The 57,671-nt window shown below is 60.2% G+C and carries 47 protein-coding genes (2 of these 47 running past the window's edge); 38 read left to right on the top strand and 9 right to left on the bottom strand.

From position 1 onward, the window contains the following. From MESCI2_RS0106690 to MESCI2_RS1000000137860, 18 genes are all read left to right on the top strand, one after another. Positions 1–496: the 3' portion of a Fic family protein gene (locus MESCI2_RS0106690; protein WP_027035887.1), read on the top strand. It extends 563 nt beyond the left edge of the window; 496 of the gene's 1,059 nt are visible here — the last part of the coding sequence; the start codon falls outside the window, past its left edge; its stop codon occupies positions 494–496. Positions 497–548: 52 nt separating this feature from the next. Continuing rightward, positions 549–839 carry a hypothetical protein gene (locus MESCI2_RS1000000137870; protein WP_155936590.1) on the top strand — a complete coding sequence of 97 codons (291 nt, stop codon included), beginning with the start codon at positions 549–551 and terminating at the stop codon, positions 837–839. 343 nt (positions 840–1,182) lie between these two features. Further along, positions 1,183–1,509, top strand: a complete 327-nt coding sequence (locus MESCI2_RS0106685; RefSeq protein WP_245270249.1) for a hypothetical protein — start codon at positions 1,183–1,185, stop codon at positions 1,507–1,509. A gap of 154 nt (positions 1,510–1,663) precedes the next feature. Continuing rightward, positions 1,664–2,158, top strand: coding sequence for a hypothetical protein (locus MESCI2_RS1000000137865; protein ID WP_155936589.1), 495 nt, complete (start codon positions 1,664–1,666; stop codon positions 2,156–2,158). A gap of 120 nt (positions 2,159–2,278) precedes the next feature. Continuing rightward, positions 2,279–3,088, top strand: coding sequence for a tyrosine-protein phosphatase (locus tag MESCI2_RS0106675; protein ID WP_027035884.1), 810 nt, complete (start codon positions 2,279–2,281; stop codon positions 3,086–3,088). Then, positions 3,088–3,870 (top strand): polysaccharide biosynthesis/export family protein, encoded by a 783-nt coding sequence (locus MESCI2_RS0106670; protein ID WP_027035883.1) that lies wholly within the window; start codon positions 3,088–3,090, stop codon positions 3,868–3,870. The genes MESCI2_RS0106675 and MESCI2_RS0106670 overlap by 1 nt, the downstream gene beginning before the upstream one ends. Before the next feature lie 29 nt (positions 3,871–3,899). Further along, positions 3,900–6,278, top strand: a complete 2,379-nt coding sequence (locus MESCI2_RS0106665) for a GumC family protein (protein WP_027035882.1) — start codon at positions 3,900–3,902, stop codon at positions 6,276–6,278. Beyond that, positions 6,166–7,425: a hypothetical protein gene (locus MESCI2_RS0106660; RefSeq protein ID WP_032900464.1), complete on the top strand. Its 1,260-nt coding sequence runs from the start codon at positions 6,166–6,168 to the stop codon at positions 7,423–7,425. The genes MESCI2_RS0106665 and MESCI2_RS0106660 overlap by 113 nt, the downstream gene beginning before the upstream one ends. Further along, positions 7,422–8,753: an O-antigen ligase family protein gene (locus tag MESCI2_RS0106655; protein WP_027035880.1), complete on the top strand. Its 1,332-nt coding sequence runs from the start codon at positions 7,422–7,424 to the stop codon at positions 8,751–8,753. Before MESCI2_RS0106660 ends, MESCI2_RS0106655 begins: the two co-directional genes overlap by 4 nt. Positions 8,754–8,897: 144 nt before the next feature. After that, a complete protein-coding gene (gene rfbA, locus MESCI2_RS0106650; RefSeq protein ID WP_027035879.1) occupies positions 8,898–9,779 on the top strand; it encodes a glucose-1-phosphate thymidylyltransferase RfbA in 882 nt (293 codons plus the stop codon). Next, positions 9,780–10,334, top strand: coding sequence for a dTDP-4-dehydrorhamnose 3,5-epimerase (gene rfbC, locus MESCI2_RS0106645; RefSeq protein ID WP_024503666.1), 555 nt, complete (start codon positions 9,780–9,782; stop codon positions 10,332–10,334). Between the two features lie 22 nt (positions 10,335–10,356). Continuing rightward, positions 10,357–11,427, top strand: coding sequence for a dTDP-glucose 4,6-dehydratase (gene rfbB / locus MESCI2_RS0106640; RefSeq protein ID WP_027035878.1), 1,071 nt, complete (start codon positions 10,357–10,359; stop codon positions 11,425–11,427). Continuing rightward, positions 11,424–12,326 (top strand): dTDP-4-dehydrorhamnose reductase, encoded by a 903-nt coding sequence (gene rfbD / locus MESCI2_RS0106635; protein ID WP_027035877.1) that lies wholly within the window; start codon positions 11,424–11,426, stop codon positions 12,324–12,326. The genes rfbB and rfbD overlap by 4 nt, the downstream gene beginning before the upstream one ends. Beyond that, positions 12,323–13,774 carry a sulfotransferase family protein gene (locus MESCI2_RS1000000136105; protein WP_050596489.1) on the top strand — a complete coding sequence of 484 codons (1,452 nt, stop codon included), beginning with the start codon at positions 12,323–12,325 and terminating at the stop codon, positions 13,772–13,774. The genes rfbD and MESCI2_RS1000000136105 overlap by 4 nt, the downstream gene beginning before the upstream one ends. Positions 13,775–13,816: 42 nt before the next feature. Next, the gene (locus tag MESCI2_RS1000000136100) at positions 13,817–16,345 is read left to right on the top strand and encodes a glycoside hydrolase family 99-like domain-containing protein (RefSeq protein WP_050596488.1); all 2,529 of its coding nucleotides are present in this window, start codon (positions 13,817–13,819) and stop codon (positions 16,343–16,345) included. After that, the gene (locus tag MESCI2_RS01000000134410; RefSeq protein WP_050596487.1) at positions 16,342–17,127 is read left to right on the top strand and encodes an ABC transporter permease; all 786 of its coding nucleotides are present in this window, start codon (positions 16,342–16,344) and stop codon (positions 17,125–17,127) included. The genes MESCI2_RS1000000136100 and MESCI2_RS01000000134410 overlap by 4 nt, the downstream gene beginning before the upstream one ends. Continuing rightward, on the top strand, positions 17,117–18,544 hold the full coding sequence (locus MESCI2_RS01000000134405) for an ABC transporter ATP-binding protein (protein ID WP_032900462.1): 1,428 nt from the start codon (positions 17,117–17,119) through the stop codon (positions 18,542–18,544). The genes MESCI2_RS01000000134410 and MESCI2_RS01000000134405 overlap by 11 nt, the downstream gene beginning before the upstream one ends. Beyond that, the gene (locus tag MESCI2_RS1000000137860) at positions 18,534–19,511 is read left to right on the top strand and encodes a hypothetical protein (protein ID WP_155936588.1); all 978 of its coding nucleotides are present in this window, start codon (positions 18,534–18,536) and stop codon (positions 19,509–19,511) included. The genes MESCI2_RS01000000134405 and MESCI2_RS1000000137860 overlap by 11 nt, the downstream gene beginning before the upstream one ends. 9 nt (positions 19,512–19,520) lie before the next feature. On the opposite strand, the gene MESCI2_RS0106605 is transcribed toward MESCI2_RS1000000137860, so the two are convergent. Then, positions 19,521–20,159 carry a hypothetical protein gene (locus MESCI2_RS0106605; RefSeq protein ID WP_155936587.1) on the bottom strand — a complete coding sequence of 213 codons (639 nt, stop codon included), beginning with the start codon at positions 20,157–20,159 and terminating at the stop codon, positions 19,521–19,523. 388 nt (positions 20,160–20,547) lie between these two features. Here MESCI2_RS0106605 and MESCI2_RS01000000134400 point away from each other — a divergent pair, with 388 nt between their 5' ends. From MESCI2_RS01000000134400 to MESCI2_RS0106585, 4 genes are all read left to right on the top strand, one after another. Beyond that, a complete protein-coding gene (locus MESCI2_RS01000000134400; protein ID WP_197031525.1) occupies positions 20,548–21,273 on the top strand; it encodes a class I SAM-dependent methyltransferase in 726 nt (241 codons plus the stop codon). Between the two features lie 239 nt (positions 21,274–21,512). After that, positions 21,513–23,501: a nucleoside-diphosphate sugar epimerase/dehydratase gene (locus MESCI2_RS0106595; protein ID WP_027035874.1), complete on the top strand. Its 1,989-nt coding sequence runs from the start codon at positions 21,513–21,515 to the stop codon at positions 23,499–23,501. Positions 23,502–23,534: 33 nt separating this feature from the next. Then, positions 23,535–24,470: a glycosyltransferase family 2 protein gene (locus MESCI2_RS0106590; protein ID WP_027035873.1), complete on the top strand. Its 936-nt coding sequence runs from the start codon at positions 23,535–23,537 to the stop codon at positions 24,468–24,470. 122 nt (positions 24,471–24,592) lie between these two features. Then, positions 24,593–25,135, top strand: a complete 543-nt coding sequence (locus MESCI2_RS0106585) for a sugar transferase (protein ID WP_027035872.1) — start codon at positions 24,593–24,595, stop codon at positions 25,133–25,135. Positions 25,136–25,187: 52 nt separating this feature from the next. On the opposite strand, the gene MESCI2_RS0106580 is transcribed toward MESCI2_RS0106585, so the two are convergent. Continuing rightward, positions 25,188–26,123, bottom strand: a complete 936-nt coding sequence (locus MESCI2_RS0106580) for an NAD-dependent epimerase/dehydratase family protein (RefSeq protein ID WP_027035871.1) — start codon at positions 26,121–26,123, stop codon at positions 25,188–25,190. Next, positions 26,120–27,418 carry an O-antigen ligase family protein gene (locus tag MESCI2_RS0106575; protein WP_027035870.1) on the bottom strand — a complete coding sequence of 433 codons (1,299 nt, stop codon included), beginning with the start codon at positions 27,416–27,418 and terminating at the stop codon, positions 26,120–26,122. The genes MESCI2_RS0106580 and MESCI2_RS0106575 overlap by 4 nt, the downstream gene beginning before the upstream one ends. Before the next feature lie 486 nt (positions 27,419–27,904). On the opposite strand from MESCI2_RS0106575, the gene cysD reads away from it, so the two are divergent. Genes cysD through cysQ form a run of 3 tightly spaced genes read left to right on the top strand, consistent with a single transcriptional unit; the run spans position 27,905 to position 31,552 of the window. Continuing rightward, complete coding sequence (gene cysD / locus MESCI2_RS0106565) at positions 27,905–28,810, top strand: sulfate adenylyltransferase subunit CysD (protein ID WP_027035869.1); 906 nt, start codon at positions 27,905–27,907, stop codon at positions 28,808–28,810. A 2-nt stretch (positions 28,811–28,812) separates the two neighbouring features. Then, on the top strand, positions 28,813–30,750 hold the full coding sequence (gene cysN, locus MESCI2_RS0106560) for a sulfate adenylyltransferase subunit CysN (RefSeq protein ID WP_027035868.1): 1,938 nt from the start codon (positions 28,813–28,815) through the stop codon (positions 30,748–30,750). 10 nt (positions 30,751–30,760) lie between these two features. Then, positions 30,761–31,552, top strand: coding sequence for a 3'(2'),5'-bisphosphate nucleotidase CysQ (gene cysQ / locus MESCI2_RS0106555; RefSeq protein WP_027035867.1), 792 nt, complete (start codon positions 30,761–30,763; stop codon positions 31,550–31,552). Between the two features lie 14 nt (positions 31,553–31,566). Here the strand turns inward: cysQ and MESCI2_RS0106550 are convergent, their stop codons facing one another. The 4 genes from MESCI2_RS0106550 to MESCI2_RS0106535 form a co-directional block, all read right to left on the bottom strand. Next, on the bottom strand, positions 31,567–32,709 hold the full coding sequence (locus tag MESCI2_RS0106550) for a DegT/DnrJ/EryC1/StrS family aminotransferase (RefSeq protein WP_027035866.1): 1,143 nt from the start codon (positions 32,707–32,709) through the stop codon (positions 31,567–31,569). A 249-nt stretch (positions 32,710–32,958) separates the two neighbouring features. Continuing rightward, complete coding sequence (locus MESCI2_RS0106545; protein ID WP_027035865.1) at positions 32,959–33,882, bottom strand: carbohydrate kinase family protein; 924 nt, start codon at positions 33,880–33,882, stop codon at positions 32,959–32,961. Continuing rightward, the gene (locus tag MESCI2_RS0106540) at positions 33,879–34,325 is read right to left on the bottom strand and encodes an RbsD/FucU family protein (protein WP_027035864.1); all 447 of its coding nucleotides are present in this window, start codon (positions 34,323–34,325) and stop codon (positions 33,879–33,881) included. Before MESCI2_RS0106540 ends, MESCI2_RS0106545 begins: the two co-directional genes overlap by 4 nt. Beyond that, positions 34,325–35,551 carry an ROK family transcriptional regulator gene (locus tag MESCI2_RS0106535; protein WP_027035863.1) on the bottom strand — a complete coding sequence of 409 codons (1,227 nt, stop codon included), beginning with the start codon at positions 35,549–35,551 and terminating at the stop codon, positions 34,325–34,327. Before MESCI2_RS0106535 ends, MESCI2_RS0106540 begins: the two co-directional genes overlap by 1 nt. A gap of 266 nt (positions 35,552–35,817) precedes the next feature. On the opposite strand from MESCI2_RS0106535, the gene MESCI2_RS0106530 reads away from it, so the two are divergent. The 10 genes from MESCI2_RS0106530 to MESCI2_RS0106485 all read left to right on the top strand — a co-directional run bounded on the left by MESCI2_RS0106530 (position 35,818) and on the right by MESCI2_RS0106485 (position 52,048). Further along, positions 35,818–36,795 (top strand): sugar ABC transporter substrate-binding protein, encoded by a 978-nt coding sequence (locus tag MESCI2_RS0106530; RefSeq protein WP_430981659.1) that lies wholly within the window; start codon positions 35,818–35,820, stop codon positions 36,793–36,795. Between the two features lie 158 nt (positions 36,796–36,953). Continuing rightward, the gene (locus MESCI2_RS0106525) at positions 36,954–38,015 is read left to right on the top strand and encodes an ABC transporter permease (RefSeq protein WP_027035861.1); all 1,062 of its coding nucleotides are present in this window, start codon (positions 36,954–36,956) and stop codon (positions 38,013–38,015) included. Then, positions 37,991–38,800: an ATP-binding cassette domain-containing protein gene (locus MESCI2_RS0106520; protein ID WP_224696644.1), complete on the top strand. Its 810-nt coding sequence runs from the start codon at positions 37,991–37,993 to the stop codon at positions 38,798–38,800. The genes MESCI2_RS0106525 and MESCI2_RS0106520 overlap by 25 nt, the downstream gene beginning before the upstream one ends. 233 nt (positions 38,801–39,033) lie before the next feature. Further along, positions 39,034–41,502, top strand: coding sequence for a glycogen/starch/alpha-glucan phosphorylase (locus MESCI2_RS0106515; protein WP_027035859.1), 2,469 nt, complete (start codon positions 39,034–39,036; stop codon positions 41,500–41,502). Positions 41,503–41,608: 106 nt separating this feature from the next. After that, on the top strand, positions 41,609–43,822 hold the full coding sequence (glgB, locus tag MESCI2_RS0106510; protein ID WP_027035858.1) for a 1,4-alpha-glucan branching protein GlgB: 2,214 nt from the start codon (positions 41,609–41,611) through the stop codon (positions 43,820–43,822). A gap of 52 nt (positions 43,823–43,874) precedes the next feature. Continuing rightward, a complete protein-coding gene (gene glgC, locus MESCI2_RS0106505; protein ID WP_027035857.1) occupies positions 43,875–45,140 on the top strand; it encodes a glucose-1-phosphate adenylyltransferase in 1,266 nt (421 codons plus the stop codon). A gap of 3 nt (positions 45,141–45,143) precedes the next feature. Then, the gene (glgA, locus tag MESCI2_RS1000000137855) at positions 45,144–46,589 is read left to right on the top strand and encodes a glycogen synthase GlgA (protein ID WP_027035856.1); all 1,446 of its coding nucleotides are present in this window, start codon (positions 45,144–45,146) and stop codon (positions 46,587–46,589) included. A gap of 3 nt (positions 46,590–46,592) precedes the next feature. Continuing rightward, positions 46,593–48,221, top strand: a complete 1,629-nt coding sequence (locus tag MESCI2_RS1000000137850; protein ID WP_027035855.1) for an alpha-D-glucose phosphate-specific phosphoglucomutase — start codon at positions 46,593–46,595, stop codon at positions 48,219–48,221. A 208-nt stretch (positions 48,222–48,429) separates the two neighbouring features. Then, a complete protein-coding gene (glgX, locus tag MESCI2_RS0106490) occupies positions 48,430–50,439 on the top strand; it encodes a glycogen debranching protein GlgX (RefSeq protein WP_027035854.1) in 2,010 nt (669 codons plus the stop codon). Then, positions 50,426–52,048 (top strand): alpha-glucosidase family protein, encoded by a 1,623-nt coding sequence (locus MESCI2_RS0106485; RefSeq protein ID WP_027035853.1) that lies wholly within the window; start codon positions 50,426–50,428, stop codon positions 52,046–52,048. Before glgX ends, MESCI2_RS0106485 begins: the two co-directional genes overlap by 14 nt. A gap of 11 nt (positions 52,049–52,059) precedes the next feature. Here MESCI2_RS0106485 and MESCI2_RS0106480 read toward each other — a convergent pair whose 3' ends face one another. Both MESCI2_RS0106480 and MESCI2_RS01000000134395 read right to left on the bottom strand, forming a co-directional pair. Next, complete coding sequence (locus tag MESCI2_RS0106480; protein WP_027035852.1) at positions 52,060–53,841, bottom strand: TadG family pilus assembly protein; 1,782 nt, start codon at positions 53,839–53,841, stop codon at positions 52,060–52,062. Continuing rightward, complete coding sequence (locus MESCI2_RS01000000134395; RefSeq protein WP_185928987.1) at positions 53,842–54,255, bottom strand: TadE family protein; 414 nt, start codon at positions 54,253–54,255, stop codon at positions 53,842–53,844. Positions 54,256–54,665: 410 nt separating this feature from the next. On the opposite strand from MESCI2_RS01000000134395, the gene MESCI2_RS0106470 reads away from it, so the two are divergent. The 3 genes from MESCI2_RS0106470 to MESCI2_RS0106460 form a co-directional block, all read left to right on the top strand. Further along, positions 54,666–56,258: a peptide ABC transporter substrate-binding protein gene (locus tag MESCI2_RS0106470; RefSeq protein ID WP_027035850.1), complete on the top strand. Its 1,593-nt coding sequence runs from the start codon at positions 54,666–54,668 to the stop codon at positions 56,256–56,258. Positions 56,259–56,421: 163 nt separating this feature from the next. Next, on the top strand, positions 56,422–57,345 hold the full coding sequence (locus tag MESCI2_RS0106465; RefSeq protein ID WP_027035849.1) for an ABC transporter permease subunit: 924 nt from the start codon (positions 56,422–56,424) through the stop codon (positions 57,343–57,345). Continuing rightward, positions 57,338–57,671, top strand: the 5' portion of a protein-coding gene (locus MESCI2_RS0106460) for an ABC transporter permease (protein WP_027035848.1). Its footprint extends 791 nt past the window's final position; the window shows 334 of its 1,125 coding nt (coding positions 1–334); it begins with the start codon at positions 57,338–57,340; its stop codon lies off the right edge, out of view. The genes MESCI2_RS0106465 and MESCI2_RS0106460 overlap by 8 nt, the downstream gene beginning before the upstream one ends.

Below are 57,671 nucleotides of genomic sequence, written 5' to 3'. Positions count from 1 at the left end.
AATCTTCACGGTGGTGTTTCTGGAGATACACCCATTCCAGGACGGCAATGGACGGCTGTCGCGCGTTCTGACGACGCTCCTGCTGATGCGCAGCGGATATGCGTATGTGCCTTACTCTTCCCTCGAAAGCGTGATTGAGAACAGCAAGGAAGGCTACTATCTGGCGCTACGCCAGACCCAGAAGACGATCCGCAGCCCGAACCCCAATTGGCAGCCATGGGCTGTGTACTTCCTGCGCGCTCTGCAGCAGCAAAAGCGGAGGTTGGAGAAAAAAATCGAACGGGAACGCCTTGTGCTCGGCAGGTTGCCCGAACTCTCTCTGCAAATCGTTGAGGCCATCAACGAGCGTGGGCGCATAACCATCAGCGAGATCGTCAACTTGACAGGTGCAAACCGAAACACCGTCAAAAAACACTTGGCTATTCTGGTCGACGCGAACCATCTGGCCCAACATGGAACCGGCAAGGGAACGTGGTACGGCCAAAATAGGCGGTAAAGGCGCCAAGTCTGAGGCACGTCGACTTGGTGAGTTGGATCGCGGTTGGGGCATGGAGCAGATCTCTATGGCGGGAGAGCAGGAATGGGTAGCCGAGCCGGCCGCCTACCCCGTTGGCCGCGATTGGTATCGAGCCGATCTCGAATTACATGCTGTCAGCACGACCAATGGTCGAAATCGCGCGGCTGCCATCAAGGAATATCTACCGAAAAATGTATTGATAATTCAATATATTAGGTTGGTTGGCGAAAGGTTTGGCGCGCTCAACTTGGTCAAAGCTTATCGAGCCAGTCACCGCGGAAAGGAGACCTCAAATTTTTGCCCGATAGTAAGAAACCTGTGACAGGTAGTCGAAAACTATTAATGCGATCTGGCTAAAGTACTGTGCTTGGACAGACACGCGTCAGCTTAAATCGCCTCGCGCGCGCGAAACAGGTTGGAATTGTGGCCAAAAACTGGTACGCGCTGATGCAATGCCTTTGACTGGGTGCGTCTGAAGTGGTGCAGCAAGAAGGGATCGAAGACTGATGAACCTTGTGGTTAAAACTGCGCTTGCCGTATTTGTCGTGTCAATCGGGTTTGGTCCAGCTTCATCGTTTGCCCAGGATGCTTCGTGCAGCTGCGCGACACCCTATCAAGGTTCGGCAAACCCGATCGGATCCATCCGTTCCGCCATCGGTGATGTGATGGTGTCGCAGACGGCGGGCTATGGCGCTGCCAAGGTTGGAAGCGCGCTCGGTTTCGGCAGCCGTGTGGTGGTTGGCGCCAAGGGCGCGGCCTCCGTTCTGGTCGGCGGCTGCAATCTGGAGGTTTCGGCCAATTCGAGCCTCGACGTTTCCCGCCTTGGCAACAACATTTGCCTCAAGCTTGTCGGCTCTGAGCAGACGGCTGCTATTCAGCCCTCTGGCGGCGGCGCCGGGTTCGGTCCGCCGGAGGCGATTTTCGCCGGCGCGCTTCTGACGTCTGGCGTGCTCGCGGCGACGCAGGATGACGACAACGGCGTCAGCCGCTGACGAAGACATGGCGGGGGCGGCCGCTGTAGAGGGGTCTGGATTGGCCGCGGGCCTGCTCGTTTATTGGGTTTGTTAACCATATTGCTCTATTGCTCGGGGCGGGCGGGTGTAATTCGTACCGACAGGGCGAGTTGCAGGTTTTGGTGGGGTAAAAATGATGAGTTGCCATCGGTTCGGGGCTGTTTTTGCTTTTGTTGCATTCGTCGCAGGGGGCCTCCTGTTCGCTGCGCCCGAAGCTGTAGCCCAGCAAACCTGTTCCTGTCTTGCAACCGTGCCGGCGTCCGAAGACGCGATAGGTCGTCTTACGCAGGTCCAGGGTGATGTCCAGATGTCCCAGGCCGGCGGCTATGCAGGGGTGGATGCCGAGGCGCCGGTGTATGCGGGCGCGCGCATCATGACCGGGGCGCAGGCGTCCGCTTCGCTGGCTGTCGGAGCCAATTGCGCGCTCGATATTCCAGCCAATGCCACCGTCAAGATTGACCCTGTCGAAGGCGGCATGTGCGTTTCGCTTGGGACGCCAGCTACGACGACCGTGCCCGCCAGTTCAGAGCCTGGCATGCTGCCGGTTCTCCTGGGCGGCGCCGCCGTTGGTGGTGCCGCCGCCCTTATTATCGGCCTGCAGGATGACGACGACGCGGTCAGCCGGTAGGCGGCATACGACACCCGCTGTTTTGTGTAAATTTGTCAAATGCGTCATTCGCCTTCATGCGGGTGACGCATTTCTATTTTGGCGAGGCGAAGTTTTGCCTCCTCTCAACCAGAAACGCCAATGATCGACCTGCATTCACATATCCTGCCCGGTCTCGATGACGGCTCTCCTGACTTGGCCATGTCGCTGGAGATGGCACGGCTGGCAGTGGCCGACGGTACAACGCATATGGCATGTACGCCGCATGTGATGCCTGGGGTTTACGAGAACGCCACGCCAAACATTGCCGAGGCTGTTCAGGCGTTGGAACGGGAGCTTCATCGCGCGGCCATACCGCTTACCCTATACGTTGGCGCTGATGTTCATCTCGCGCCTGATCTACCCGATCGATTGAGGCTTGGTACGGTGCCGACTCTGAACGGATCCCGCTATTTTCTGTTCGAACCGCCACATCACATTCTGCCTCCGCGGCTCGAAGACTTCGCCGCCCGTCTCATAGGCGCGGGCTTCGTGCCGATCCTCACTCATCCAGAGCGGTTGACCTGGATCAAGGCGAATTACGACGTCATCGAGAGGTTGAATACGCTAGGCTGCCTTATTCAGCTTACGGCTGATTCTGTGACGGGAGCCTTTGGACGTACGGCGCTCTACTACTCGGAGAAGCTTCTGGATGAGGGCAGGGTGGATATTGTCGCCTCCGACACGCACGGCGCCAGCCGGCGGCGGCCAGGGCTTTCCCAGGCGGTTGTCGCCATCGCGGACCGGTGTGGGGAAGATGAGGCTTACAACATGGCAGTGAAACGCCCGGACGCGATATTGCAGGATCGGCCGCTTGTGCCCATCGGAAAGCAAAGTGCGAGAAAATCGGGCGGCAGCAGTGCGGGGCGGTTTGGCGGATTGGGCCGGTTGTTCAAGAGTGGGGCTCTTTGATGGGCATTTTCGATCTTGCAAGAAGTCATGCGGGCACCGTGCCCGCTTTGCTCGCATCGCTAGCGATATCTGCTTGCGCAAGCACGTCGTCGACATCGACGTCCTCCACCAGTTCTGTCGATGCGCTGCAGCCGACGGCGTCTTCCTCGGCGCTCTCTGGCGGTGGTACGCTGCAGGTGGTCAAGGATCTCCCGCCGCCGCAGAATACCCAGAACGGCAGCGAGCAGCCGCTGTCTGCCAACGATGTGCTTGAGGTCAGTGTGTTCCAGGTCGATAATTTGAACAGAACAGTTCAGGTCGACGCAGGCGGACAGATTTCACTTCCGCTGATTGGAACCATGACTGCAGCCGGCAAGACCGTTCGTCAGCTCGAGAAGGAAATCGAGACTGCCTACGGTGAAAAGTACTTGCAGTCGCCTGACGTGACCATTTTCGTCAAGGAGTCCATCGGCCAGCGCATCACGGTCGATGGTGAAGTCAACAAGGCCGGCATTTATCCGGTGTCCAGCAGCGCTTCCTTGCTCGACGCGATCGCCCTTGCCGGAGGGTTCAATCCGGTCGGTGATGCCGGCAAGGTCTTCGTCTATCGCAATGTCGGCCAAAACAAGCTGGTCGCAAATTACAATGTCGAGGAAATCCGCGCCGGCAAGAACCGCAACCCGCGCATCTATGGCGGCGACGTGGTCGTCGTTTTTGCTTCGAAGTCGAAAATCGCGATGAACAATTTGAAGGATGCGCTGGGCCTCGCCTCCAGTGCTGCCCGCATTGCGGTCATTCCGTAGACACGGACAACCCCAGGATCACCTCGCGCATGCTCGATCGCAACAGGCAGCCCCAACTTGCCGGACCCGGACATGGCCAGGCCCTGTCCGCGGACTCCTATTACGACGTGCCGCAAAACTACGGTCCCTATGGTCGCGACTATGCGGGCCAGGATGAGGGGTTCAACCCGCTCAAGCTGCTTTTATACATCGCACAATATCGCTGGCTGATCGTCATGATGGCGGCAGCCGGACTCGTTGCCGGCGTTATCGTGACGATGATGCAGACACCAAAGTATCAGGCGACGACACAGCTCGAAGTTCTGGTGCCTTCGGCGAAAGTGTTTCAGGACATTGAGGTTGTTTCCGAAAACAGCGACGTCCGGGCCTTTCTGACCGCACGGGAGAAGCTGAAGAGCCGGGCATTGGCTCAGCGCGTGGTGTTCCAGCTTGGGCTTGGCGAAAAGCCGGACTTTCTGTTTCCGACGCCGAGCTTTTCCCCGAGCAATATTGTTTACCGTGCGTTCGGGATGTCCAAATCACCTTCCATTGAGGAGAAAACGCCCGAAGAGCGCGAGGCAATTGCCATCAAGCGCATCCAGGAAGATCTAACGGTCAATCTGGTCACCAATACAAGCCTGCTATCGATCACCTTCGTCGATCAAAAGCCGAAATATGCAAGCGACGTGGCCAATCAGGTCGCGCAGAGTTTTATCGATCAACGTCTCGATCAGACCAGCGAGACCTCTGATCTGGCACGGCAGTTCATCCAGGAACAGGTTTTGCAGGTGAAGCAAAAGCTGCAGACCTCCGAAGAGGAACTGGTCACCTATGCAAAAGATGCCGGCATCACGGTTACCGGCGACGACAAATCGCTGATCGGCTCGAACATCGAAGCCCTGAACACCGCCCTGGCCACGGCAATCCAGGAGCGTCTTGATGCGGGGCGGGTGGTCGATCAGATAGAAAAGGGCCGCGGGTCGAGCCTCGGTCCGGTTCTGGAAAGCGAAGGTCTGCAGAAGCTTAGCGATAAGCTGGCGGATCTGACCAGCCAGTATCAGCAGAAATTGGGCATCCTGAAGCCCGGTTTTCCGGAAATGCAGCAATTGCAATCGCAGATCAAGGAACTGCAGCGACTCTACAACAACGGCGTGCTGGCGATAACCGATTCATTGCGGCTGAAATATCAGGAAGCGCAGAACAAGGAAACCGACCTCAAGTCCAAGCTCGCGGAGATGGAGAGGCAGCAGGTCGTCTTCAACGACAAGAACATCAAATACACGATCCTGAAGCGCGAAGTCGACTCCAACCGGTCGCAGTATGACAGCCTTATCGCCAAGCTGAATGAAGTCGGCGTTAGCTCGGAGCTCAAGACGCAAAGCGCTGCGATAGTCGATTTCGCTTCTCTGCCCACAGCCCCCTATTCTCCACGTCTGAGCATCAATCTTGCAGTCGCTCTCGCGCTTTTCATGGCCCTGGCTGCATCGATCATCTACATCATCGAGTTGCTGAACAACACTTTCACCAATCCGGAGCAGATCGAGAAAGAGCTGGGGCTGACGATGCTCGGCATCCTGCCGCTTGTCGGCGACCGCGAACTCATAGCCAGCATCGCCGATCAAAAATCCGGGCTCTCCGAGGCTTATCGTTCGCTGCGAACATCGCTGCAGTTCTCCGGTGCGGAGGGCGCGCCGCGATCGCTGCTGGTGACCAGTTCGGAACCGTCGGAAGGCAAGTCGACCACGTCGTTCAAGCTTGGCCAGGATTTCGCGGCACTCGGCGCAAGGGTTCTGCTTGTCGACGGCGATCTCCGCAAACCCAACCTGCACCGGCTGTTCGGCCTCGACAATGCGATCGGGTTGAGCAACCTGCTGACAAATACCGTTCGCAAGGACGATCTGCCGGGCATTTTCAGACCGACGAAATATCCCAATGTCACCGTGCTGACGTCCGGAACGATTCCGCCGAATCCGGCCGACCTGCTCTCGTCGCCTAAGATGGCGTTGATCTTGACCAACCTAGGCAAACGCTTCGATCTGGTCATCATCGACGCCCCGCCGGTCGTCGGTCTGTCCGATGCACCAATCCTCAGCCGGCTTGCCGAAGGCACATTGATGGTCGTTTCGACCAATCAGGTCACACGCAAGTCAGCCAAAACGGCACTCAAGCGCCTGCGCTCAGCCGGTGCGAATGTGATCGGAGCGGCGATGTCGAAATTTACGGTCAACAAGTTCGACTACAATTACGCCTATAAATACATGAACTATCAGTACTACGACTATGGCGCGAGTACCCCGAAAATTGAGGGCAAAGTCGATGACGGAGCAGGCCAGCCCGCTCACGCGAAATCTCCGGCGTTCAGGCGTTTGGTTCGTCGCCTCCGTTCTGGTGTTGGCGGTTTCGTCGATAGGGCTAAGTCGGCTTCTTGAGTCGGAAGCGCCGGCTGTTTCACTTGCGCTCGATCCGTTGAACATAGATGCCTTGATAGGCGAAATTGCCGGCCGGTTGAGCGAAACAGGCGACGGTGTTGATCTCGACGTCTTGGCAACAAAGGCCAAGGGCGCGCTTCGTTTCAATGTCGCCGATGCCCGGCTCTACAGCCTGATAGGCGAGATTGAGTATCGACAAGGCGAGAAAGATGAGGCTTTTGAACTCTTCGATCAGGCTCGAAAGCTGTCCAAGACTGAAATCCATTCGCTTCAGAGATCGATCGATCGCTCGATCGAGGTGGGGGACCTGTCAAAGGCCGTTGCCGAGATCGACACGTTGCTGCGCCGGTGGCCCGACAGATTTCCAGTCATTGCGGCGGGCTTGCCGGCTATTCTTTCAAACCGGGACGGATATCAGGCTGTCCTGGCAGCCTTAAGGATCGAGGCACCGTGGAGATCCAGTCTTTTCTCCGCCCTTGGCAAGGATCCGCGGGGCCTGCGCGTCGCAAGCCAACTGTTGCTGGACCTTGCCGGATCGAGCTCACAACCGACGTCGAAGGAATTGTCTGCCGTAATCAACGGGTACATCCGGCAGAAGGAATACGAGGCGGCCTATCGCCTGTTCCTGTTCAGTCTGACCGATCAGGAGCGGACACTGGCCGGATACATCTTCAACGGCGGCTTTGAGCAGATCCTCAGCGACAAGCCATTCGACTGGCAGGTTCGCGACCGCTCCGGTCTGGAGATTACCTTTGCCGGTGCGCGCGATGTCGGCGAAAGCGATAGCGGAGCGACTGTTCGATTTCTGAATACGCCGGTGAAGAACGCCGCGCTCCAGCAATATGTCGAACTGCCTCCCGGCTCCTACAGGATTTCCCTGATCGCCTCCGCGAGAAATCTGAAGCTGCCCAAGCAACTGTTCTGGTCCATCAGATGCGCGGATCCGGCGGGCGAAATAGCTCGGTTCGATATTCCGGAAGGCACATTCAATCGGCGGCAGTTGAGCCTGGATTTCGCAATCGGACCAAGCGCGTGTCCCATGCAAGTGTTGCGGCTGGAAACATCGTCCATCGCTGAGAGCTGGCGATTTCGGTACGTTGGCACGTTGGTCATGCACAAATTGAGCATCGAAAGAGTTTCATCGTGAGAGAGCGGTCAGCCCGGTCCACGGAATGGGAAAAATATCTGCTTGGGTCGGTTCTTTTCCTGTCAGTGCTGATTGGCGGCGGCACCGCCAGCGGTCTCTACACCGAAGCGCTGATCGAGGTGGCGGCGATCGTCGCGGCCGCGGCCGTCTTTTCAAGGCCGTCTGAGCACGGCATCCCTCGCTTGGCCCTGTGGTTGCTTGCTCTGGGCCTTGCCGTGTTCTGTTTTCAGATCATGCCGCTGCCCGCCGCCCTGTTGAGCGGATTGCGGCCTGAGGTTCTACTTGCAAATCCGTGGCTGAGCGGTGAAACCGGGCTGCGTTTCGTCAGTGTCGGCGTGGGACGCACGATCGAGTGTCTGTTGTACTTCGTGGCGATGGCTGCATTCTTTCTGAGCGTCACCCGCTTGCGCCCAGATCAGGTCTACGGCCTTCTGCCCTTCTTTTTCATGGGTGTCATCTGTAACGGACTGGCTGCGGCGATCCAGTATTCGCTCTCCGATACGGTTGCCATACAGGGTTTGTTGCCGTTCACGATCAATGCGGGACTGTTTGCCAACCAGAACCATTTTTCAGCTTTGCTCTTCGTCTCCATCCCCTTCGTCGTCTACTACGGCCTGTTTCGCGGGCATCTTCTGTCCGGATCGCTCGGCTTGATAACGCTGCTGCTGCTGCTTCTGGCCGCCGGTTCGCGCGCCGGTATTCTGATAGGACTGGCGATCACCATAGTATCAGTCGTCTTTCTGTCCGCGCGCTCGAGGCTGGGCGGGTATGGAATACCCGCTGTCTTCATCGGGCTTTCGCTCTACACGATCGGAGCGTGGACGAAAATCGATGCGGAAGTGGTTGACCCGGCCTTTGGACGGGCCGAATTTGCCCGCACGACGATCGCGGGAATTGAAGAGAACTGGGCGACGGGCGTGGGCTTTGGCAGTTTTCCGAAGGTCTACCAGATTTACGAAAAGGGAGAGATGATCTTCAAGCCCTACGTCAATCACGCCCACAATGATTATCTGGAATTGGCACTTGAAGGTGGCGCGCCTGTTGTCTTTCTGGTCGCAGCTTACTCGATATTGCTTTTTGGGTTTTCCGTCACGGCACGGCGAGATCCGCTGCAGAAAATGGCGTTTCTCTCAGTATCGTTTCTTCTCGTTCATTCCCTGGTCGATTATCCCTTGCGAACGGCGGCGCTGGCGATGACCTTCGCCTATATGAATGGCGTTATCTTTCACAAGGGACTTGCTGAGCGGCTGAGTCAAAGAGGCGAGTCGACCGCCGCCCATGATGACAATCTGCTTGTTCCCGTCAGGCCGGCCTTGGCAAGACGATAGCAATGCGTCGCCCGGAATTGGCCAAGGGTTGGCGCTGGACCGTGGCCCGGTCATTTGCCGAACGCCGAGATTGACAAGCCACTGCATGGAACCTAAGCACGGGCGGCTGGGGCCGGGGGGTTCAGGCATGTCGAGGAGAGCTTCTTGAAAGGAATTATCCTTGCTGGGGGCAGTGGAACGCGTCTTTATCCACTAACATTAGCCGTCTCTAAGCAAATTCTGCCGATATACGACAAGCCGATGATCTATTATCCGCTGAGCGTTCTGATGCTCGCGGGTATCCGTGAAATTATGATCATTTCGACGCCGCGCGACCTGCCGGTTTTTCGCGAACTGCTTGGCGATGGATCGGAGTTCGGCCTCGACCTGTCCTATGCCGAGCAACCGCAGCCCAACGGGCTGGCGGAAGCCTTCATCATCGGCCGCAATTTCATCGGCAAGGACAGCGTGTCGATGATCCTTGGCGACAACATCTATTTCGGCGATGGGCTGTCGCAGCTTTGCCGCGACGCTGCCTCGCGCGAAAAGGGCGCTTCGGTGTTCGCCTATCATGTCGAGGATCCCCAGCGCTATGGCGTGGTTTCCTTCGACAAGGCCACGGGAACAGCGCTGACGATCGAGGAAAAGCCGCAGGTGCCGAAATCCAACTGGGCGGTCACCGGTCTCTACTTCTATGACAACGATGTCGTCGACATCGCCCCTGCCATCCGTCCCTCGGCGCGCGGCGAGCTCGAGATCACGGCGGTCAACAACGTCTACCTCGAGCGCGGCCAGTTGCATGTGCATCGGTTGGGGCGCGGCTATGCCTGGCTCGACACCGGCACGCATGACAGCCTGCATGAGGCCTCGTCATTCGTGCGCACCATCGAGCACCGCCAGGGCATCAAGGTCGCCTGTCCCGAAGAGATCGCCTTTGAACAGGGTTGGCTGACAGTGGACCAGGTTCTGCGTCGCGCCGACCACCTGGGCAAGAATGAATATGCCGCCTATCTGCGCCGGCGTGTCGTCGACCTGTCGGAGGGCTAGGTGTTGGAGGTCAGGCCCCTTGGCATCGATGGCGTGCTGGAAATCGTTCCGAAGCGACATGGCGACGCGCGCGGCTTCTTCGTGGAAACCTACAATGCCGAGCGCTTTTCGCAGGCCGGCATAGACCTGGCTTTCGTGCAGGACAATCATTCCTATTCCGCCGCGGCGGGCGTCTTGCGAGGGCTCCATTATCAGCTTGCGCCGCGAGCCCAGGACAAGCTTCTGCGCGTCATCCGGGGCAGCATTCTCGATGTCGCGGTCGACATTCGCCGCGGTTCGAAAACCTTCGGAAAATGGGTCGCTCTCGAAGTGTCGGCCGAAAAGGGCAACCAGATCCTGGTGCCGAAAGGCTTCGCGCACGGCTTCGTGACGCTCGTGCCCGACACCGAGGTCCTGTATAAGGTGACCGACACCTATTCGCAGGCGCATGACCGGTCGATCCGTTTCGACGATCCCGCCATCGGCATCGAATGGCCGTCGTTGACCGGCGGGTTCCAACTCTCGGACAAGGACCTCAAGGCGCCGCTGCTGGCTGCCGCCGAGGTGTTCGCCTGATGGGTTATGTGAGGACAGCGGCATGAATTTTCTGGTGACGGGCGGTGCTGGCTTTATCGGTTCGGCGGTGTGCCGGCATCTGTGCGCCAACCCGGCCCATCGGGTGACCAATCTCGACAAGCTAACCTATGCGGGAAACCTGGCCTCGCTGCGGCCGATCGAGAACGCGCACAATTATCGCTTCGCGCAGGCTGACATCTGCGACGAAAGGGCCGTGCTCGACATCCTCCGGCGCGACGATATCGACATCGTCATGAACCTTGCCGCCGAGAGCCATGTCGACCGCTCGATCGATGGGCCGGGCGCCTTTATCGAGACCAACATCGTCGGCACCTACAAGATGCTCAATGCCGCGCTGGAATATTGGCGCGGCCTGCCCGAAGACAGGAAGAGCCATTTCCGCTTCCATCATGTCTCGACCGATGAGGTGTTCGGCGATCTTCCCTTCGATGGCGGCATGTTCGTCGAGGAAACGCCCTACGCGCCATCCTCGCCCTATTCCGCCTCGAAAGCGGCCTCGGACCATCTGGTGCGGGCCTGGCACGAAACCTATGGCCTGCCGGTCGTGCTTTCCAATTGCTCGAACAATTACGGACCCTATCACTTTCCCGAAAAGCTGATCCCGCTGGTCATCCTTAACGCGCTCGATGAAAAGCCGCTGCCGGTCTATGGCGCCGGCGCCAATGTGCGCGACTGGCTGTTCGTCGAGGATCACGCGCGCGCGCTGGAACTTGTCGCGACCAAGGGACTGGCGGGCGAAAGCTACAATGTCGGCGGCAATTCCGAGCGGACGAACCTGGGCGTCGTCGAGACGATCTGCGATCTCCTCGACAGCAGGCGGCCGCGGGCAGGGGGCAAGAGCTATCGCGACCTGATTTCCTTCGTCACCGACCGCCCCGGTCACGATCGCCGCTATGCCATCGACGCCTCGAAGATAGGCCGGGACCTGGGCTGGGCGCCCAATGAGAATTTCGACAGCGGCCTCGCCAAGACCGTCGACTGGTTTCTCGAGAACAAATGGTGGTGGGGACCGATCCGCGAGCAGCGCTATGCCGGTGAACGGCTGGGCGAAGCACGCAAGGGGGCGGCGTGAGGCTGGTTGTCACCGGGCGCGACGGACAGGTCGCGGCAAGCCTTGCGGAGGCCGGCCAGACGGCCGCCGGCGTTGAGGTCATCGCCATTGGCCGTCCGCAACTCGACCTCGCAAGACCCGACACCGTGATCGAAGCCATCGCGGCCGCGAAGCCGGATATCGTCGTGTCGGCTGCCGCCTACACGGCGGTGGATCAGGCCGAGGACGAGCCCGATCTGGCATTCGCGGTGAACGCCGTCGGCGCCGGCAAGGTGGCGCAAGCAGCAAGCCGCCTGGACGTTCCCGTCATCCATCTTTCGACCGACTATGTCTTCGACGGCACCGCCCCCGGTGCCTATGTCGAGACCGATGCTACTGCACCGCGCAGCGTCTATGGCGCCTCCAAGCTTGCCGGCGAGCAGGCGGTTGCATCAGCCAATCCGCGCCATGTGATCCTGCGCACGGCATGGGTCTACAGCCCGTTCGGCAAGAATTTCGTCAAGACCATGCTGCGGCTGGCCGCCGACCGCGACGAGATCGCGGTGGTGGCCGATCAGTGGGGAAATCCAACATCGGCACTTGATATCGCCGACGCGATCCTGCATGCGGCGGCACAGCTGCACGAGGGCGCCGCCACATCCGGCCTCTATCATCTGGCCGGAACCGGCGAGGCCAACTGGAGCGGCTTTGCCCGTCATATCCTGGACACAAGCCGCGTGTTTGGTGGTCCTTGGGCGCGGGTACGGGACACTGCTACGATGGACTATCCGACCAAGGCGCGCCGCCCCGCCAATTCCCGGCTATCGAGCGCGAAATTCACCGACGTGTTCGGGTGGAGGGCACCGGACTGGCGGCAGTCGACGGAGGCGGTGGTGCACCGGCTTCTCGACGGTGAGACGAAACAGGCATTGACGGCATGAACAAGCACCCTTCCGCGGAAAACACGCGCGATGCCGCGCCCGTCGACGAGCCGAAGGCACACAGGGCAAAGCCGAAAGCAGCCAAACGCACCTGCATCATGGTGCTCGGCATGCATCGCTCTGGCACCAGCGCGCTGACAAGGGCGATCAATCTGCTTGGCGCGGAACTGCCTAAGGATTCGATTCCGGCGGACAGCAACAACGCGAATGGTTATTGGGAACCGACCCGTCTGACATTATTGAACGATCAGATGCTTATTGAGGCCGGGAGCCGTTGGGATGACTGGAGGCCTTTTGACCCCGATAGCCTCTCAGCATCCAGGGCGGAATTTTACAAAGTCGAGATCGCTCGCATCATCGGGGAGGAGTACGGCGACGACGCACTAATCGTCTTGAAAGAGCCCCGCATTTCCAGATTCGTGCCGCTCTACGGGGCAATTCTCGCTTCCATGAACTTTCAGGTTCGATATGTCCTGACTGTGCGCAATCCACTTTCCGTTATTGCTTCATTGAAGAAGCGCGACGGGATGACGGCGGCGTTCGGTTCGTTGCTCTGGTTACGCTATGTGCTTGACGCAGAGAGAGCCACTCGCGGCGCTGCGCGTGCCTTTCTTTCTTATGAATCTCTCATTGCAGATTGGTATCCGTCAATCGCAAGAATAGGTGAAACCTTGTCAATAGGTTGGCCTCGGACGCCTGCCGAGGCGAAGGTCCAGATTGATGATTTCCTATCGGCGGAGCATCAGCACCACCTCGCAAGTGTCGAGCGCTTGCTTGCAGATGAAGCAATCCCGGAATGGGCCAAAGATACTTATCTCGCGGTCCGATCTCTTGAAAAAGATTCTCACGATCAAGAAGCACTGGCTCGGCTAGATCAGATCAAAGCGGGCTTTGACGCAGGTACGCGGCAATTTGGCGCTGCGTGCATCCTGGAGTTGAACGCAAGGCAGGCTGCATTTACTGGAACCGTGTCAGCCTTGGAGAACAGGAATGCTGAGAAAGATGGCGCGATCAAAGTGCTGGCGGACGACAGCGCTAGCTTGAAAGCGCAAGTTGAGGCGCTGGCTCAGCGCGAAAGCGCACAAGGTCAGTTGCTTGTCGAAAGAGACAAGGAAATCAGCCGACTGACTGCGCAAAAGACGGCCCATAAGACGCAATCGGACGCGTTAGCTCGGCAGTTGACTGAGTTGGGGCGCGAAGCGGTGCTTGAACGGGAGGCCTTTCTGCATCTCAAAGGGGAATTGCAGAAAACTGAACGCCAAGTGGTCGATTTAGAGCAGGAACGTGAGTTTTTTTTAAAAAAACAAGAAGAGAGGATTTCGGGGGTAGCAGAAGAGTATAAAGAGAGGGAAGAATTTCTGTTGGATGAAATACGGAAAATGCATACCCGAAATTCAGGAAATTTGACATCTCTGATCTATAGTGTTTTTTCGTTTTTCAAACGATGAGATATATATAGTGATCATAAAACAGCGATCTGGAATTTATTTATGAAGCCGATATATATCGCTTTCTATCTCCCTCAATTCTACCCTTTCCCCGAGAATGACTCTTGGTGGGGGAAGGGATTTACTGAGTGGACAAACGTGACTAAGGCAAGACCTCTGTTTGATGGTCACTATCAACCACATTTGCCAACAGATCTTGGTTTTTATGATCTGCGCGTGAGGGAGACGCAACATGAACAGATAGCGCTTGCTCAGCAATACGGTGTCGATGCGTTTTGCTTTCACTATTATTGGTTCGGTGGCCGGCGGTTGCTAGAGAAGCCCGTTGACGCTTATCTGGCGGACAGGTCGGCTCGTATGCCCTTTTGTTTATCTTGGGCCAACGAAAACTGGACGCGAAGATGGGATGGTGCGGAGCAGCAGATGCTGATTTCGCAGGATTATGGGCCGGACTATGAAATCAGCTTTATCGAAAGCGTGGCACCCTTTTTGCGAGATGACCGATATCTACGCGTCGACGGACGACCGATCTTGCTTGTCTACAGACCACAGCAGCTTCCTAACCCCGCCCGAGCTGTAGAAAAATGGCGCGAGCACTGCCGGAAAATCGGAATTGGAGAAATCCACCTTGTTGCCGCGTTAACGCACGGCAATCTCGACTATGAATCACTTGGATTTGACGGCGGAGTGGAGTTCCCCCCGCACAACATGGTGGTCGAAAACATCAACCGTGAAGTGACGACCTTTGGTTCCTTCAGAGGCATGTTCGTAGATTATGCAGATGTGGCCGGTAATTATCTCGGGCGCGATTATCGCGATAAGAAAATTTATCGGACGGTAGTCCCGTCATGGGACAACACTGCCCGGATTGGCGACCGCGCGGTCGCAATGCTTGCTGCCACCCCTGATAACTATGAGCGTTGGTTAAGGGCGGCCACGTCCCTTACTATGGTCGAGCGCGCGCCAAAGGAACGGCTTGTTTTTATAAATGCATGGAACGAATGGGCCGAGGGCTGTCACTTGGAGCCGGATAGGAAGTTCGGGAGAGCCTTTCTGGATGCGACTCTTCGAGTTAAAGAAAGCAAGTCTGTTCTTGACGATGTATTTGATCCGCATCCTTTCCGGACGCACGCAGGAACTTCCCTTGCGGTTTCGAGCGGTACGATATGGAAGGCGGATTCGCCCGTGCAGCGCTTCGCTGCGACCAAGTTGAAGATTCAAGGGATGCTGGCCAACGCGCCGGCGGCATACAGGGTTGTCAGATGTGGCTTCCGGGCCGCTCGCGCCGCCGCCCGACCAATTCGATCGCTGTGGCGTCGATCACCGTTTCTGAACCGCGGCTCCTCGGCGCCCGCTGCCACATTTCCATTGGTCTTGCAGAGCGTCGCCCTTGCTCGATCGGCCCGACAAGTTAAAACGAGGGCCGAGTTGTTTGCGTCGAAGAACGACGCCATATTAACAGCCTATCCGGTTAGGGCCGTCGTCAGCAAAAGCGTCAAGGTTACTGCGGGTCGCGGTGCCACTAAGCTGGGTCGACTAAAGGAACTTTTTGCAGAGAAAACCTTTAACGCCGTACCATTTCAATTCGGACGATTTCTAAATTGTGTAGCGCACTCCCGCGCTATCGGCGTTATCACGCAAGGTGGAGCGATTGTAGAAGAGTCCATTATCGTCTACCGATATGTGTATCAGAATCTCGATCTTCTAGATTATCTTGACGAAGAGGATGGGAGTTACATATTGCTATCCAATGAATTTCAGTTCATTGACGAAGATGTACTACTCCCGCTTCACTCGAGTTTTGCTTTTGGACACGTCTTATTCGATGCTATCCCGCAGATTTTGTTCTGGGAGAACGAAATCAAGGAGAACCGCCTCAAGGTAGTGCTGCCAAACGATGCGCCATTGTGGGTGCGCGGTATCCTGGCGACTTGGGGTTTTCTGCCCCATCATTTTCTAATTCTGCCGCATACGCCATTTCGATTCCGCTCTGCTATGGTCTGCAATAGTCTCACGACTGGGACGACCTATTACCCCAACCCGGGCTCCCTCGCACAGTATGCCCTGCAACCCGCGTTGCCGACTACTTCTGCTACCCCACCGCTGATCTACCTCGCACGGGATCGGGCCAACACCTATTCGAACCGGTTCATTGACAACGAACCTGAGGTAGTCTCGGCGCTGGAAGCTTTGGGATTCACTGCGGTCGACCCATCAAAACTACCATATGTCGATCAAATAGCGTTGTTCCGAAACGCCAAGGTGATTGTTGGCGCGCATGGGTCAGCTTTCGCCAACATAATCTGGTGCCAACCCGGCACCAAGCTGGTCGATTTAACGCCCGACGATTGGGTCGGCTACTGGAACGAACTCGGCATCACCGAGATGTGGCTATCGCGCACCTGCGCGCTATTTTCACTCGACTACGAAGTGGTGGTCTGCCGTTCGCAGATGGTTGAAAGCCCATTTCCGGGCCAGCCTCATTTGACTCAGCGTCACGTAACATCCCAAGTCGACACTGACACTTTGGTCCGACGTCTCCGCGCCCTTCTTAAGGTTGTCGAACTGTGACTGTTAACTATCTGGACGTAATTATCAGCCTTACGCGTCGAGAAGTGACTGGACGATACCGAGGGTCGATGCTTGGCATCTTGTGGTCGCTATTGACCCCGTTGCTTATGCTCGCAGTTTACACGTTCATGTTCGGCACGGTTCTGCGGATGCGTTGGGCCGGGGGAGGCGAGGGGCAACCGACAGCCCAGTTCGCGATCATATTGTTCGTTGGCTTGATCTTCTTTCAAACCTTCTCCGAGGTGCTGACGAGGGCACCTACGCTTGTGCTGGCGAATGTTAGCTACGTGAAGAAGATTGTTTTCCCGCTTGAAGTGCTGCCGGTAGTTGCGCTTGCAGCGGCGTTGTTTCACATGATGGTCAGTTTTCTGGTCATGCTCGTCTTCCTTGTGATTTCGCAGGGATCGATTCCCTTGACGGCGCCGCTTCTGCCGATCGTTGTGGCCCCATTTATCCTCCTCCTCCTTGGTGTGTCGTGGTTCCTTGCCGCTGTTGGTGTGTATTTTCGCGATGTCGGCCAGGTACTGAACCCAATCGTCAGTGCGCTCATGTTCCTGTCTCCGATATTTGTGCCGGCTGAGGCGCTGCCTGCGGCCGTGCGGCCGTGGCTGGTGCTGAATCCCATCTCGATTCCCGTTGAACAGGCCCGCAGGGTTCTGATTTTTGGTGAGATGCCGAACTTTCACGCGTTGGCTTTTTATACCGTGACGGCAGCGATCATTGCCGGCGTTGGGTTTTTGTTCTTCCGGGCCACGCGCAAGGGCTTCGCAGATGTCCTCTGAAATCGCCATCTCTGTGAAGGCACTATCCAAGCACCATCTGATGTTCGACCGGCCTGAAGACCGGCTGAAACAGATGGTGGTGCCGCGACTGCAGCGGCTGGTGAGGCAGGAGCCTCGGCGCTACTTCCGCGACTTCGCTGCTTTGACCAATATCTCTTTGGACGTCCGGCGAGGCGAGACCGTCGGCATCATCGGGCGAAACGGTTCGGGAAAATCTACGCTTCTGCAGATTATCTGTGGAACACTGCAGCCCACCAGTGGTTCGGTCACCGTCAATGGCCGCGTAGCGGCGTTGCTGGAACTGGGCGCGGGGTTCAACCCCGATTTCACCGGTCGTGAAAATGCCTATCTCAACGCATCCATCCTTGGCCTCAGCCGTGCCGAGATGGACAATCGCTTTGACTCCATCGCCTCCTTTGCCGATATCGGAGACTTTATCGAGCAGCCGGTAAAGACCTATTCTTCAGGTATGTATGTGCGGTTGGCGTTCGCCGTCGCCATTAATGTCGATCCGGATATTCTGGTGGTCGATGAGGCGCTGTCGGTGGGTGACGAGGCGTTCTCCCGTAAATGTTTCGCGCGAATTGAGCAGATCAAGGAACGTGGCGGTACGATTCTGTTCGTCAGCCACGCCGCTCAGACCATCGTCCAACTTTGTGATCGCGCCGTATTGCTCGACGCGGGTGAAATGATGTTGACCGGCCGCCCAAAGACGGTGACAGGCCAGTATCAGCGGCTGGTAAATGCCAGTGCGGAGGGCGCGGCGGAAATCCGGACGCAAATTGTGGCGATGAGGGATGCAACGATATCTCGCGTCATCTCAGCCGAATTGCCTTGGCTGGGATCAGAATCCGAAGATGAAGTTGTTGTCGACAATTCGCAGGCGCCCAGAAACGAAATTGAGCACCGCGAAGCGCTCTCCAATCAAATTTTGGAATCTGCGGATAGCTTCGATCCTTCACTTGTTTCCAAGTCAACTGCCTATCAAGAAGAGCGAGGCGCGCGCATTCGCGACGTTCGCATACTCACTGTGAGCGGCGAGCAGGTGAATGTGCTGAGGCTCGGCAGAAGATACTTCATAGAATATTGGACCGATTTTTCAATGGACGCTACTCGGGTGGGGTTCGGCATCGGCATAACAACCACAACCGGGTTCCATGTCGCAGGCGCCAAGTGCAGGGCGTCTCGGGTCGAACTGGCGCAGGCTGGTTCATCTCTAAGATCAAGATTTGAGTTCACTTGCCTACTGCTTCCTGGTCACTATTTTGTCACGTGTCAGGTCCGCGGATTGCCAGAAGTTGATGAGGTGCCTCTCCACCGCATTATCGACGCCATCGCTTTCAGAGTGACAGAGGAGGACGAAACATTGGCGGCAGGGCTCGTCGATCTCTCCATGGTGGTCACTGTTGACCGATGAGCGAGGCACGTCCATGTCTTCGGGTGGGATCCAAGCTCAATTTCCGGCCATTTCAATGCATTGCGGGGAAGCGACGCTGTCGTTTGTGCATGCGTGGCCTCCGACCTTTAATATCGGCGACTATCTTTCCAGCCCACGCCACTATTTCGACTTCAAATGTCACTCACCTTCGGAAAGCGGGTTCTCTCGAATTCTCATTCTGGGTGGTGGCGCGTTCAATGATTTCGGAGCTTATGCAAGCTCCTTGGTTGAGTCGGACCGAAAAGTCGCATGGGGAGTCGGCCAGAGTATCCAGCCCTTGAACGGGTTCGGAGAACTCTCTTCCTCAATTTCAACGGATTTTTCTTTTTTTGGCTCTCGCGATCGTGCTCTGGCAGTATCCAATTCTACACTAGTACCCTGCGCCAGCGTGATGGGAGATATCGTCGATATCTTGCCAGGGGCGGCGCTGGGCGTTTTCCTCAACCAGAATCCGGCCGCAAGCGGGCAGGCGGTCTTTGATGTCCTTTCGGCTATCGAGCCGAATGTGATAGTTGGCACCAATTCTATGTCGGAACCTGAATTCCGGTCCAAATTCGCTTTGACCGGAAAGATCATAACAAACTCGTATCATGTCGCTTATTGGGGGCTCCTGTCGGGCCGGCAGGTCGCGTTGATAGGATACTCGTCCAAGTTCACTAGCCTTTTCGATCTCTTGGAACTTCCTGCTGATGTTACCCTCTATCAAAGGGGTGATGCCGCTGGACTGTCGGGAGCGATAAAGCGAGTATTAAATGGCGAATTGTTCTCCCGCCTTCCATTACCCACCGAAACCAAACTGGCGTTTAGACAGACCAACATCAGCTATGCTGAACGCTTGGTCGCCGCTGGTCTTTTTCGAGAAATTAGGCCGTTGGACCAATCGAAGATTCACCTGAGGCGAAGGGAACTGGAGGTGTGGCGAGCCTACTCGCTTGCTCGCCGTTGAATTGGGAGTTTATGGGCTCCACTTGGTAAGATCTGAGTGATGCAATGCCTGAAAGCGTTGGAATACTGTTTGATTGACATGAGCCCTACGAAACATCTCTTTTAGAATGTTCGAAGCCAAGGTTTTTTTTTCGGATAGAGACTGAACCCTGGTATTTAGATTTAAAATCATGTCGCCGGCGCCAACCATAAAGGGTGTCACGCCGTCGAAGAGTGTCATGCCTCCCTGTGGAAAGCGTTTATATGCATCGGCTTCGGTGGCCTTCATCCAAATCTCGGTTTCATAGAGCTTGACTGTATTCATCAGGAGCGACCCGGCAAGCGCCAGCGCACGCTCGGCTCGATCGGGAGAGAAGTCGGTAATTGTGTCGCAGGCTGAGACCAGCCACCGGGTGCTCAACCGGTGCAGCAGAACGGGCCCGCACTTGTCCCACATTTGTTCGAAGCGCTTCCAAACGGTTTTTTCGGCAATGCCGCGACGTAAAAGCACGATCAGTGCTGCGTGTGCATATTCAATTTCGGTTCGACCCACGAATTCCTGCCTCACCATATTGAGATGTTCCGCGAGATCGTCCTTTCGTCCAATCTGAATCTCTGGAGTTGTGCCGGAGACAAGACCGTTAACAAGCTCATCAATACGACGGTTCAACAGGGGTTCCAAACCCCCAATAATGCTTCGGTCTCGTGTTCGGGACGGCAGCCTGATCCGAAATCTCACAGTGTTTCTCTCGTATGTCTCGGGGTTCGAAGCGTCGCTTATAGGTAGATATCGAACGTTCGCTGCGAAAGATCGCGGGGCGATCCATCGGACCGCCCTGCCTCCCCGTTCTGCTTCCACAGCGCTGCATGTGCCTCTGGCAAGGCTATAGCTGCTCAGGAATGCAACCCATTGGAACACCCAGGGTGGACGTGTATTTAATAAGCGGTCGCTGTCTACTCCCCACGGAAGCGGATCTCAAGAGGGGTGCGCCGCATGGATCTGGCAGGAGCCGTACGCGCTAGACTAGGGCTCTATAAAAATGATGTATGGTGGATTGATGGAAGAGAAATTTAGAATCGTTAGAGACGAAGCTGAAATAGCCGAGCTATTTAAAAAAACACGGTCTCCGCTGGCAGATCTATTTTTTAACAGATCATCGAAGGCTCCATCAATGAAGTGGCTACACTACCTTGATGTTTACGACCGCTACTTGTCACCATATCGCAGTCTGAGCAGGCCGCTACATTTCCTCGAAATAGGCATCGCAGACGGTGGTTCGTTCAACGTCTGGCGACCCTATTTCGGAGAGCGCGCCATCCTCTTCGGGATCGATATCAGCCCAAGCAGTGCGGTGAAAGTGGAGTCCCTTGGAATGAACTGCCACGGTCGCGTCGGTAGCCAGGCGGATTCAAAGTTTCTGGCGTCTGTAGTCGAAGAGATGGGTGGTTTGGACATTGTGATCGACGATGGAAGCCATATAGCTGAGCACCAACTCGCGAGCTTCCGCACTCTTTTCCCGCTGTTATCGAATGGGGGGGTCTATATCTGCGAAGACTTGCACACGGCGTACTGGGAAGACTGGCAGGGCGGCCTGCGTCGCCCTGGAACGTTCATTGAGGTGGTCAAGGACATCATTGACTGCCTGCATGCCTGGTACGCGCCAATCGATAACTCGATGTCGGACATGGTTCTGCATCGTAGTGTACCGGCAATACATCTGCACGACAGTTTGGCCGTGATCGAAAAGGCTGTCGTGGAGCCGCCGTTGATGCTGATCAAATAGCGCTCACCTCACCGTAGCTCTTTGATCCTTTTGGAGGTTCATCCGTACACCGATGCAGGAGGACGAAATCGGGCCTCTTCCGGAAAAAACCTCTAGCTATGCCCCCGCCCCCGAAGTATGCGATACAGGACGGCGGGGGCCGGGGATGGCACTTGAGTAAGGTGATTGGTCGCGAAGTAACTTCGTGTTCGCACCTCGCTGGTGTCGATGCCCTTGAGCCTGGAGTCTAGTGCCGTCCAATGAATTCCCACCTAGAAGCTGTGTTCGGGCTCAGGCCACAGATGCGGCGCGCCTTCATCATGGTCCAGGACGTGGTCATGGTCCTGGTCGCCGTGGCACTCAGCCTTATCCTTTCGCGGTCGAATCTTTCGTTCGAAGCGCTCTCCGAGGAGGGTCTGGCGACATGGGCGGGCATCGTCGTCATCAGCCATTTGCTGTTCCGCTACAGTGGCCTCTACACCACCGTCTGGCGCTTCGCCTCGACGCCGGACTTTTTCAACATCCTGAAGAGCTGCGCGATCTTGACGTTCACTCTTTACATGGCGTCGCTGCTGCTGCGTTTTTACCGGCCGGTGGCGGGGCTCAACGAGCGCCAGTTCATCGTCTTCTTCCTCGTCTCCTTCACCATCATATCGGCACCCCGGCTGTTCTACCGCTTCCTGCGTGACGGCGCGAGCTGGGGGATTCTGAGCCGCAAGACCGACGCCAGGCAGGCCAAGCGCGCTCTGTTCGTCGGCCGGCTCGACGAGGCCGACCTGATCATTCGCTTCACCCGCACGGCGCAACCGGCGGACTATTCCATCGCAGGCATCATGACGGCCGAGCGCGGCGCACCGTTGGGCACGCGGATTCAAGGTGTTCCCGTGGTGGCGACCATGCCGCGCCTGATCGATGTCCTGGAGGATTATGCGACCGGCACCAAAAGCCTGGACTTGCTGATTTTCGGCAGCGGTGCCGAGCACGAAATCGAGGACTATTCGGAACTCGTGCGCATTGCCCGGCACGGCGACATAAATGTGGTGCAGTTCTCAGGCCTTTCGGAGTTGGAACAGCACGGAAAGCTGGTTCTCGACACCGTCGAGATGGAAACGATCCTGCGCCGTCCGACGGTCGCGGCCGACATCCAGCGTATCGGCGCTTTTGTGGGGGGCAAACGCGTTCTTGTGACCGGCGGTGCCGGTTCGATCGGCCAGACGCTGGTCAAGCGGTCGCTGGAACTGGGAGCCGAGGCGGTGCTGGTCGCCGACAACTCCGAGTTCGGCATTTTCCAGTTGAGCCAGTATGTTGACGAGAAGGACCACGACCGCCTCAAGGTCCGCATCGTCGATGTCGCGGACCGGCGCCAGATAATGCGTGTCGTCACGGAATTCCGGCCGGACATCATCTTTCATGCCGCGGCGCTCAAGCATGTTCCGCTGCTCGAGGAAAACTGGGATTCGGCCATCCAGACCAATATCTTCGGAACGCTCGTCTGTGCCGAGGTTGCTGCCAAGTGCGGGGTTGCGCAATTTGTCCTGATATCGAGCGACAAGGCGGTGGATCCCTCGTCGGTGCTTGGCATGACGAAGCGGGCCGCCGAACAGATCATCAGCGCCTTGCATGGCACGCCGGCAGGCGAGACAAGCGGGCGTCGCCCGGCCACCAAGTTCATTGCAGTGCGGTTCGGCAATGTCTTCGGCAGCAATGGTTCTGTGGCGACCATATTCCAGGCGCAGATCGAGGCCGGAGGGCCCGTCACCATTACCGACCGGCGCATGACGCGCTATTTCATGACCGTGGCCGAAGCCGTCGATCTCGTCATCATGTCGGCGGCCGATGCCGCGTCGCGGCAGAGCGGAGACGATTATGCCGTCTATATGCTCGACATGGGCAAGCCGGTGCCGATCCTTGAAGTGGCCGAAACGATGATCCGCTTGTCCGGAAAGAGCCCATACAAGGACATCGCGATCCGGTTCACCGGCATAAGGCCGGGCGAAAAACTTCACGAGACGCTGCATGGCGAAGACGAGGAACTCGTCGAACTCGGCATCTCGAAGATTTTCGGCCTCAGCACGGACGTCGTGGAATGGTCGGATGTCCAGGTCGCGCTCTCGGCCCTGCAGCAGTCGGCGAAAAACCAGGACAAGGCTGCCGCGCTCGCCGCATTGGCAGGTCTCGACCGCGCCAAGAAGGCCAGGGCAAGTGCACATCAAGACGCGATCCCGAAAACGGCGGGGCAGGCGAGCTAGGCCCGGTTCAGAATTCAGAAAGCGATCTTGGTCGTGAGCAAAGATGATCTGCGCATCGCGGTCCTGATGGGCACGAAAGACGGCGCCGCCTTCATCGAGGAGCAGCTGCAGTCCCTGCTCGAGCAGTCGCACCCTCTGGTCGACCTGTGGATTTCAGACGATGGCTCCACCGATGGCACGACCGCCATCATCGAGACATGGAAATCCCGCTGGCGACCCAAGGGTCGGATGACGCTGGTGGAAGGGCCGCGGCAAGGCTTCGCCGCCAATTTCCGCTCCATGATCGTCGATCGGCGCATCGAGGCGGACTGCTATGCCTTCTGCGACCAGGACGATATCTGGGAGCCTGACAGGCTGGAGAGCGCTATCGACTGGATGCGGACCCAGGATGCGAAAACCCCGCTGATGTTTTGTTCGCGAACCGCGACCATGACGGAAACAGGAAGCCTTGTCGGCCATTCGCCGCTGTTTGCCCGGCCGCCATCCTTTCGCAATGCGCTTGTGCAAAGCATCGCCGGCGGCAACACAATCCTGCTCAACGCTGCGGCACGCGACCTGCTGGCCAGGGCCTCCACGAGGAGCGGGTTCGTCAGCCACGACTGGTGGGCCTATCTCATCGTGACCGCCGCCGGCGGCATCGTCCGCTACGATCCGCGACCGTTGGTGCGCTACCGGCAGCACGCGGCGAACCTGGTCGGCGCCAACGTGTCCTGGAAAGCAAGGTTCTCTCGGCTTGGCCGCCTGTTCAAGGGGGAATTCGCCGGCTGGACGGACCTCAACCTCAACGGTCTCGCCGTCAATCGCGACCTCCTGACCGAGGACGCGACGGCGTGCCTCGACCTTTTCACCCGCGGGCGCAACGGCGGTCTTTTCCGGCGCTTGGCGGGCTTACGCCAAAGCGGCGTCTATCGGCAGACCGTTTCCGGAAACATTGGGCTCTATCTCGCCTTCATCCTGGGGCGCATCTGAACATTGCGACGGCTGCGTGGCGCGCTTGGTCAGGAGATCGGCTCATGCTACGTCGATCGGATTGACGGCATTGGCCTGCGGCATTGCCTCGGGACTTCGGCAGGGAGCACTATCGGCCGTTCATGAAGGCAGCCAAGCAAATCTTCGATATTGCCGGTGCGGCTCTGCTGCTGGTGGCGACGTCTCCTGTCTTGGCGCTCACCGTCCTTGCCGTTCGGGCATCGTCACCGGGCCCGGCTATTTTTTCGCAGGTGCGGGTCGGCCGTGACGGTCGGCTTTTCCGCTGCCACAAGTTGCGCACGATGTATGTAGGCACGCCGTCGCTACCCTCGCATGAGGCGCCGGCGGATTCCGTGACATCGGTCGGGAAGGTCTTGCGGAAGTTCAAGCTCGATGAGCTGCCGCAATTCTGGAACGTCCTGAAGGGCGAAATGAGCTTGGTCGGGCCGCGCCCCTGCCTGCCGACCCAAACGGAATTGATCGAGTGTCGCGGGCGGCTGGGGGTTTTGGCAGCACTTCCGGGCATAACAGGCCTGGCCCAGATCAGGGGCATCGACATGTCGAACCCGGAGCTCTTGGCGCAAACGGATGCTGCCTACCTCCGCACCGCGTCGTTCTGGCTCGACCTTCGGATCCTGTTTGGAACGCTCTACCGCAGACCATGATCCCAAAAAGTGGAAGCCGGTTTTTGGAAAAGATCATGGTCAAGCAAGAAAGTCAGGATCTACCGAGCCGCGCCAGCTCGGCCAGCCGTTCAAGCGTGCCGGCTTCAGGCGTCCACCCCTGCGATACCAGCAGGGCAGGGTCGCATATCTGTGTCGCGGTCAGGCTGTCCCAGAACGCCCGCCTGCCGAATGCAGTCACGACCGGCCGTATCAGGCCGGCCGGCACAGCCATCAGGCGCACAGGCCGTCCCAAACCCCTGCGAAAGGCGGCGATAACGGCCTCGACGGCGACCGGCGGCACATCGGCGCCGACATAGATCGGGCGAAGCGGTCCGGAATGGCTGAGCAGGTGCGACACTGCTCGCACCGCGGCCTCGGAAGACATCAGCGAGCGGATTCCGGTCAAGGCACCCGTCGGCAGCGGCAGCGGCGTATCGGCAAGGCGCATCAGCGTTGCCAGATTTCCCCTCATGCCGCTTCCATAGACCGGCGGCAGGCGCAACACGGCGGCGTCGGAGCGGCCGTGTAACGCGTAGGCGTCCAAAACCTTGATCTCGCCTTCGCGCTTCGAGCGTCCATAGGCGCATTGTGGGGCAGGAAGCGTGTCCTCGGCGATCGTTGCGCTGACATGCGCGCCGATCACCGCCCGGATCGTGGAGAGATGAATGAAGCGTCCGCTTATCTGGGCGGCCGCGGCATGCGCCAGCCTTGCGCTCAGTTCCACATTGGCCGCCTGGTAATCGGCTTCGGTTGCGTTTCCCCGATCATTGTTGAGGCCTGCGCAATGGACGACGTCAGTCATATGCCGGGTCAGTTCCAGGAAGGCGGCGGCCGGCGCGTCGAAGCCGGGCATCGGCACAGTCTCGTTCTCCGAACCAAGCCTTTCGGGATGGCGGGAGGCGAGGCGAAGCTCGGCACCGGCTTGGCGAAGGTGGCGCACGACAAGACGCCCGATGAAACCTGTCGCGCCCGTGACCAAAACCCTCATGGCCTTGCCCGAAACAGGTCTTGCGTGACTGATGGAAGTGCCTGCTTTTCCAGCAAGGGAACATGGCGTCCGGAGGCGAGATATGTTCCGCTCACCAGGAAGACCATCAGCACCGAGTCCAGAATGTCATGGCCGACCAGGATGCCTGTCATTCCGGCCGTCAGATAGGTGATCACCACAACGACAATCATGGTGGCGCCGAACCGCTCGTTCGGATCGCTGCTGTTTCGCAAGACCCGGGCGGCATTTCCAGCGGCAACGATAAAGATCGCCGCCAGCGTGACGGCGCCCAGAATTCCTGCTTGCACCAAGGCGGTCAGGAAGCCGTTGTGGAAATGGTTGAAGCCTGTGTCCATCGCGAACTGCTCATGAAAGCCCTGTTTGATCAGAAGCTGGGTTGCACCCACACCGTGCCCGAACAGTGGCATGTCATGGAATGCTTTGAGGCCGATCTCCCAAAGCGCAACACGTATTCCCAACGAGGTGTCGTAGTTGCCGCTGGCTCCAAGCGCACCCCAATCGGAGCGCAAAAAGTCGACCCGCCCGGATATCGCCTGGAAGCTGGAAGCGGCGATCACGACGCCGACCGCCGCCAGCAGCAGCAGCAGGCGAACGGCATTCCTGCCTCTGAGCCTGTGCCGGTTGATCAGCATGACGGCGATGCCGGCGATCAGCAGTGCCAGCCAGACGATACGCGAGCCGGAATAGATGACGGCGACCGTCCCGGCCAGTGTCGCGTAGAAGAGGGGTGTCCGGGCTTGCTCAATACTGGACAAGGCGCCAGCCACACACATCATCACGGCAAGGCAGACGACGGTTGCGAAGACGATCGGATTTCCGGCTCCCCCCTCGGCCCTGACGCCAATCCAATATTGCTGGATGACGGCCATGAGCAGCGCGACAAAGCAGGCGGCCATGCTGGAAAGCACGACACTGCGGGCAAGCGTGGTTTTCTGCGTGATGCTCCAAGTCGAATAGGAAACGGGAAAAAACAGGAAGGTGACGAGCGGGATAAGATGTGGCGCATCCCGGACGAACGAGTTGTTGACGATGGACGCCAGGAGATTGGCGGCGCAGTAGGCATAGATCGCGACCGTCATCCAGATCATGGGCCGGTCGGCGTTGAAGCGCCTTTTCCCTAAAGCAATCAGCAGGGCGGACGAAAGGCCTCCGCCATTGAACACAAAGCTGACCACCGACCCCAGGACCGGCGGAAAAAAGAAGCAAAGGATGGAGAAGTAGTTGTTGACCCGCGAAGGCGAGAATTGCTGTGTGAGGGATGAAAGCCGGCTCAATTTTCGGGCTCGCTGTTTTCGGCAAGTTTCATGCGGCGGATCTTGTTTAGCGAAGTTGAATGCGCTCGCCCCGAAATTGCCCATGCCTCATGATGCACCTGCCCGCTGCCGAGGCTGGTATAGCGGCTGTCCCCCATTTTCGATAGTGGATCGGGTGGATTGCCACCGAAAAACGGCGGCAGGCGACGGTCGGCCAGGGAAGTGCCTTGAAAGCCCTAGCCGGTCCATTCAAGCAATATTTTCCCCGCGTTTTCTAAGCTCTTGAGCTTGAGGGCAGGAATTTCCGGGTTTGGCGGCATCTGTGGAAAATTCATTCTCGAACCATGTGCGGCCGGGTCAGTCCAGCATTGTTCTTGACAATGGCGATCTGCTAGAACGCCGGCACGAGAAAGATTGTCCAGAAGCAAGGCTCGAACCGGGCGCAAGAAGCTCGATGATTTGAGGCAGGGTCTTCTGTTGGAAGATACGAAAGAACGCCCGCGGTCCATGACAACAGCGCTTACGCATCTTCAGCGGCTTGAAGCCGAGTCCATCCATATATTCCGTGAGGTTGCGGCCGCCTTTGCCAAGCCGGTCATGCTCTATTCGGTCGGCAAGGATTCATCCGTGTTGATGCATCTGGCGATGAAGGCGTTTTATCCCGCCAAGCCGCCGTTCCCCTTTCTGCACGTCGACACGACGTGGAAGTTCCGCGAGATGATCGCCTTTCGCGATCAGATGGCGCAGAAACTCGGCTTCGATCTCCTGGTTCATGTCAACGAAGACGGCGTGCGCGACAACATCAATCCGTTCGACCACGGTTCGAACACCCACACCCATGTCATGAAGACCGTGGCGCTGCGCCAGGCGCTCGACAAATACGGTTTCGATGCGGCCTTTGGCGGCGCTCGCCGCGACGAGGAGAAATCGCGCGCCAAGGAGCGCATCTTTTCCTTCCGCAACGCCCAGCATGTGTGGGATCCGAAGAACCAGCGCCCCGAAATGTGGAAGATATTCAACACCCGCATCGCATCGGGTGAATCGATCCGCGTCTTTCCGCTGTCGAACTGGACCGAGCTGGATATCTGGCAGTACATCTTGCAGGAAAGTATCCCGATCGTGCCGCTCTATTTCGCCAAGGAACGACCGGTGGTGGAACGCGACGGCATGCTGATCCTGCGGGACGACGAGCGCATGAAACTGCGCCCCGGCGAGACAGTGGAGAACCGGCTGGTGCGGTTCCGCACGCTTGGCTGCTATCCGCTGACCGGCGCCATCGAATCGGATGCCGACACGCTGGAAGCCATCGTCGGCGAAATGCTGACGGCACGGACGTCCGAACGGCAGGGTCGCCTGATCGACCGCGATGAAGCCGGCTCGATGGAAAAGAAGAAGCGCGAGGGGTACTTTTGACCATGCGCCACATCATGGCAAAGAGCCTCGCCCCCACCGACGGCGTTCGCGACTATCTGGCGGCGCAGGAGAAGAAGTCGCTGCTGCGCTTCCTGACCTGCGGCTCGGTCGATGACGGCAAGTCGACGCTGATCGGGCGCCTGCTGTCCGACACCAAGCAGATTTTCGAGGACCAGCTCGCCGCGCTCGAACGCGATTCGCGCAAGCATGGCACGACAGGCGACGACATCGATTTCGCGCTGCTGGTCGACGGTCTGGAGGCTGAGCGTGAGCAAGGCATCACCATCGACGTCGCCTACCGTTTCTTTGCCACGCCGAAGCGCAAATTCATCGTCGCCGACACACCTGGCCACGAGCAATACACCCGCAACATGGCGACCGGCGCCTCGACCGCCGACCTGGCGATCGTGCTGATCGACGCCCGGCAAGGGGTGTTGCGCCAGACAAGACGTCATTCGATCATCGCTTCGCTGCTCGGCATCCGCCACATCGTGGTGGCCGTCAACAAGATCGATCTTGTCGGTTTCGATCAGGCGGTTTTCGACCGGATCGTCGAAGACTACGGGCAGTTCTCGCGCGATCTCGGCTTCCAGACCATTGTGCCGATCCCGATGTCGGCCCGTTATGGCGACAATGTCAGCCGTCGGTCGGAAAGCATGGAATGGTATTCCGGCCCGACGCTGATCGAGCATCTCGAAACCGTATCGGTCGACGAAGCGATGGTCGAACTGCCGTTCCGTTTCCCGGTCCAGTATGTCAATCGTCCCAATCTCGACTTTCGCGGCTTTGCCGGCACGGTCGCCTCCGGCTCGGTTGCGCCCGGCGACGAGGTCGTTGTCGCCAAGTCCGGCAAATCCTCGCGCGTCAAGCGGATCGTCTCGTATGGTGGCGATCTCGCCCAGGCGGCCGCCGGCCAGGCCGTCACGCTCGTCCTCGACGACGAAGTCGAAATCTCGCGCGGCAATATGCTGGTTTCGCCTGCCGCACGGCCGCAGGTCGCCGATCAGTTCGCCGCCAACATCGTCTGGTTCGACGAGCATGCGTTGCTGCCAGGCCGCTCTTACATCCTGCGCACCGAGACCGACCAGACCAGCGCCACCGTCACCGACCTGAAATATCGGATCAACGTCAATGACTTTGCCCATGAAGCGGCAAAGTCGCTCGAAATGAACGAAGTCGGCATCTGCAACATTTCGACGCGGACGCCGATCGCCTTCGATCCCTTCGCCGAAAACCGCACCACCGGCGCCTTCATCCTGATCGACCGCATCTCCAACGCGACGGTCGGCGCCGGCATGATCCTGCACTCGTTGCGCCGCGCCGAAAACATCCATTGGCAGTCGCTCGATGTCGGCAAGCGCGTGCGCGCCGACATGAAGAACCAGCGGCCCGCCGTGTTCTGGTTCACCGGGCTGTCGGGTTCCGGCAAGTCGACCATCGCCAACCTGTTCGAAAAGAAGCTGTTCGCCACCGGCCGCCACACTTATATCCTGGACGGCGACAACGTCCGTCACGGTCTCAACCGCGATCTTGGTTTCACCGATGCCGAACGCGTCGAGAACATCCGCCGCGTTGCCGAAGTGGCGCGTTTGATGGCCGATGCCGGGTTGATCGTCATTGTTTCGTTCATTTCGCCCTTCAGCGCCGAGCGGCGCATGGCTCGCGAATTGATGGCCGACGGAGAGTTCATCGAGGTGTTCGTCGATACGCCCTTCGAGGAATGCGCCAGGCGCGATCCGAAGGGCCTCTATGCGCGCGCATTGAATGGCGAGATCAAGAATTTCACCGGCGTCGATTCTCCCTACGAAGCGCCGGAAAACCCGGAGATCCATCTGCGGACACTCGGCAAATCGGCCGAAGAGATGGTCGACGCCCTGGAACACTGGCTGAACGAGCGCGACATTGCCGAAGACCAATACGATAGCGGCGGCGGCATCTGACGACAGGCTGATGCTTGAAATCTTCGAGCGCCTGGCCCTGGCGGCTGGGCGTGAGGTGATGCGCGTGTTCCACGCCGGCTGTGCGGTTGACCGCAAGTCCGACGCCTCGCCGGTGACCGAGGCGGACCGCGAGAGCGAAAAGATCATTCTCGCCGGACTGCGTGCCGCATTTCCCGATATCCCCTGCGTGGCCGAGGAAGAAGCTTCCGCCGGCATCGTGCCGCCCGACCTGGACGGGGCTTTTTTTCTGATCGATCCGCTCGATGGGACCAAGGAATTCGTCAACCGCCGCACCGATTTCACCGTCAACATCGCCCTGGTTCGCGATGGGGTGCCGGAAGTCGGCGTCGTCTTTGCGCCCTGTACGGGGCGCTTCTTTTCCGGCCTGCCGGGCAGGGCGGAATCACTCGAAATCGATGGCGACTACGAGATCGTCGGCCGCCGGCCGATCGCTGCGAGAACGGCCGCGACGCCGCTGGCCGTCGTCGCCAGTCGGTCTCACAACACACCGGAAACCGAGGCTTATATTCGCGACCTTGGTGCCGCCGAAATCGTCTCGGTCGGTTCGTCCTTGAAATTCTGCCTTCTCGCCAGTGCCGAGGCCGATGTCTATCCCCGCTTCGGCCGCACCATGGAATGGGACACGGCGGCAGGCGACGCTGTCCTGCGCGCCGCCGGCGGTATGACGCGCACGCTGGACGGCCAACCTCTGGTCTATGGCAAGCGCAGGCAAAGCGACGACGAGGATTTTGCCAATCCGCATTTCATTGCCAGCGGCAGGGCAGGGGTCAGCCCCGCCTGAGAAGGCCCCGCAGCTTACTCTGCTGCGGCCTGCGCCGAATTCGAGCCGATATAGTTGCGGATCGTCTCGATGATGCGGTCCTGGTCGGCTTCGCTGAGATAAGGGTGCATCGGCAGACAGAGTATGCGCTTCGGCAGGTCTTCCGAAACGGCAAGGCCGCTCGGCGTGCGTGGGTAGTCGCGATAAGCGACCTGGGCATGCAGCGGCTTCACGTAGTAAATGACAGATGGAATGCCCTTTTCGCCGAGATGCGCCCTCAGCCCGTCGCGCTTGGGCGTCTCGATGGCGTATTGCGCCCAGGCCGAACGGGTGCCGTCCAGATTGCGGGCGGCGGTGACGATGTCGCCAAGCCCTTCGGCATAGCGTTTTGCCACCACCTGCCGGGCGACCATCTCGTCTTCGAGGATTGCCAGCTTCTCGATCAGGATCGCCGCCTGGATCGTGTCGAGTCGCGAATTGATGCCGACGCGGACATTGTCGTATTGCGTCTCGCCCTTGCCGTGGAAGGCGAAGGAGCGAAGCTGTTCGGCCAGCGCATCGTCATTGGTGAACATCGCACCGCCGTCGCCGTAACAGCCAAGCGGCTTGGCCGGATAGAAGCTGGTCGATCCGACATGGCCGAAAGCACCGCACATCTTGCCGTCGAGCGAACCGCCCATCGACTGGGCGGCATCCTCGATCACCATCAGCCCTTCGCGGTTGGCGATCGCCATGATCGCCTCGTAGTCGGCGGCAAGGCCAAACAGATCGACGGGAATGATTGCCTTCGGCTTCAGCCTTCCTTCCTTCTTGATCATGGCGATGGCCGCTTCGAGGCTGGCAATGTCGATGTTGTAGCTATGCGGGTCGACATCGACGAACACGGGCTCGGCCTTGGCCAGCGCCACCACTTCGGCGGTGGCGGCGAAAGTAAAGCTCGGCACGAACACCGCGTCACCCGGGCCGACGCCGGCCGCAAACAGCGGCAACAGCAGCGCGTCGGTGCCGTTGGCGCAGGCCACGACATGCTTGGTGCCGATATAGGCGGCAAGCTTATTCTCGAATTCGGTGACTTGCGGGCCAAGAATATAACGGCCTTCGTCGACGACACCGTCGATCGCGGCCTTCAGCCGGTCGCGGATTCGTTCGCGCTGCGCGCCAAGATCGATGAACTGCATGTCGGCCTCAAAACGGGTTAGCCAGATAATCGGCCGCTGGTACCAGAGTTGCGCTTGCCGAGAAAGCCGGGCAGGCGGAGCCCCAAATTGCCCAAGTGTCGCAGTCCGTTACCAGTATTTCCCGGCGAATGTCAGTCAGATGCCGGAAATCCGGGCTTCGTCGGGCGCCATCCCGCCCTTATAGCCCTGTAAAGAGCCCCTGCGAAACATAAAGTGATCGATTGGGCTCAACTTATGTTGAGCGTTTGCTCAGGCGATTTCATGTCGCCAGGGTGGATTGGCGCCGGCCCGCGACACGGTCACTGCTGCCGCCTTCGCGCCGAGCGCCAGCGCCTTGTGGATGGCGTCTTTCGACAAGCCGGAAATCGCCGCCTTGGTCAGCAGGCCCTGCTCATGCAATGAGGCGAGGATGCCGGCGTTGAACGTGTCGCCGGCGCCGACCGTGTCGACCACCTCGACCTTTTCCGGCATGACGGTGACGGCATGTTCCCTCGTATAGCCGACGGCGCCTTCGCTGCCATGGGTGACGACGATCAGCTTCGGACCGCGGTCCAGCCAATTGCGGATGACATCCTCGTGCGAGCCGGCTTCGCCGAACCAGTTCAGATCTTCGTCCGACAATTTCACGATATCGGCCATCGCCATCATCGCGCGAATGCGCCTGAGGTGCTTGGCTTTGTCCGGTATGAAGTTCGGCCGGATGTTGGGATCGAGCATCATCACTCGACTTTCATGCTCGCGCCGCATGAACTCCTCATAGGCACTGCCGGCGGGCTCCGAAATCAGGCTGATGGCGCCGAACAGCATGGCCTCGATCTCGTTGCCGAGCTGCGGCAAGTCGTCAACGGTCAGCATGCGGCCGGCGGTGTTCTCGTCATAGAAAGTGTACGTCGCCTGGCCGTTGGTGAGCTTGACGAAGGCCAGTGTCGTTGGCCGTGGTGAGGTGTGCGCATAGGTGGAGCTGACCTTGCTTGCCCCCAGCGCATCCCGGAACTGGCCGCCGAACAGATCCGACGACAGGCCGGAAAAGAAGCCTGCCGGCGCGCCGAGCCGGCCAAGCGCGATCGCCGTGTTGAACACCGCGCCGCCGACATAAGGCGCGAAGGCCGGCTCACCCGCTGCCGTCGTGCGCGGCAGCATGTCGATCAGGGCTTCGCCGCAGCAGAGGATCATGGCTTCCTGGTCTCCGGCGGATGGATCACGCCCTTGCGGATGATGATGTTGGCGTAGAGCCGCGGCTCGCTGGTCGCGACGATGGCATGCGCCGATTTGACCCGTGCATAGAAGTCGGCGCCAGCCAGCGCAACCACCTTGCGGCCTGGCGCCCGTTTGGCGCAGATCGCCTCGATCTCACGATGGACGGGATCGGCAACCGAGGGATCGCCCTTGACCGAGGCGCGAAACAGCGCCTCTGGAACGGCGTCGTCTACCGGCAGCACGCTCAAGATCGCATCGAGTACCGGGATAAGAGGGTGCCCGTCGGCACGCACCAGCCGGGTTGCCTGCTGTTCCGCCGGATAGTTTCCGTCGACAAGGGCGATTTCGTCGCCATGGCCCATGCCGCGCAGGATCGCCAGAAGCTCCGGACCGAGCAGCGCCGGAATTCCGATCAGCATCAGGCGCTCCTGGAAATCGTCGTCGAGCCGATCAGGAAGCGTTCGGAAAGTGGCAGGCTGGCGCCGCCGAGCGCCCGGGCATGGATGCCGACGGTTCCTTCGCGAATGGCGGGCAGCTTCAAGCCTTCGCCATCGATCGTGGCGATTGCCGCGATGATGGCGTCGACCAGCCGGCGGCGCACCGCCTTCGGCATCCAGCCGTCGATCACCGCCGCTTCGAAATCGATGATCGAGGATGCAGCGACGATGGCGTAAGCGAGCGCTTGCGAGGCGCTGGCGATCCAGTCGTCGAGCTCGGGTCCGATCTCGCCCCAGTCTTCCGGCGAGGTCCACAGATGCGAGGCCTCGACGCCGCGCGCGTTGAGCGCCTTTTCGAGCATGGCGATGGAAGCGACATCGATCAGTTGGGTCGGCTTGCCGTCCGGCCCGGGCACCGGCATGGAGCCGAGCGCTCCGGCATTGCCGGTCGGGCCGCCGAAAAGCCGGCCATTCAGCACGATGCCGCCACCGGCAAAGGCGCCGATATAGAAATAGACGAAGTCACGCGCAGCGCCCGCCTGGCCGAAGACGAGCTCGGCGCCGCAGGCCGATGTGGCATCGTTCTGCAAATAGACCGGAAAATCGCATTGCGCCTGGATGTCGGCCCTGATGTCGCGGTGACGCCATTCGTCCATGACGTCGCGCGGGGCGCCGGCGGTATCGGCCCAGTTCCACAATTCGAACGGCATGGCGATGCCGAGCCCGGCGATGCGTTTGTCTTGTGCGGGCGTCAGCGCGCCGCGCATCTGCCGCATGCCGTTGCTGACGAAGTCCACCGTCTCGCGCGGCGCCGGATAGCGATACGAATGCTGCAGCATCGAACGGACATTGCCGAGAAAATCGATCAACACCAGTTCGGCGCTGCGGCGGCCGATCTTCAGGCCGATGAAGAAGGCGCCTTCGGGATTGAGCGCCATCGGGATGGAAGGCTGGCCGATCTTGCCGCGCAACGGCGCCTGGCGCAGCAGGAGGCTTTCTTCCTCCAGCTCGCGCATGATGACCGAAACCGTCTGCGCCGAAAGTCCGGTCATGCGGGCGATGTCGGATTTTGCCAGGCTGCCGTGCTGGCGCACCAGCGACAGCACCAACCGCTCATTGTGGTCGCGCATGCCGCTCTGGTTGGTGCCTCGGTGAATGAGACTGTCATTCACCTCGGGCGAACCGTGCCTCGCAATGGCCGTTTCCACCCTGTTCCTCCCGTCGTTTCCCCTCAATGCTTTTGGGCCAGAATGGGTGAACGAAGCAAGGCTGTCAATAATAAATAAGAGTGATTTAATTATTGACAGAGGCTTCGTGCTGGTGTCTGTTGAAGCAGCGTCCACGCTGGGAGAATTTCGTTGGACGCGCTGCAGGTGCCGGTTGGCCGGCATCCGGATGGTTCCACTGGGAGGAAATCGTGACCAATACAAAACTGTTGAAATCGACCGTGTTTGCCGCCGCGGCTCTGGGGCTGATGGCGTTTGCGTCGTCCGCATCCGCGGCTGGTGTCGGTGCCTGCCTGATCACCAAGACCGACACCAATCCGTTCTTCGTCAAGATGAAGGAAGGCGCCACCGCGAAGGCCAAGGAACTCGGCGTCGACCTCAAGACCTATGCCGGCAAGATCGACGGCGACAGCGAGAGCCAGGTCGCGGCTATCGAGAGCTGCATCGCCGACGGCGCCAAGGGTATCCTGATCACTGCCTCCGACACCAAGGGCATCGTGCCGACCGTGAAGAAGGCGCGTGATGCCGGCCTGCTGGTGATCGCGCTCGACACGCCGCTCGATCCGATCGATGCCGCCGACGCGACCTTTGCGACGGACAATCTCGAAGCCGGCAAGCTGATCGGTGCCTGGGCAGCCGCCACGCTGGGCGACAAGGCGAAGGATGCCAAGATCGGCTTCCTCGACCTGACCCCTTCGCAGCCGACCGTCGACGTGCTGCGCGACCAGGGCTTCATGATGGGCTACGGCATCGACGTGAAGGATCCCAACAAGATCGGCGACGAGGACGATCCGCGCATCGTCGGCCACGACGTCACCAACGGGAACGAAGAGGGCGGCCGCAAGGCGATGGAGAACCTGCTTCAGAAGGACTCCGGCATCACCGTCATCCACACCATCAACGAGCCGGCCGCTGTCGGTGCCTACCAGGCGCTCAAGGCCGTCGGCCTTGAAAAGCAGGTGCTTATCGTTTCGGTCGACGGCGGCTGCCCCGGCGTGAAATCGGTTACTGAAGGCGTGATCGGTGCCACATCGCAGCAGTATCCGCTGCAGATGGCGGCACTCGGCATCGAGGCGATCGCCGCTTTTGCCAAGGACGGAACCAAGCCGAAGCCGACCGAAGGCAAGAACTTCTTCGACACCGGCGTCAATCTGGTGACCGACAAGCCGGCCACCGGCGTGAAGTCCATCGACACCAAGGAAGGCCTCGCCAAGTGCTGGGGCTGATGCCGGTCTGACAGGCATCTACCGAACCTGAGCGGTCGGGGCTTGATCCCCGGCCGCTTCGGGTGGACGATGGTTGCGTGACCGCGAACAATCCCGGCAGCAGACCGGAAAGGCGTGGACTGGCGTCGGCGTTTGGCTGAAGCCCACGGGGAGGAAACATGGCTCAAGCTCAGGAATTCGAGAAGGCTCTCTCGAGCAGCGACACAAGCGTGGCTGCCTTTGACGAGCACAAATCGGCCGTCAAGCGCATCCAGCATTTCCTGCATTCGACGCCGGCGGCGGTGCCGCTGATCGTCCTGGTTCTGGCGATCATCGTCTTCGGCATCACCATCGGAGGGCGGTTCTTTTCGTCCTACACGCTGACGCTTATCCTGCAGCAGATCGCCATCATCGGCATTCTGGGTGCCGCACAGACGCTGGTCATCCTGACCGCAGGCATCGACCTGTCGATCGGTGTGATCATGGTGATTTCAGCGGTGATCATGGGCAATTGCGCGGTCAGCTACGGCATGCCGAGCGCGCTCGCGGTGGCGATCGGTCTTGCCGCCGGCGCGGCCTGCGGACTGCTCAACGGGGTGCTTGTCGCCTACATGAAGCTGCCGCCCTTCATCGTGACGCTTGGCACCTGGAACATCGTCATGGCCACGAACTTCATCTATTCGGCCAATGAGACGATCCGCGACACCGATGTCGACACCCAAGCGCCGCTGCTGCATCTGTTTGCATTGAGCTTCAAGGTCGGCACGGCGGTGCTGACGCTCGGTGTCATTGCCACGGTCGTGCTCGTTATGGTCCTGTGGTACGTGCTCAATCACACGGCATGGGGCCGCCATGTCTACGCCGTTGGCGATGACCAGGAGGCGGCGAAGCTGTCGGGCATCCAGACCAAGAAGGTGCTGATGACGGTCTACACCCTTGCCGGGCTGATCGCCGCTTTCGCTGCCTGGGTCTCCATCGGCCGCAATGGTTCGATCTCGCCGTCAGCGGCCGTCACCGACTACAATCTGCAGGCGATCACCGCGACGGTGATCGGAGGTATTTCTCTGTTCGGCGGACGCGGCTCGATCCTGGGCACGCTTTTCGGCGCGATGATCGTCGGCGTCGTCTCCATGGGCCTCAACATGCTGGGCGCCGATCCGCAATGGAAAGTGCTGCTCACCGGTGTGCTGATCATCGGCGCCGTGGCAGTCGACCAATGGATCAGAAAGGTTTCGGCATGACCATGACCCAGGAACCCATTCTCACCGCTCGTGGCCTGGTCAAGCGTTATGGCCGCGTCACCGCCCTCGACAATGCCGACTTCGACCTTTACCCCGGCGAAATCCTCGCCGTGATCGGCGACAATGGCGCCGGCAAGTCGTCGCTCATCAAGGCGATTTCAGGCGCGGCCGTGCCTGACGAAGGCGAGATCCGGCTTGAAGGCAAACCCGTCGCCTTCAAATCACCGATGGAGGCCCGCGAAGCCGGCATCGAGACAGTCTATCAGAATCTGGCGCTGTCGCCGGCGCTCTCGATTGCCGACAACATGTTCCTCGGCCGCGAAATCCGCAAACCGGGTTTTCTGGGCGACTGGCTTCGTATGCTCGACCGTCCGGCGATGGAAAAGCGCGCCCGCGACAAGCTCACCGAGCTTGGCTTGATGACCATCCAGAATATCAGCCAGGCGGTGGAGACGCTTTCGGGCGGTCAAAGGCAGGGCGTTGCGGTGGCGCGCGCCGCCGCCTTCGGCAGTCGTGTGGTGATCATGGACGAACCGACGGCGGCCCTCGGCGTCAAGGAAAGCCGCCGCGTGCTCGAACTGATCCTCGACGTCAAGAAGCGCGGCCTGCCGATCGTGCTGATCTCGCACAACATGCCGCATGTCTTCGAAGTGGCCGACCGCATTCACATCCACCGGCTCGGCCGTCGCCTCTGCGTCATCGATCCCAAGCAATATACGATGTCCGATGCCGTGGCGTTCATGACCGGAGCAAAGGTTCCGCCAGAGGCAGCGCTCGCGGCTTGATGCATGTCGCCCAAAAGTGCGTAGCGGTTTTGGGACAACGACATGCACGGAACAAAATTTGAAGCGCGTCGCGCAGATTGTCTGGGCGCGCCGCGCTTCAAATTGTCAAATTGCCGCAGGGTAAGCCGCCGCTGGCTTACCTAAATCGATTGAATATATGGCAGTATCGGCTAGCATGGGCTGGGAGGAACGATGAAAGCCGGTATGATCATGGCAACCGCACGAGAGGCAGCATGACGCGCGCGATGACATCCGAAGCTCCCCAGCCCGAACTTGAAAATCCCGATCCGAAGACGCTCGCAGCGGAAGTCTTGAAGGCTCTCAAATACAGGGTCGGCAAGGACATCACCGTCGCGACCCAGTACGACTGGCTGACCGCCTCGATCAAGGTCGTGCGTGACCGCATCGTCGACCACTGGATGCAGGCGACGAAAGAGGCCTACGACCAGCAGGAAAAGCGCGTCTACTATCTGTCGCTCGAGTTCCTCATCGGCCGCCTGATGCGCGACGCCTTCTCCAATCTCGGCCTGATGGACAATATGCGCGAGGCGCTGTCGTCGCTGGGCGTCGATCTCGATCTCATCGCTGCACTCGAGCCGGATGCGGCACTCGGCAATGGCGGCCTCGGCCGGCTCGCGGCCTGCTTCATGGAAAGCATGGCGACCGTCGACATTCCCGCGCATGGCTACGGCATCCGCTATGCCAACGGCATGTTCCGCCAGGAGATCCACGACGGCTGGCAGGTCGAATTGCCCGAGACCTGGCTCGACCATGGCAACCCGTGGGAATTCGAACGCCGCGAACGCTCTTTCGAGGTCGGTTTCGGCGGTTCGGTGGAATCGATCACCTCGAAGGACGGCCGGCTCGAACGCCATGTCTGGAAGCCGACCGAGCATGTGCTGGCCGTCGCCTATGACACGCCCGTGGTGGGCTGGCGGGCCAATCGCGTCAACACACTGCGGTTGTGGTCGGGCATGCCGGTCGATCCGATCCTGCTCGACAAATTCAATGCCGGCGACCACATCGGTGCGCTTGCCGAAAGCAACAAGGCCGATGCCTTGTCGCGCGTGCTCTATCCCGCCGACTCCCACAAGGCCGGACAGGAACTGCGCCTCCGGCAAGAATATTTCTTCTCCACCGCCTCGCTGCAGGACATCGTCCAGCGCCATCTCAGCCAATATGGCGACCTGAAGTCGTTGCCCGACAAGGCCGCGATCCACCTCAACGACACCCATCCGGCCATCGCCGTGCCGGAACTCATGCGTCTGTTGATGGACGTCCACGGCATGGATTTCGATCAGGCCTGGGATATCACCAAGCGCACCTTCGGCTACACCAACCACACGCTGTTGCCCGAGGCACTGGAAAGCTGGCCGGTGCCGCTGTTCGAGCGGCTTTTGCCGCGCCACATGCAGATCGTCTATGCCATCAACGCTGAAGTGCTCCTGGAGGCGCGTGCGTCCAACCAGTTCTCCGACGAGCAGATCGGCCGCATCTCGCTGATCCAGGAAAATGGCGATCGCCGGGTGCGCATGGGCAATCTGGCCTTTGTCGGCTCGCATTCGATCAACGGCGTTTCGGCGCTTCACACCGACCTGATGAAGGAGACGGTGTTCGCCGATCTGCACAAGCTCTATCCCGATCGCATCAACAACAAGACCAACGGCATCACGCCGCGGCGCTGGCTGATCCAGTGCAATCCCGGGCTGACGTCGCTTGCCCGCGAGGCGATCGGCGACCACTTTCTCGACGACATCGACGCCATCAAGGATCTCGACGGTTTCGCCGGCGATGCCGCCTTTCGCGACAAGTTCGCCGCCGTCAAACGCGCCAACAAGGCGCGGCTGGCCAACCTCGTCGCCGACCGGCTCGGCATCAAGGTCGATCCCTCGGCGCTGTTCGACATCCAGATCAAGCGCATCCACGAATACAAGCGCCAGCTTCTGAACATCCTCGAGGCGATCGCTCTCTATGACCAGATCCGCTCGCACCCCGAGCGCGACTGGATGCCGCGCGTGAAATTCTTCGGCGGTAAGGCGGCGCCCAGCTACCACAATGCGAAGCTGATCATCAAACTCGCCAACGACGTCGCAAAAGTCATCAACCGCGATCCGGCCGTGCGCGGTCTGCTTAAGGTGGTGTTCCTGCCGAATTACAATGTCAGCCTGGCCGAGATCATGATGCCGGCTGCCGACCTTTCCGAGCAGATCTCGACCGCCGGGATGGAAGCATCGGGCACCGGCAACATGAAGTTCGCGCTCAACGGCGCGCTGACCATCGGCACGCTCGACGGCGCCAATGTCGAGATCAAGGAATGCGTCGGCGACGACAACATCTTCATCTTCGGGCTGACCACCGCCGAGGTCGCCGAGCGGCGCAACAAAGGCTACGATCCGCGCGCCGTCATCGAAGGCTCGCCCGAGCTGGCGCAAGCGGTTGCAGCTGTTTCGTCAGGCGTCTTCTCGCCCGACGATCCGGAACGTTACCGCGACCTCATCAACGGTCTCTACAACAGCGACTGGTTCATGGTCGCAGCGGATTTCGATGCCTATGCCGCCGCCCAGCGCGAGGTCGATGCGGTCTGGCGCAACAGTCCCGACTGGTACGCCAGGGCAATCCGCAACGTTGCGCGTGTCGGCTGGTTCTCCTCCGATCGCACGATCCGCCAATATGCGAAAGAAATCTGGAACGTGCCTGTCTGATGTGATTGCATGAGGCCGCGAACAATGTGGTCCCGGTGATGTGTTTGAAAGTCGGATTCACATCACTAGAAACAAACACTTGGTGCCCGGGGAGGGACACTGCCTGATGAAGAAGCCGCGCGCGACCGCTGCGACAAGCGGGCCGGACGGACTGGCGCCAGCCAGCGATGTTGCGGCGATTGTTGCCGGCACGCACGGAGATCCATTCGCGGTCCTTGGCGTCCATGAAGTCGGCAAGAGCCTGTATGCGCGGTGCTTTGTTCCGAATGCCGAATTCGTCACTGCCTACACGCTGACCGGCACCATCGCGGGTGAATTGTCCAGGCGCGACGATGGCGGCTTTTTCGAAGGCAAGCTCTCGATCAGGAAGCGGCAGCCCCTGCGCTACCACGCGCGCAATGCCGGCGGCGACTGGTGGCTGACCGATCCCTATTCGTTCGGTCCGGTGCTCGGGCCCCTGGACGACTACTACATCGCCCAAGGCTCGCACCTAAGGCTGTTCGACAAGCTCGGCGCCCATGTCATCGACCACGAAGGCGCTTCCGGAGTGCATTTCGCCGTCTGGGCTCCCAATGCCCGACGCGTCTCGGTGGTCGGCGATTTCAACGAATGGGATGGTCGCCGGCACACGATGCGGGACCGCCGCGACACCGGCATCTGGGAACTGTTCGTACCCGACATCGGTGCCGGACGCCCCTACAAATATGAGATCATCGGCCCCGATGGTGTCAGACTGCCGCTGAAGGCCGACCCGTTCGCCTTCAAGTCCGAACTGCGTCCGGCCACCGCTTCGGTCGTTGCCGTGCCGCCGGCGCATGAGTGGGGCGATGAGGCGCACCGCAATTTCTGGCGCAATGCCGATCACCGGCGCGAAGCCATCTCGATCTACGAGGTCCATGCCGGCTCCTGGCAGCTTCACGACGACGGAACGTTCCTGTCATGGGACGAATTGGCCGACCGGCTGATCCCCTATGTGGTCGAGACCGGTTTCACCCACATCGAATTCATGCCGATCTCTGAACACCCCTATGACCCGTCCTGGGGCTACCAGACTACCGGCCTTTACGCGCCGTCGGCCCGCTTCGGCGACCCGGATGGCTTTGCGCGTTTCGTCGATGGCGCCCACCGCGCCGGCGTCGGCGTCATCCTCGACTGGGTGCCGGCGCATTTCCCGGTCGACGCGCATGGCCTGGCCAATTTCGATGGCACCGCGCTCTACGAACATGCCGATCCGCGCAAGGGTTTTCATCCCGACTGGAACACCGCGATCTACAATTTCGGCCGCCGCGAGGTGGTGTCGTTCCTCGTCAACAACGCGTTGTTCTGGGCCGAGAAATACCATGTCGACGGTTTACGCGTCGACGCGGTCGCCTCGATGCTCTACCTCGATTATTCGCGCAAAGCCGGCGAATGGATCCCCAACGAGAAGGGCGGCCGCGAGAACCTCGAGGCGGTCAGCTTCCTGCAGAAAATGAACAAGGAGGTCTACGGCCACCATCCGGGCGTGATGACCATCGCCGAGGAATCGACCTCATGGCCGAAGGTCTCGGCACCGGTGCATGAAGGCGGCCTGGGCTTCGGCTTCAAGTGGAATATGGGCTTCATGCACGACACGCTGGAGTATTTCTCCAAGGAGCCGATCTTCCGAAAGCACCACCACAACGACCTCACCTTCGGCCTGACCTACGCCTTCTCGGAGAATTTCGTGCTGCCGCTCTCGCATGACGAGGTCGTGCACGGCAAAGGCACGTTGCTGGGCAAGATGGCCGGTGACGACTGGCAGAAATTCGCGACATTGCGCGCTTACTACGCTTTCATGTGGGGCTATCCCGGCAAGAAGCTGCTGTTCATGGGACAGGAGTTCGCGCAGCGCCGCGAATGGAGCGAGGCGCGCGCGCTGGACTGGAACCTGCTGGAGTTCCGGCCGCATCGCGGTGTGTGGCAGACGGTGCGCGATCTCAACTATCTCTACCGTTCGCGTCCGGCGCTGCATGGCCGCGACTGCGAACCGGAAGGGTTCTCCTGGCTGATCGTCGACGACAGCCAGAATTCGGTTTTTGCCTGGCTGCGCAGCGCGCCGGGCGGCAGCCCGGTGGCCGTCATTTCCAATTTCACGCCGGTGCCGCGCGATAATTATCGCGTGCCGTTGCCGACGGCCGGAAAATGGCGCGAGATCATCAACACCGACGCTTCTGAATATGGCGGTTCCGGCAAGGGCAATGGCGGCATGGTCGAGGCGACGGCGGAGGAAGGAAGCATCGCCGCGACGATGCTCTTGCCGCCGCTGTCCACGATCATGCTCGAGCTCGTCGCCGGCTGAACCCATCGACACTGAGTAACATGCCGAGATCGAGTAACTTGGGAGGGTAGAAATGGCAGACTTGAAACGGACCCAGCCGCTGGCGCGCGATGCCATGGCCTATGTGCTGGCCGGCGGCCGCGGCAGCCGCCTCAAGGAACTGACCGACCGGCGTGCCAAGCCGGCGGTCTATTTCGGTGGCAAGACGCGCATCATCGACTTCGCGCTCTCCAACGCGCTTAACTCCGGCATTCGACGCCTCGGCGTCGCCACCCAGTACAAGGCACATTCGCTGATCCGCCATCTGCAGCGCGGCTGGAACTTCCTGCGCCCCGAGCGAAACGAGAGTTTCGACATCCTGCCGGCCAGCCAGCGCGTCTCGGAAACGCAGTGGTACGAAGGCACGGCCGACGCCGTCTACCAGAACATCGACATCATCGAAGCCTACGGGCCCGAATACATGGTCATCCTGGCCGGCGACCACATCTACAAGATGGACTACGAGATGATGCTTCGCCAGCACGTCGACGCCAATGCCGACGTCACCGTCGGCTGCCTCGAAGTGCCGCGCATGGAAGCCACCGGCTTCGGCGTCATGCATGTCGATGGCAAGGACAACATCATCGCCTTCGTCGAAAAGCCCGCCGATCCGCCCGGCATTCCCGACAAGCCGGAGTTCGCTTTGGCCTCGATGGGCATCTACGTCTTCAAGACCAAGTTCCTGATGGAGCAGTTGCGCCGCGATTCGGCCGAGCCGGGCTCGAGCCGTGACTTCGGCAAGGACATCATTCCCTATATCGTCCAGCACGGTAAGGCGATCGCGCACCGCTTCGCCAAGTCCTGCGTCCGCTCGACCGCCGAGAACGAGGCCTACTGGCGCGACGTCGGAACGGTCGATGCCTATTGGGAAGCCAATATCGACCTCACGGATATCACGCCTGAGCTCGACCTCTACGACCGCGACTGGCCGATCTGGACCTATGCCGAGTTGAAGCCGCCGGCAAAGTTCGTGCATGACGAGGACGGCCGCCGCGGTTCGGCCATCTCCTCGCTTGTCTCGGGTGACTGCATCGTCTCGGGGGCTTCGCTGAAAAAAAGCCTGATCTTCACCGGCGCGCGCATCAATTCCTATTCGACGCTGGAAGAAGTCGTCATGCTGCCCGACGTTCATGTCGGCCGGAACGCAAAGTTGAAGCGCGTGGTCATCGACCATGGTGTTAGGATACCGGAAGGGCTGGTGGTCGGCGAAGATCCTATTCTCGACGCCAAGCGCTTCCGCGTTTCCGAAAAGGGCATCTGCCTGGTCACCCAGGACATGATCGACAAGCTGGGGCTCTAACGCATGCAGGTTCTGTCGGTCACGCCCGAGATCTTTCCGCTGATCAAGACCGGAGGGCTTGCCGACGTGACCGGCGCGCTGCCCATTGCCTTGGCGGCCAAGGGCGTGACAATGCGCACGCTCATTCCCGGCTTTCCGACCGTTATGGCCGCCGTCAAGAAAAAGCGGGCGGTTCTGCAATACCCCTTGCTGCAGGGCGGCAAGGCTTCCGTTCACTCAGTCCAACTCGCCGGGCTCGAACTGTTCGTGCTCGATGCGCCGCATCTGTTCGACCGTCCCGGCGGTCCCTACGGCAACGCCACAGGCGTGGACTGGCCAGACAATTGGCGGCGCTTCGCGGCACTAAGCCAGGTCGGCGGCGACATCGCCGGTGGCGCCATCTCTGGCTACCAGCCGGACATCGTCCATGCCCATGACTGGCAGTCGGCGATGACCCTGGCCTACATGCGCTACGGCAAGGCAGTTGGCATTCCCTCGATGATGACCGTCCACAATCTCGCCTTCCAGGGCCAGTTCGGTGCCGGCATCTTCGGTGAACTCGGCTTGCCGGCGGCGGCGATGGCGCTCGACGGCGTCGAATATTATGGCGGTGTCGGCTTCCTGAAAGCCGGCCTGCAGGCCGCCTGGGCGATCACCACGGTCAGTCCGACCTACGCGCAGGAAATCCGCTCGCCCGAATTCGGCATGGGCCTCGACGGCCTCATCAACATGCGCTCCAGCGATCTCTATGGCATCGTCAACGGCATCGACACCGGCATCTGGGATCCCGAAACCGACAAGCATCTGGTGTCCACCTACACCGCCAGCACGCTGAAGGCGCGCGCCCCAAACAGGGCTGCCGTGGAAGACCGCTTCAGCCTTGAGCGTGATGACAGCCCGATCGTCTGCGTAGTCAGCCGCCTGACCTGGCAAAAGGGCATGGACATATTGGCGCTGGTGGTCGACAGCATCGTTGCCACAGGAGCGCGCCTGGCCATCTTGGGTTCCGGCGATGCCGGTCTCGAAGGCGCGCTGCTTGCCGCCGCCGCCCGGCATCGCGGCCGCATCGGGGTCGTCGTCGGCTACGACGAGGGCCTGTCGCACATCATGCAGGGCGGCTGCGACGCCATCGTCATTCCCTCGCGCTTTGAACCGTGCGGGCTGACGCAGCTTTACGGCCTGCGCTATGGCTGCGTGCCCGTGGTCGCGCGCACCGGGGGTCTGGCCGATACGGTCATCGACGCCAATGAGGCCGCCGTCTCCGCCGGTGTCGCCACCGGCTTCCAGTTCGCGCCCAACAATGGCGGTGCCTTGCTGCATGCCATCCGCCGCCTCGTCGACGCCCATGCCAGTCCGGCGGTCTGGGAATCGCTGCAGCGCCAGGGCATGAAGGCCGACGTGTCGTGGGACAAGAGCGCGGACAAATATGTTGAACTCTATCGCTCGCTGCTTTCGAAAAGGGTTGCCTGAAGCATGATACGAACCGTCCCCACCAAACCCTATTCCGATCAGAAGCCCGGCACGTCGGGCCTGCGCAAGAAGGTGCCTGTCTTTCAGCAGGAGCACTATGCCGAGAATTTCATCCAGTCGATCTTCGACGCGCTCGACGGTTTCAAGGGCAAGACCCTGGTGATCGGTGGCGATGGCCGCTTTTACAACCGCGAGGTCATCCAGAAGGCCATCGCCATGGCCGCCGCCAACGGCTTCGGCAAGGTGATGGTCGGGCAGGGCGGCATCCTGTCGACGCCAGCCGCCTCGCATGTCATCCGCAAATACAAGACCTTTGGCGGCATCATCCTGTCGGCCAGCCACAATCCGGGCGGCCCGCATGAGGATTTCGGCATCAAGTACAATGCCGGCAATGGCGGCCCGGCGCCGGAAAAGCTGACCGACGCGATCTTCGAAAAGACCAAGGCGATTTCGAGCTTCGAGGTCGCCGACATCGATCCGATCGACATCGACACGGTTGGCGCGGTCAAGGCCGCCGGCATGACGGTCGAGATCATCGACCCGGTCGCCGACTATGCCGAGTTGATGGAAAGCCTGTTCGATTTCGACGCCTTGCGCAAACTCTTCAAGTCCGGCTTCCGCATGCGCTTCGACGCCATGCACGCGGTGACCGGTCCCTATGCCAAGGAGATCCTGGAAAACCGGCTCGGCGCGCCCAATGGCACCTGCCGCAATTTCAAGCCGCTGCCGGATTTCGGCGGCCACCATCCGGACCCGAACCTTGTCCACGCCAAGCATCTCTATGACGAGATGATGGGACCGGACGCGCCGGATTTCGGCGCCGCCTCGGATGGTGACGGAGACCGCAATCTGATCATCGGCAAGGGTATTTTCGTCACCCCGTCGGATTCGGTCGCCATGCTTGCCGCCAATGCGCGCCTGGCGCCCGGCTACAAGGCTGGTTTGAAAGGCATCGCCCGCTCGATGCCGACCAGTGGCGCGGCCGATCGTGTTGCTGAAAAACTCGGCATAGGCATCTACGAGACGCCGACCGGCTGGAAGTTCTTCGGCAATCTGCTGGATGCCGACATGGCGACGATCTGCGGCGAGGAGAGTGCGGGCACCGGCTCCAACCATGTCCGTGAAAAGGACGGCCTGTGGGCGGTGCTTTTGTGGCTCAACATCCTTGCCGCGCGCGGCGAGAGCTGCAAGCAGATCGTCACCGAGCACTGGGCGACCTACGGGCGCAACTACTATTCGCGGCACGATTATGAAGAGGTTGAGAGCGACCGCGCCAACGCATTGGTCGACGAACTGCGCGCCAAGCTCGGCGCGCTGCCGGGTACCAGCGTGCGCGGCATGAAAATCGCCAGCGCCGACGATTTTGCCTATCACGATCCGGTCGACGGTTCGATCAGCGAGCATCAGGGCATCAGGGTGCTGTTCGAAGGTGGTTCGCGGGTCGTCTTTCGCCTCTCCGGCACCGGCACGTCAGGTGCCACGCTGCGCGTCTATATCGAGCGCTACGAGCCGGACAAGTCGAGGCACGATCTCGACACCCAGGCCGCCCTTGCCGATCTGATTTCGGCGGCCGATGATATTGCCGGTATTCACAGCCATACCGGCCGCGCCGAGCCAAGCGTGATTACTTGAGGGTGGCGGCTCGTGCTTTCCCTTCTCCCCTTGTGGGGTTCGAAGGACGGGGCGAGACCCGTGGCTCGCCCCAGGGCGGTGGATCGGCGCGCAGCGCCGAGACGGTTGATGAGTGGGCGAAGGATCGCCGTCTTTACCAAGCTGGAACACCTCTCATCCGTCGCCTGCGGCGACACCTTCTCCCACAAGGGGAGAAGGGGGAGCTCGCATGACCCAGCTCGGCGCCACCGTCACCCGCGAAGGCATCCGCTTTGCCGCATGGTCGCAAGCCGCTCGTCGGCTTTGGGTCTCGATTTTCGACGAGCAGGGCAACCGGGAAATCGAACGGCTCGAGCTGCAGCCGGAAGGCGAGGGCGTGCATGCGCTATTCGTTGCGGGCCTTGGCCAGGGCATCCGCTACGGCTTTCGCGCCGATGGCGACTACGCGCCGGAGCGCGGCCTGTGGTTCGATCCCGCCAAGCTCCTGACCGATCCTTATGCCGTCGAGATCGACAGGTCCTACACCTATGACTGGCGGCTGGCTCAACGCCGGAACGAGGGCGCCGATACCGCGCCGCTGATGCCGAAGGCGATTGCCGCTGCGCTGCCGAAGCCGGTGCAGGCTGCCCCGCCGCTATTCCAGCCGAGCGGCCTTATTTACGAAGTGCCGGTGCGCGCCTTCACCATGCTGCATCCGGACGTTCCCAAGAAGTTGCGTGGCACCATTGCCGCTCTCGCTCATCCCGTGATTGTCGAGCATCTGAAAAAACTCGGCGTTGGCGCGGTCGAATTGATGCCGGTGACCGCGTCGATCGACGAGCGACATTTGCCGCCGCTCGGGCTGCGTAACGCCTGGGGCTATAATCCCGTGACGTTCATGGCCCTCGATCCGCGTCTGGCGCCGGGCGGCATCATGGAATTGCGAAACACGGTCGCTGCGCTGCGCGAGGCCGGCATCGGCGTCATCCTCGACCTCGTCTTCAACCATACCGGCGAGAGTGACAGGCTTGGTCCCACGCTGTCGCTGCGCGGCTTCGACAACCAGGCCTATTACCGGCACACGCCTGACGGCAGGCTGGCCAACGACACCGGCACCGGCAACACGGTCGCTTGCGACCATCCTGTGGTCCAGGAAATGGTCCTCGACACGCTTCGCCATTTCGTCAGGGATGCCGGCGTCGACGGCTTCCGCTTTGACCTGGCGCCCATTCTGGGGCGGGTTGAAGGAACATTCGATGCTGAGGCGCCGCTGCTGAAAGCGATGCGCGACGACGCGCTGCTGGCCGACCGCGTGTTGCTCGCCGAGCCGTGGGACATCGGTCCAGACGGCTATCAGCTCGGCAATTTTTCGTCGCCCTTCCTCGAATGGAACGACAAGTATCGCGACGATGTCAGGCGCTTCTGGCGCGGCGACGCCGGCATGGTCGGCGCCCTGGCGACCCGGCTTGCCGGTTCGTCCGATGTGTTTGCCGCGAACGGGCAAGGTGCCAGCCGTACGGTCAATTTCATCGCTGCCCATGACGGCATGACGCTCGCCGACATCGTGCGCTTCGAGCGCAAGCACAACCAAGCCAATGGCGAACAGAACCGCGACGGCCACAATGAAAACCTGTCCTGGAACAACGGCGTGGAAGGTGATGCGGATGACCCGGCCGTAGCCGTGGCTCGGCTGAACGATCAGCGCGCGCTGCTCGCCACGCTGTTTGCGTCACGCGGCACCATCATGCTGACGGCCGGCGACGAATTCGGCCGCACCCAGCAAGGCAACAACAACGCTTATGCGCAGGACAACGAGATCACCTGGCTCGACTGGGCCGGCCGCGACCAGGTGCTGGAGCACTACACGGCGCTGCTGTCGACGCTTCGCCGAGCGATGCCCGCGCTTTGCGGCACAAGCTTCCTCACGGGCCAGCCACCGGCAGGGTCAAAGATGCCGGACGTCGGATGGCTGACCGAGACAGGCGCGCCGCTCGACGAACAAAGCTGGCAGGACCCGCAGCGGCACCGCCTGGTCATGATCCTGGCTGGCGCCAGCCGCCTTGCAGTGATCATCAACGGCGATCGCCGTGCCTGCATGGTCACGTTGCCCGAGCGCGAAGGATTTTTCTGGACGCAAGCCCTGGAGACAGGCGATGCAGTGGACATCTCGCGACCGGTGTCGGGGCGGACGGTGGTCTTCATGATCGAATGCGCAGCCGCGCAGACCGGCCCAAGGGAGAACCGCAATGGCGGCAGGTGACAAGACCGGATGGTGGCGCGGCTGCACCATCTACCAGGTCTATCCGCGCTCCTTCCAGGACACGACCGGCGATGGCAGCGGCGATCTCGCCGGTATCACGTCGAGGCTCGCCCATATCGCCTCGCTTGGTGTCGACGCCGTCTGGCTGTCGCCCTTCTTCAAGTCGCCGATGGCCGATATGGGCTACGACGTGTCGGATTACTGCGATGTCGATCCGATGTTCGGCACGCTCGAGGATTTCGATGCGCTGGTCGCCGAGGCGCATCGCCTCGGCCTGAAGATCATCATCGACCAGGTGCTGTCGCATTCGTCCGACAAGCACGACTGGTTTGTCGAAAGCCGCGCCAGCCGCGATAACCCCAAGTCGGACTGGTATGTCTGGGCCGATACCAAGCCCGATGGCGGCGCGCCCAACAACTGGCTCTCCGTCTTCGGTGGCCCGGCCTGGGAATGGGATTCGACCCGCCGGCAGTATTACATGCACAATTTCCTTGCCTCGCAGCCCGATCTGAATTTTCACAATCCGGAGGTCCAGGACGCGCTTCTCGACACGGTGCGCTTCTGGCTGGAGCGCGGCGTCGACGGTTTCCGGCTCGATACGGTCAATTACTATTTCCATGACCGCTGGCTGCGCAGCAATCCGCCCTTGGCGTCGAGCGTCGCCGGCACCAACGGCGAGACCAACACCTACCTCTACCAGGAGCATCTGTTCGACAAGACGCAGCCGGAAAACCTGGCGTTCCTGCGCCGCTTCAGGGCGCTGCTCGATGAATATGACGACCGCGCCGCGGTCGGCGAAATCGGGGATGAAGGCCGCTCGCTGCAGACGCTCGCCGCCTACACCTCAGGCGGCGACAAGCTGCATATGTGTTACACCTTCGACCTGCTCGGTCCGCAGTTCTCGGCCGCGCATGTGCGTGGCTGCGTCGAAGCCTTCGAGGCGGCCGTCTCCGACGGCTGGGTCTGTTGGGCGTTCTCCAACCATGATGTGGTGCGCCATGTCAGCCGCTGGACAAGGCCGGACAGCGATCCCGATGCGGTCGCAAGATTCTCGATCATGCTGCTCGCCTGCCTGCGCGGCTCGATCTGCCTCTATGAGGGCGAGGAGTTGGGCCTGGAGGAGGCGGAGCTGGCCTATGAGGATCTGCGCGATCCCGTCGGCATCCGCTTCTGGCCGGGCGTCAAGGGCAGGGATGGGTGTCGCACGCCGATGGTCTGGGAGGCCGGCGCCGACAATGCGGGCTTCTCCACGGCCAGGCCGTGGCTGCCGATACCGGCCAGCCATCGTGCCCGCGCGGTCGATGTCCAGAATGCCGACACGGCCTCGGTGCTGAAGTCCTATCGGACCACGCTGGCCTTGCGCGGGGAGCATGAGGCGCTGGTATCAGGCTCGATCCGCTTTCTCGACGCCGAGGGTGACGTGCTCGCTTTCATCCGCGAGGGCGGCGGCGAAAGACTGCTCTGTGTCTTCAATTTCGCCGGCGGACCGGCCAATTGGCCGTTGCCCGGGGACATCGGAGCGGTTGCACAGCTGGATGGCGATGCCGCGGTCGTCGGGGCCGAGCTTTTGCTGCCAGCGCTCGGAGCCTTTTTGGGCAGGTTCGACTGATATCCCGACCGTTACTGCACCAGCACGGCACGTCCGCATGTCGCGCCGGTGACCCGGACATCGGCCTCGCCGAGATGCACGCCGAGCGTATCGAGCAGGTTGTAAAGCAATGTGTCGACTGGTGCCGTTACGGTTTTCAAGAGCGTTGTCACAGCTGGCTTCACGGTGCCGAGCAACGCCGTTATGTCAAGCCCGAGGATACCAAGCGCATTGACGGAAAGCGACAACTTGTCGACCAGTGACGTTGTCAGCGTCTGGGTAATGTCCCGTGTTGGCGTCGTCTTGATGGTTTTGGCGGCGATCTCGGTTTTGTTGAAGACCAGGTTGGTCGGGCTGACGTTGGTGATGTCGGCACCCGCCGAACCCTTCACCAATATTAGCGGAATTTTTAACAGCAACAGATTGAGGCTGACATCCGCGATGTTGGCGTCGGAGAACGACTGCGGGTTGCTGAAATCCGCGAAGGCGGTGGGGCTGTTATCGGCATCGCTGGCGGCAAGGTTCACCGCCGCGATGCCGGGCTTCGCGGCAATGGTAACCTTCAGGCTGTCGGGGCCGGTCGGGCAGCTGATGTCGGTCAGCTTTGCTTCGGCGTAGGCCACTTCGACATTCAGCGGCAGCTTGACTGACAGCAGGCTGATACCGCCGCCCAGGTTTGGATTGCCGACGCCGACCGTGACCAGCAGCTTGATGCGCGTTTGCGCGGTGCGAACCACGGTGCCGGCTTCTCCAACCGCCAGCCACGGCGAGGATTGCGGCGGTTCGCCGATGGCGATGGCGAGCGTGGTCGACAGCACGCCCGGAATGGTGGCGCCTAGGGCGACGTCGACCTGTTTTGAACCGTTTGCCAGCCCGGCGGCGGCCGTCAGCATTCCCAAGGCGCTGGCGTCGACGCCGAGGCCGGCGGGCCTTTGCCCGAGGCCCAATTTGCCGACGGAGCCGAGATCGACCAGATGACTGAGCGGGATCTGGACCGTACCGGTCGACTTGGACGCGATCGTCTGCAGGGCGACCTTGGCCGTGTTGCCAAGCCCGGGCACATTGGCCATGGCCGTGGCGATCTGGCCGACGGTCGCCTTCGATGCCAGCACATCCGAATACGACACGCCGGTCAGGTTCAGCTGTGTGGCAAGGCCGTCGACGAAGGAGAGCACGCTCACATCGGCGGAGAGCAGCGCGTTGTAGTCCATGACGCTGAGCGAGATGTTGCTGCCGAGAAGTCCGCCGAGAAGCGCGTTGAGGATACCGCCATTGAGGCTTGCGAGCCTCGATCCGACCGAGAACGTCGCCTGCGGCGTCATGCTGGCGATGGCTTGGGTGCCGATGACGGGAGTGGGGATCAGCGAACTCGCGAAATAGCGGGCCGGGATCTTCTTCAGGGTGACACGGACGGCATTGTAGGGTGTTACGCTGGCCTGGAAACGCTGGCCCACATTGGCGCCGGATGCCACATATCGCCCGGGCGTGACCGTCACGACGGTTTTGCCGGCCGCCGGCTCGATCGTCTGTCCCGAGCTTTGAACGACAACCCCTGGCATGCCGTTGTCGGTCAGCGTGGTGACAACCGCTGTGTTGACTTTGGTCATGTTCGAGGCGGCGGTGATCGCCGCCAGGTCCACCATTGCCTGGGCTTCGCGGCGCTCGGTGTAGATCGAGGCTTCGTCGATCGCCACCGCGGCCAGCGCCAGCGCCACCGGCGCGCTCAATGCCGCCATGACGGTGAAGTTCGCTTTCCTGTCACTCAGCATCAACCGGGCAAGCCGACCGATCCCATTGCACGCATGCAGCAGCATTCAAATGCCCCCGACCCTGATCGTTGACTGGCGCTTGATCGTGGTACCGGGCATGGCTATGCCCGGGAAAAGGTTCCAGATCGGCAGGTTGCGGGCGTCGTACTGGATGGACACCACGAACTGGCTTCCATCAGCCGTGCTGTCGTTGGCCTGGTAGGTCAACTTGCTGACATCCACGAAGGGATATCCGCCGGCATTGTTGGTGACGAAGCTGGCTACGAGCGTCTGGCGTTCGGTCTGGTTCAACCCGGCAATTGCCGTGCGGGCGGCATCCGCTGCGATCTGTTGGATCGAGTTGGCGGCGCCGAAGTATATACCATATGCAACCATTCCGAGTAGAAGAAGAATGAAAATCGGTGAAAGCAAGGCAAATTCGACCGCGGAAGTGCCGTGTTCTTCTTGAAATTTCCGCATTAATTGACGGATTTTGGGCAATTTACTTGCTCTGTTACTCATAGCCGCCACGCGTCTGAAGTTCGAACCATATAGAAGGTACTCATAATGTAACCCCAGGTTGCTTAAGAACGCATTAAGACATTCCGGCAAACTGGCATGGCTCCGATTCGCGGTGAAAAATGGCGTCGAGGTGAAAAAACCAAGTCAAGCTTCTGTTTCGGCTGATGTTTCAGCGGCCACGCCATAGCTTTCGTCCGCCTTACTTTGGGTGACCCAGAGAGTCTGTTGAAATAAAAATTCTCCGCGTTAGTGTCTGGGCACGAGCCGCAGGACGGGAAGCAGCGGCGCGCTCAAAGGGGTCAGATATCGGCTCCGGGGCGTCAACACTTAATAGGCGCGCCAACGGCAGCGCCGACAGGGAGAACTTCATGCTGAAAAACATGCTGAAGGCGACGGTGCTCGCCACGACCATGGCGCTGGCCGCCGGCACGTTCTACACGCCGGCTTTCGCCGAGACCGTCTATAACAGAGGCAGCGCCGCCGAAGCGGAGACGGTCGATCCGCACAAGACCTCGACAGTCTACGAAGCGGATATCATACGCGACCTGTTCCAGGGTCTGGTCATGCATGACCAGAAGACGAACCTCATTCCGGGCGCGGCCGAAAGCTGGACAGTGTCCGACGACGGCATTGTCTACACCTTCAAGCTGCGCAAGGATGGCCTCTGGTCGGATGGCAGCCCGGTGACGGCGGACGACTTCGTCTATTCGTTTCGTCGGCTGGAAGATCCGGCCACCGCTGCCGAATACGCCTCGATGCTGTACCCGGTGAAGGGTGCGGAGGACGTCAACACCAAGAAGGGCAAGCCGGAGGATATGGGCGTCAAGGCACTTGACGCAAATACCCTCGAAGTCACGCTCAAGGCGCCGACGCCTTACTTCCTGGAGATGCTGACCCACCAGGCCACCTATCCGGTCAACAAGGCCTCGATCGACAAGCTCGGCGCAGACTGGATCAAGGCGGGTAATCTCGTTTCGAACGGCGCCTATACGCTGGCCGAGTGGATTCCCAACGACCACATGAAGCTGGTCAAGAATCCGAAATTCTGGGACGCCGCGACCGTCAAGATGGACGTCGTCAACTATATCCCGACCGAAGACCGCTCATCGGCGATGAAGCGGTTCGAGGCCGGCGAACTCGACAGCTACGGCGACCTGCCGACCGAACAGCTCGCTGATCTCAAGACCAAGTTCGGCGACCAGGTCCGCGTCGGACCTTATCTCGGCACCTATTATTATGCGATCAAGACCGACAAGGCGCCGTGGGACAATGTCGAACTGCGCAACGCCATCTCGATGGCGATCGACCGCGACTTCCTCGCCGAGAAGGTCTGGCAGAACTCGATGCTGCCTGGCTATTCGATGGTGCCTCCGGGCATCGCGGGCTACACGCCGGCAATGGCCAAATATGCCGACATGTCGCAGATCGACCGCGAGGACGCTGCCAAGAAGACCCTCGAGAAACTCGGCTATACGCCCGAGCATCCGTTGAAGATGGAGATCCGCTACAACACTTCGGAAAACCACAAGAACACGGCCGTCGCCATCCAGGAACAGTTGAAGCCGCTCGGCGTCGACGTCTCGCTGGTCAACACCGACACCAAGACCCACTACTCCTTCCTCGAGCAGAAGGGCGACTACGACGTGGCGCGTGCCGCCTGGATCGCCGACTACAAGGATCCGGAGACCTTCCTCGGCATCACCCGCAAGGCCAGCGGCAACAACTATTCGAGCTATGTCAGCCCGGCGTATGAAGCGGCCATGGACAAGGCTGCGGCTGCCGGCGGCAAGCCGGAAGAGCGCATGAAGGACCTCACTGAGGCCGAGCGCATCCTTGTCGATGACGTCGGTAACATTCCGCTTCTCTACTACAGCTTCCACGACATCGTTTCCTCGAAGCTGCATGGCTTCGACGACAATGTGATGGACATCCATCCGTCCCGCTTCATCAGCAAGGACTGATCCTTAGCCGGGCCGCCGCGCAACTCAATGCGCGGCGGTGCTGGTTTGCCATCGCATCGGCCCGGGAACCGGAATCGATTTTCGGCATGTCGGTGCGAAGATTTGAAAGCTAGAGCGCGTCGTCCAACTGGACGCGCGCGGCTCTGGATCAAGCGGGGCACCGATGCTGCGATACGTATTACGGCGGCTTCTGACCGCCATCCCGACGCTGTTCGTCATCGTGACCATGGCGTTTTTCCTGATGCGCGTCGCGCCAGGCGGCCCATTCAACCAGGAGCGGGGGCTGAGCCCCGAGATCAAGGCCAATCTCGAAGCCCAATTCGGCCTCAACGACCCGCTCTGGCTGCAATTCGTCCATTATCTCGGCAATCTGCTGCGCGGCAATTTCGGCCCGAGCTACAACATGCCGGACTTCACCGTCACCGAACTCTTCGCCAAGGGCCTGCCCATTTCGGTCCAGCTCGGTGCCTCGGCACTCGTCCTGGCGCTGTTGCTCGGTTGCGTGCTCGGCACCATTGCGGCACTGAACCAGAACAAGCTTGGCGACTATACGGTGATTGCGCTGGCCACCGCCGGCAGCACCATCCCCACTTTTGTCATTGCGCCTGTGATCCAGCTCCTGTTCGGGCTGACCTGGAGGCTGTTGCCGATCGGTGGGTGGGGCGATGGCGCTTTCATCAACAAGGTCGGTCCGGTGCTGACGCTCGCTCTGCCGCAGATCGCCATCGTCGCCCGGCTGATGCGTGGCTCGATGATCGAATCCTTGCGGTCCCACCACATCCGCACGGCGCGCGCGCTCGGCCTGTCCGACTGGTCGGTGGTGGTCAAGCACGCGCTGCGCGGCGCCATCCTGCCGATCGTCTCCTTCACCGGTCCGGCGGCGGCGGCACTGCTGACCGGCTCGGTCATCGTCGAGACGATCTTCTCCATTCCAGGCGTTGGCCGCTATTTCGTCGATGCCGCGCTCAATCGTGACTACACGCTGGTGATGGGAACGGTGGTGGTGATCGCCATCTTTACCATTGTCTTCAACCTGATCGTCGACGTCATGTATGCGGTCGTCGATCCGAGGGTGCGCTATGACTGACATCGCAGCCACAGCCGCCCCCACCGTCATCGGCCGTTCGCTCTGGGGGGATGCCTGGGCGCGGCTCAAGGCCAATCGCGCCGCCATGTTCAGCCTGTACTACCTTGCCCTGATCGGTGTTGTCAGCGTGTTCGGGCCGTGGTTCGTGCCGCATCAATACACCACCATCTATGCCGACTATGTGCGCACGCCGCCAAGCCTGTCAGCCTATCCGAAGGCCGACATGATCGAGACGGCGCTCACCGAAGCGATCAAGCGCATGCGGGTCGACATCAAGGAATGGCGGCAGGAAGGCAACCAGGTCTTTGTCACCGTCACGTCGACCA

Source organism: Mesorhizobium ciceri WSM4083 (assembly GCF_000519305.1).
GTDB classification, from domain to species: Bacteria; Pseudomonadota; Alphaproteobacteria; order Rhizobiales; family Rhizobiaceae; genus Mesorhizobium; species Mesorhizobium ciceri_B.
The sequence above is the reverse complement of the archived record's forward strand: the minus strand, read 5'-3'. Positions and strand labels throughout refer to the sequence as shown.

Excerpts from the sequence above, each read along its gene's own strand:
- MESCI2_RS0106540 (WP_027035864.1), bottom strand. The coding sequence starts at position 34,325 with ATGCTGATCGGAATTCCGGCGCTGCTCGGTCCGGAGCTTCTGGCGATC.
- MESCI2_RS1000000136105 (WP_050596489.1), top strand. The coding sequence starts at position 12,323 with ATGAACAAGCACCCTTCCGCGGAAAACACGCGCGATGCCGCGCCCGTC.
- MESCI2_RS0106585 (WP_027035872.1), top strand. The coding sequence starts at position 24,593 with ATGAAGGCAGCCAAGCAAATCTTCGATATTGCCGGTGCGGCTCTGCTG.
- MESCI2_RS0106470 (WP_027035850.1), top strand. The coding sequence starts at position 54,666 with ATGCTGAAAAACATGCTGAAGGCGACGGTGCTCGCCACGACCATGGCG.
- MESCI2_RS1000000137865 (WP_155936589.1), top strand. The coding sequence starts at position 1,664 with ATGATGAGTTGCCATCGGTTCGGGGCTGTTTTTGCTTTTGTTGCATTC.
- MESCI2_RS1000000136100 (WP_050596488.1), top strand. The coding sequence starts at position 13,817 with ATGAAGCCGATATATATCGCTTTCTATCTCCCTCAATTCTACCCTTTC.
- MESCI2_RS0106595 (WP_027035874.1), top strand. The coding sequence starts at position 21,513 with ATGAATTCCCACCTAGAAGCTGTGTTCGGGCTCAGGCCACAGATGCGG.
- glgB (WP_027035858.1), top strand. The coding sequence starts at position 41,609 with ATGAAGAAGCCGCGCGCGACCGCTGCGACAAGCGGGCCGGACGGACTG.
- rfbB (WP_027035878.1), top strand. The coding sequence starts at position 10,357 with ATGAATTTTCTGGTGACGGGCGGTGCTGGCTTTATCGGTTCGGCGGTG.
- MESCI2_RS0106580 (WP_027035871.1), bottom strand. The coding sequence starts at position 26,123 with ATGAGGGTTTTGGTCACGGGCGCGACAGGTTTCATCGGGCGTCTTGTC.
- MESCI2_RS1000000137870 (WP_155936590.1), top strand. The coding sequence starts at position 549 with ATGGAGCAGATCTCTATGGCGGGAGAGCAGGAATGGGTAGCCGAGCCG.
- MESCI2_RS0106685 (WP_245270249.1), top strand. The coding sequence starts at position 1,183 with ATGGTGTCGCAGACGGCGGGCTATGGCGCTGCCAAGGTTGGAAGCGCG.
- MESCI2_RS0106515 (WP_027035859.1), top strand. The coding sequence starts at position 39,034 with ATGACGCGCGCGATGACATCCGAAGCTCCCCAGCCCGAACTTGAAAAT.
- MESCI2_RS0106675 (WP_027035884.1), top strand. The coding sequence starts at position 2,279 with ATGATCGACCTGCATTCACATATCCTGCCCGGTCTCGATGACGGCTCT.
- cysQ (WP_027035867.1), top strand. The coding sequence starts at position 30,761 with ATGCTTGAAATCTTCGAGCGCCTGGCCCTGGCGGCTGGGCGTGAGGTG.
- MESCI2_RS0106670 (WP_027035883.1), top strand. The coding sequence starts at position 3,088 with ATGGGCATTTTCGATCTTGCAAGAAGTCATGCGGGCACCGTGCCCGCT.
- MESCI2_RS0106545 (WP_027035865.1), bottom strand. The coding sequence starts at position 33,882 with ATGATCCTCTGCTGCGGCGAAGCCCTGATCGACATGCTGCCGCGCACG.
- MESCI2_RS0106520 (WP_224696644.1), top strand. The coding sequence starts at position 37,991 with ATGGATCAGAAAGGTTTCGGCATGACCATGACCCAGGAACCCATTCTC.
- MESCI2_RS0106660 (WP_032900464.1), top strand. The coding sequence starts at position 6,166 with ATGACGGAGCAGGCCAGCCCGCTCACGCGAAATCTCCGGCGTTCAGGC.
- MESCI2_RS1000000137850 (WP_027035855.1), top strand. The coding sequence starts at position 46,593 with ATGATACGAACCGTCCCCACCAAACCCTATTCCGATCAGAAGCCCGGC.
- cysD (WP_027035869.1), top strand. The coding sequence starts at position 27,905 with ATGACAACAGCGCTTACGCATCTTCAGCGGCTTGAAGCCGAGTCCATC.
- cysN (WP_027035868.1), top strand. The coding sequence starts at position 28,813 with ATGCGCCACATCATGGCAAAGAGCCTCGCCCCCACCGACGGCGTTCGC.
- glgC (WP_027035857.1), top strand. The coding sequence starts at position 43,875 with ATGGCAGACTTGAAACGGACCCAGCCGCTGGCGCGCGATGCCATGGCC.
- MESCI2_RS0106550 (WP_027035866.1), bottom strand. The coding sequence starts at position 32,709 with ATGCAGTTCATCGATCTTGGCGCGCAGCGCGAACGAATCCGCGACCGG.
- MESCI2_RS0106465 (WP_027035849.1), top strand. The coding sequence starts at position 56,422 with ATGCTGCGATACGTATTACGGCGGCTTCTGACCGCCATCCCGACGCTG.
- MESCI2_RS0106530 (WP_430981659.1), top strand. The coding sequence starts at position 35,818 with ATGGCGTTTGCGTCGTCCGCATCCGCGGCTGGTGTCGGTGCCTGCCTG.
- MESCI2_RS0106525 (WP_027035861.1), top strand. The coding sequence starts at position 36,954 with ATGGCTCAAGCTCAGGAATTCGAGAAGGCTCTCTCGAGCAGCGACACA.
- MESCI2_RS01000000134395 (WP_185928987.1), bottom strand. The coding sequence starts at position 54,255 with ATGCGGAAATTTCAAGAAGAACACGGCACTTCCGCGGTCGAATTTGCC.
- glgX (WP_027035854.1), top strand. The coding sequence starts at position 48,430 with ATGACCCAGCTCGGCGCCACCGTCACCCGCGAAGGCATCCGCTTTGCC.
- MESCI2_RS0106485 (WP_027035853.1), top strand. The coding sequence starts at position 50,426 with ATGGCGGCAGGTGACAAGACCGGATGGTGGCGCGGCTGCACCATCTAC.
- MESCI2_RS01000000134405 (WP_032900462.1), top strand. The coding sequence starts at position 17,117 with ATGTCCTCTGAAATCGCCATCTCTGTGAAGGCACTATCCAAGCACCAT.
- glgA (WP_027035856.1), top strand. The coding sequence starts at position 45,144 with ATGCAGGTTCTGTCGGTCACGCCCGAGATCTTTCCGCTGATCAAGACC.
- MESCI2_RS01000000134400 (WP_197031525.1), top strand. The coding sequence starts at position 20,548 with ATGGAAGAGAAATTTAGAATCGTTAGAGACGAAGCTGAAATAGCCGAG.
- MESCI2_RS0106480 (WP_027035852.1), bottom strand. The coding sequence starts at position 53,841 with ATGCTGCTGCATGCGTGCAATGGGATCGGTCGGCTTGCCCGGTTGATG.
- MESCI2_RS0106665 (WP_027035882.1), top strand. The coding sequence starts at position 3,900 with ATGCTCGATCGCAACAGGCAGCCCCAACTTGCCGGACCCGGACATGGC.